The sequence below is a fragment of the Campylobacter showae genome (assembly GCF_900699785.1).
In the GTDB taxonomy this organism is placed as follows: domain Bacteria; phylum Campylobacterota; class Campylobacteria; order Campylobacterales; family Campylobacteraceae; genus Campylobacter_A; species Campylobacter_A showae_D.
In genome coordinates this window covers 1,601,167-1,658,837 of sequence record NZ_LR535679.1, presented here as the reverse complement: position 1 = coordinate 1,658,837, position 57,671 = coordinate 1,601,167, and the positions used below count along the sequence as shown (strand labels likewise).

Here is a 57,671-nt window from a genome sequence, read left to right as displayed (position 1 = left end):
GTCGTTATCTTTTAGGCGCTTATGATCTTGCGCTACCGGCAAGCTAACGAAATTTTCGCCGTCGCAAATCGCAAAAAAACTGAGCTCAAATCCGTCTAAAAACTCCTCCACGACCACGCGTTTGCCCGCCTCGCCAAAGCTCTCTCCGCTTAGCATACCCTTAGCCGCGGCCTTTGCTTCCTCGCGGCTTTGTGCTATTATCACGCCTTTGCCAGCGCACAGTCCGTCGGCCTTAACGACGACGGGAGCAGCAAGAGAGTCGATAAATTTGGCCGCAGAATCGTAATCGTCGGTATTTAGATAGGCCGCCGTTCGGATAGCGTTTCTAGCCAAAAAGTCCTTCATAAACGCCTTACTACCCTCAAGCCTAGCCGCAGCCTTGCTCGGTCCGAAAATATTTAAATTTCGCGCCTTAAAGATATCCACGACGCCATCGCTTAACGGCGCTTCTGGACCGACAATCGTTAGTTCTATTTGCTCAGTCTCGGCAAATTCTGCGAGCTGATTATAGTCTTTGATGTTTAGATTAGTGCCGAGCTTTGAGGTGGCTCCGTTGCCCGGAGCAAAGAAAAGCTCGTGTTTGCGGGATTCTTGAAGTTTTAGAGCTATGGAGTACTCGCGCCCGCCGCTTCCGATTATCAAAATTTTCATAATTTCTCCAAAAATAAAAACCCAAGTGAGCGGTGCGCATATAAGTGGCCCGAAAATTCAAAGCCAACCTTGCAAATAGGCGGTTCCTTTAGGTCGCAACTTCTCGCGCTTGCACGCTCAAACGAAGCCGCGTCACACGGTCGCCGCACATCTTCGCCGAAACTAATGTGTTGGACCCTATAAAAATACGCTGCCAAATCACTCAGGCAAGGCTATTATATAAAATTTTAGCTTAAAGTAGCGTTTTTGCGAGGCTTACGCAGGAATTTATATTTTGCTGAGCGCTCACTGCGGGCGAGGTAAAAATTTCTAGCTCTTTTGCCGTCGTAAGCCCGATAGCGACGGCTTTATAGCTCTCATCCCAGCCGAAATTTCGCACAAAATTTCGCACCGCCGAGGGAGCGGTAAAAATGATCGCCGAGTTTTTGGGCGGTTTTTGCTCATTTTCAAGCGGCTTAAAGACGTTTTCGTAGGCGATTATTTGCGTCAAATTTACGCCGCTTTCCCACAAAATTTCGCCCACGCTCGAAGCCGTCTCGCGCGCTCTTAAAAATAATGTTTTTTTGCCCTTTAGAAGCGGTGCGATCTCGGCGGCAAAGTCGTTTCCGTGAGCGTTTTTTGCAGTGTAAATTTGAGCAAAGCCAAACTCGCCGGCCGCACGGCTAGTGCCGTCGCCGATGGAGTAAATTTGCAAACTAGCGGGCGAAATTTGATTAAATTTTAGCGCGTTTACGGAGTTTTTAGAGGTCAAAACTAGCGCGTCAAATTCGGCTAAATTTACGCTAAATTTATTAAATTTGATCTCGTTTAAAACCAGCGTCTTTACGCCCTCAAATTCCAAATTTGACCCGACCAGATAGATCATTTTCGCCCTTAAATTTATGATTTCGCGACCAAATTTTACCGCAAATTCTCAAATTTTAAAAGCCGTAGCCAAAAAGCAAATTTTATTTCGCCACGCCCCGCCTGCTTAGATACTCTTTTGCCTTTTGTTTTAGCGCTTTATACAGCTTGCCGGCGTCCTCTGCGCCGTATTTTTTCACCAGTCCGTTGTGAAAATCGCCCAAATTTTTACTCTCGAACGCGATTTTTCTAATCTCTTGCTTTTTTGCCTCATCTATCTTGATCGGAAGCTGCGGTTTTGCCGCATTTCCAGCTTTATTTTTTGCCTCGTTTTGCGGCGCGGGAGCTTGCTTTGATTTTTGCGGCGGACGCTTGTTTGATAAAATTTGCCCTTTTCCCTCCGCTTTAAGATCCTCGCTAGAAGCTTTGTCGCTCAAATTTTGCTCAGCGTCTTTCGGATGCTCGGTAGGACCCGGATCATCGCTCAAATTTGCTTCTACGGCTTTGGTTTCTTGTAAATTTTCATTATTTGTCGCTACGCCGTTTTCGCTCTCTAAGTGCTGCGGTTTTTCGGGCTCCAAGTTTTGCACTATTTGCGAGCGATTTTCTAAATTTTGCTCTTTTGCCTGGACGATTTGAGCCTGCAAAGCCTCGCCGCTTAAATTTGACTCAGTTTTCGATTTTTCTCGCTCGTCAAATTTTTGCTCGTCGCCTTGCGTCGCCGGCCTAGATTTTGCGGAATTTGGCGCAGCGATACGCTTTACTTCGCCTTTTTGCGCGCTTTCTATTTGAGGTTTTTTGTAAATTTTCCTCGCGTCCTCTTTTAGCGCGTTATACACGCCGGCGCCGTTTTTGCTGCCGAATTTTGAGATAAATTTCATATGAAGCTCGCTGAGGCTGCCCGAGTTTCGTATCAAGATCGCGATTTCGTCTTGATTTTCTTCGATGAGCTGCGCCGTATGCGAGCGGTTGAAGTCAAATTTGAGTTTATGGAATTTGCTGCCGTTTTTATCTTGTTTATTAAAAAAATCTATCACGTCGTCGTAAAATTTATCGTTGCTGACGATGTAAAATTTGTCTTTTTTGTGCGAGAGTTTGCCCATTAAAAAAGTAATTATTTTATCGGCATAGTCCTTGTGAGCGCTTTCTAAAAGTATAATTTTTATTTTGATTTTTCGCGCCAGAAACCACGCCAAAACGGAGATGCTTAGCTTTTGTCTATTGTTGGTTACGATATAAATTTTATCTTTTTGTCCTAGCTTTTTTAGCGTTGCTAGATTATCTACGCTTATGTTTTCGTCATCTATTATAAATCTTGCCATATATTTCCTAAACGAGTCGGGGCAATCGCCCCGAAACTCTACATCTTATCTTTTGTTACGATGAGTAACATTTTAAATTTTTCCGGGATCTTTAGCCCGTGCGGGATTTTGCCCGGAAGCACGATGGTGTCGCCCTTTTTGATATCAAAATGCTCGTCGCCGATGGTTAGCTTCATCTCGCCGTCAAGCGCGATCAAAAGAGCGTCGCCCGGAGCCGCGTGAGTGGAGAGTTGTTGGTCTTTTGAAAACGACAGTAGAGACATCGAGCCGCTTTCGTTTTTGACGAGCGTTTTGCTCACGATTTTGCCCTCTTCGTATTCGACCGCATCTACTAGGCTAAAAATAGCCGCCTTAGGTAAATGATCTATCATTAAGTCCTCCTTAAAATCGATTGAGACGTATTTCGTCGGTTTGTTGAAAACTAGTTTTCGCCATACTTTTTTCTCTATCAGGCAGGCCTGTTCGTCGCCTAGGCGCATCTGCTTTTCGCCGTAGTGCAAACTCGCACCGCCCTCTACGACCCACGCGAGGCTGTCGCAAAACAGCATCTCGTGATCTAGCTCCTCGCCCGCATCAAAGGCAAACACGTCGACGTGAGCGTTCTCGCAATCAAAAATTCTCTTGCTAACGACGCTTTTTGCGATCACTTTCGTGTCGGCGTTTAGATTGTAAATTTTACTCATTTTTCTTCCTTTCGTAAATTTACGCATCATTGTAGCTAAAGTTTTTGGACGATTTATTGATAAGGATTATCTCTTTTTGTCAAATTTGAGTCGTTTTAAAATAAAATTTAGGCGCAAAACGCCTAAATTTTACTCCCACTCTATCGTTGCAGGCGGTTTGCTCGAGATGTCGTAAACTACGCGGTTAATGCCGTCTACTTCGTTTATTATGCGGCGTGAGACGTTTTCTAGCAGATCATACGGCAAGCGCGAGAAACTAGCCGTCATACCGTCACTGGCATCCACTACGCGTATGCACACGGCATTTTCGTAGGTGCGGTTATCGCCCATGACGCCCACTGAGTGCACGTTTAGCAACACGCAAAATGCTTGCCACGTTTTGTTGTACCAGCCGCTTGATTTTAGCTCGTCGCGCAGGATCACGTCGGCTTTGCGTAGCAGCTCGAGGCTCGGCGTATTTACCTCGCCCATTATGCGGATCGCAAGGCCCGGACCGGGGAACGGGTGACGAAACACGAGCTCGCGCGAAAGACCAAGCTCAAGGCCTAGCTGGCGCACCTCGTCTTTAAAAATCTCTCTTAAAGGCTCGATTAACTCAAAGCTCATCCAATCAGGTAGCCCGCCCACGTTGTGGTGGCTTTTGATCGTCTTGCTCGAGCCTACGACCGAGCTTTCGATGATGTCGGTGTAGAGCGTACCTTGGGCTAAAAATTTGACGTTATCGTGCTTTTTGGCCTCTTTTTCAAAGATTTCGATAAAAGTTTCGCCGATTATCTTGCGCTTTTTCTCTGGATCTGTTACGCCAGCAAGCCTTTCCAGGAAAGTTTTACTCGCATCTATGCTAACTAGCTCCACGCCAAGCTTAGTTCTAAAAGTCGCCTCGACCTGCTCGCGCTCGCCCGTTCTAAGTAGTCCGTTATCGACGAAAACCAGGATCAAATTTTGCGGTATCGCAGCAGCCAAAAGCGCAGCGGTAACAGAGCTGTCCACGCCTCCGCTAACGGCACAAAGGACTTTTTTGTTGCCCACGGTTTCTTTTATTTTAGCAATCTGGGTTTTGGCAAAGCTGCCCATATTCCACGTGCTTTCGCAGCCGCAGATATATTTGGCGAAATTTTTTAAGATCTGCGTACCGAACTCGCTGTGCTGCACCTCCGGATGAAACTGCAAAGCGTAAAATTTGCGCTTTTCGTCGCCAAATACGCAATAAGGCGAATTTTCGCTAGTCGCGATCGCCTCAAAGCCGTTAGGTAGGTTTTTTACGAGGTCAGAGTGGCTCATCCAGACGATTTGCTTTTCAGGCGTATCGGTAAAGAGCGGATGGGATTTTAGAGCGTTTAGGCTTGCCTTGCCGTACTCTTTGTGAGAAGCCGGAGCGACCTCGGCGCCGAATTTATGCGCCAAAAGCTGCATGCCGTAGCAAATGCCTAAAATCGGCAGCTTTAGCTTAAATACGCCCTCGTCGCAAAAATACGCATCCGGAGCATAAACGCTAGCAGGGCCGCCGCTTAGGATTATGCCTTTTGGTTTTTTCGCTTTAATCTCCTCGACCTTGACGTTAAAAGGCAAAATCTCGGTATAAACGCCCTGCTCGCGCAAGCGTCTAGCGATGAGCTGGGTATACTGCGAGCCAAAATCCAAAACTATTATCGTGTTATTCATGAGCGTCCTTTAAAAATATAAATGAAAAATTTCAAACTGTATGTACCAGATCACGACCGATACGATATAGCCGGCAACCACGGTCCAAGCGTATTTCATATGCGCGCCGAAGGTGTATATGCCCTTTAGTTTGCCCATGACGCCGACGCCGGCGGCAGAACCGAAACTAATCATCGAGCCGCCGATACCGGCAGTCAAGGTAACTAGTAACCACTGACTTAAGCTCTCGCCCGCATCCGCGCCCATCATAGGATTTGCTTTTAGTACGGCAGACATTACGGGGACGTTATCCACGATAGCAGATAGGAAGCCGACGCCGATATTTACGGTCGTAGCGCCGAATTTATCATAAAGTGAAACGGCATAGTTTAAAAATCCGACGAAGTGCAGCGCGCCGACGGCTGCAAGGATGCCGAAGAAGAAGAAAAGCGTGTTGTTTTCGATCTTTGACATATAGTGAAAGACGTGCATAGGCTCTTCGTTTTTATTAGTTTTTTTGTAGATGTAGGTGTAGATACTAAGAAGCGAGAAGCCAAACATCATGCCCCACATCGCAGGTAGGTGAAAAAGCTGGTGCATCATAACTGCCGAAAATATCGTAAATGCGCCAAGACCGATAACGACTTTGCCGCCCTTTTTGATGCTTACTTTCGGCTCTGTTGCAGGGTCAAAATGCGGACTGCCCGCAGGCACTATGCGCGCTAGCAAGAAAGCCGTAACTAGCCAGCCGATAAATGAAGCAGGGAAAAGCGCAAAAAAGTCGATAAACGGAGCCTTACCCGCAGCCCACGTCATCAGAGTCGTGATATCGCCAAACGGACTCCACGCGCCGCCTGCGTTTGCTGCTACGACAATGTTTATCGCACCAGCGACTAGGAAATTTGTATTATTTCTATCTATCGTTAAAAGTACCGTGGAGAGGATGAGAGCGGTAGTTAGGTTGTCGGCGACGGGACTGATGAAAAATGCCAAAACGCCCGTTAGCCAAAAGAGTCTTTTGTACGTATAGCCCTTGGAGACGAGGTTGTATTTTAGCGCGTTAAACACGTCTCGCTCGATAAGCGCCTCGATATAGGTCATCGCGACCATGAGGAAAAATACGATCTGCGAAATCTCTAAAATCAGGTGATTTACCTCATTTTGTAGCAAATGCACGTCTAGGCCGTTTGCCAGCATATAAAAGCCGATGAGTAGGAACATAAAAGTGCCGATAAATATGGCCGGTTTAGCCTTGTCGATGTGAAAATTTTCCTCCGTAGCGATGAAAAAATATCCCACCACGAAAATAATTAGGCTCGCGATACCCACCCACGTAGTCGTTAAATTTAAAGCCTCGCCCGCAGCGTCGCCACTACCAAAGGCCAAAGCGAAAAACAGACTCAAAAGTCCGACGATCTTCATTTACTCTCCTTGATTTATAGTTTATTTATTTTTTCGGTTTTGCTGTTTGAGGGCTCGGACGGCGCTTCGTAGAATGGATCGCCCTTGTGGCCGCAGCCTGCTATAAAAATTAACAAAAAAAATGCTAAAATCGCCTTATGAAAGACGCTAAGACTATTATTCGACATATTATTGATAATCCTTTTTATAAAGAATTAAAAAACCGTAGCGAATGCGGGGAATTTTTACAGCTTTTAAGCCTAAATCATCGCAGGCTCATCGCCTTTTGCTACGAGAAAAACGGCGTTTTGTTTTTTGCCCTGTTTCATCCGCTAGGACTTCAGGAATTAAAAAGCGATAGTAGTATAAAAATGTTAAAAGGCTTATTAAAAATCTATTCTAGCGTAAATTTTGACGGCAGGCTAGCTCGCGTAACGGACGTTAAATTTTTTGTGACAAAGCATTTAAAATTTAAAAAAGCGACCGATCCGTACGAAAAAAAGCGAATTTTTACCTACGCCGAACCTGCCAAGGGGGAATTCGTAAATTTAGCCAAAAGCGAGCGGATTTTCGAGGGATTTGAAAAGATACGCCTCGCTATCAAGCAAAATTTAGCCAAAGAATCAAGCGTGGCGCAATGAATCAAATTTGGTCAAATTTAACCCCAAGCGGCAAAAGCTCAAATTTACCGACGGGAGCTAAAATTTGCTAATCGACGAGATCCGCTCGCTGCCCGCCCAGCCCGGCGTTTATCAGTATTTCGACAAGGCGGGCAAGCTTCTTTACGTCGGCAAGGCTAAAGTTTTAAAAAACCGCGTCAAAAGCTACTTTTCATTTACGCCAAGTCTCGCTCCCTCGCCCAAGGTTAGCCCGCGCATCCACAAGATGATCAGCGAAGCCGTACACCTCGAGTATATCGTGACTCCCAGCGAAGCCGACGCACTGATACTGGAAAACTCTTTCATCAAGCAGCTACGGCCCAAATACAACATCTTGCTGCGCGACGATAAGACCTATCCCTACATCTACGTAAATTTGGACGAGGATTTCCCGCGCTTTGAGATCACGCGCAAGATCGTCCGAGGCAAAAACGTCAAGTATTTCGGGCCGTATTTTCGCGGCGCGCGCGAGCTTTTAGATGCGCTTAAGCTGAGCTTTAAACTCGTGCAGAGCAAAAGCGCGCTTAAGGCCACGGGCGCATATCTGCCTTATCAGATCGGCTACTCAGAAGCCCCTCTCATCAGCAAAATTTCGCCCGCAGACTACGCCAAGGTCGTAGAGGGCGCGATCGCGGCGCTAAATAATCCGCTTTCTATGCTGCCAAAGCTCGTAAATTTGATGAACAAATACGCCCAAAACGAAAACTACGAGCAAGCCGCCCTCGTGCGCGATAAGATCAACGCGATCAAGGATCTAGACGTCAAAATCGAGGTCGATCTGGCTAAGCTTGAAGATTTTGAGGTTTTTGCCGTGGGCGCGGAGCAAAATTTGCTTTGCGCGGTGCGTTTTAGCGTGCACGGCGGCAAGATCAGCGGCGTGTATCAAAATATCACGAACGCCAAAATGAGCTTGCAAGGCGATCTAAACGATGCGTACAAACAAATAGTTTTAGAGAGCTTCCCAGCAGGCGCGCCAGTAGTGAGCGCAAAAATTTACGTACTAGAAGCCTTTGAAGACGCAGGCCTCGTAGAGGAGATATTGACCGCTCACCACGGCCGTAAATTTAGCATATCGGTGCCTAAAATCGGCGAGAAAAAGCGCATCTGCGAGATGGCGCTAACAAACGCGCAGGTCTTTATCCAAAAGTACCTAAAAACCCATGACGACGCATTTTTGGAAGAGCTAAAAGAGTATTTCGGCCTAGCATGCGCGCCGCACGTCATCGAGACTTTCGACAACTCGCATATGTTCGGCGCGGCCGCGGTCGGCGCGATGGTGCGCTTTGAGCACGGAAACTTCGCCAAAGAGCACTACCGCCACATGCACCTCTCTCACGCAAACGACTACGATCAGATGCGCCAGATGCTAACAGAGCGCGCTTTGCGGTTTGATAAGCTTAGTCCGCCCGATCTGTGGCTCATCGACGGCGGTCAGGCGCTGCTGGATCTTGCTACGAATATCATCGCTAGTAGCGGCGCAAACGTCGATATACTCGCCATCTCAAAAGAAAAAATAGACGCCAAAGCCCACCGCGCAAAAGGCGGCGCGAGGGATAAAATTTACGCTCCAGGCGGCGTATTTACGCTACCAACGGGCGACAGACGGCTACAGTTTTTCCAGCGACTTCGCGACGAGGCGCACCGATTTGCCATTACCTTTCATCAAAAAACCAAGCGCAAAGAAGATCTTGGCGCTAGCAAGCTAGCAGACGCGGGCGTATCGGCTGGCAGCATCGCAAAGCTGGTTAAATTTTACGGTAGCTTTGAAGCGATAATGACCGCAACGAGCGAGGAGATCGAAAAGGTCACGAATAGGAGTGTGGCGGCTAAAATCGAGCAACTAAAAGAGAGTGAAATTTGATGAAATTTGGGGCTTATTTTGTAAAATCCGCCCTGAAATTTGAGCTAAATTTGACGTATTTGTTTTCGTTAAATTTGAAAGCGCAAATTTAACTCCCCGCTCTTGGATAAATTTCGCCGTAGTTATTCGCAAATCAACCCGTCAAATTTGACGCAAAAAGCGATCAAATTTGCGCACTAAAATAAAATTTACGCGAGCGAAGAGGTAGCGCAAATTTAAATTTCGCGCCGCCGCCAAGGCCTGCTTCGGCAAATTTAGCGTTTCGCGGCTTTTTCTATCGCTTCCGCCGCTTCGCAGCCGTCGTTCCAGCCGTAAGCGCACGCCTTTTGCAGATAGTTTTTTGCGCTAGTTACGTCTTTTTCGCCAAGCATTGCGTTGTAGTAAAGCGCGCCGAGATTAAAGCACGACATCCCGTCCTTTGCCTCGCAGGATTTGCGCCAGATTTCTCCCGCTTTTTGCGCATCTTTTTTGACGCCGAGCCCCTGCTCATAAAGTGAGCCTAAGTTCGCACAACCCAGCAAATACCCGCTATCGCAGGCTTTTTGATAGAGCTCGGCAGCCTTTGGCGCGTCGGCCTTGACGCCCTCGCCTTTGCGGTAGGCGACGCCCAAATTTACGCAGGCGCGCACATACTTCCCGTCGCAAGCTTTTTTAAACAGCGCGAATGCCTTTTTGTAGTTTTTGTCCAGGTCGCACTCCTCAAGCTTGATGCCGATGTAGGCAAGGCCTAAGTTGTCGCAGCTCTCAAAATCGCCCGCGTCGCAACCTTTTTGCAGTCCGCTCGTATCGCACCCCGCCGCATTTGAAGAAACCGCCGCAAAAATAGCTAAAAATATAAATTTATTCATCTTGTATTTTCAATGCCGAATTTAACACGCCGTTTTATAACAAACGCAAATTTGAGCCCGAACGACTCGGCGAATTTACGAAAGATCGGGCTTGCTAAAAGGCAAAATTTGACGTAAATTTAAGCCTTTTTGCCTTTTTTCTTACCTTTGTCGCCAGGTTCTTCGCCTTTAAACCACCCTTTTATCTTGTCCAAGATTCCCTCATCCTCTTCCTCGTCGTAGCTCGCCTTGCCGGCTTTGATACCGAAGCTTTCTTGCAGCTGATTTAGTAGAGAGATCTGCTCGTCCGTTAGCTCTTTTGGAGTTTTTACGGAGATTTGCGCTACGAGCCTGCCGTACCTTTTGCTATTTACGTTTTTTATGCCAAGCCCCTCAAATACGAACTGCTGCTTGTCTTTTGCGCCGACCGGTAGTTTTAGCTCGGTCGTGCCTTTTAGCGTCGGGATCGTGATCGTCTCGCCCAAAACCGCCTGCGTGAAAAATACCGGAATCTCGATGTAAACGTCGCTTTCGTGACGCACGAAATGCTCGTCGGCTTCAACCTCGATATGCACGTATAGATCGCCTCTGGCGCCGGTTGATGAGACGTTGCCCTTTTCGCTCACGCGCATACGCATGCCGTCGTCTATGCCCTCGGGGATATTTACCTTGACGCTTTGGCGTTCTTCTTTGTAGCCGCTACCGCCGCAATCAGAACATCTATCCTTGACCGTTTCGCCCGTGCCGTTACAGTACGGACACTCCTGCACGAAGCTCATAAAGCCCCTTTGCTGCGATATCCGACCTCTGCCCTCGCAGTGCGGACATACGTGCGTTTTACCGTCTTTCGAGCCGCTGCCTTTGCAGGTTTGGCACGGTTTTTTGATCGTAAATTCTATCTCTTTTTCGGCGCCGAACACCGCTTCGTTAAATTTGATCCTAAGAGCTATCTCTAAATCGAGCGGATATTTGTCGCTGCTTCTTTTGCGGCTGCTTGCGCCGGGGCCAAATCCGCCGCCGAAAAACGAGTTAAAGATATCGCCCAAATCAAAATCCGCGCTAAATCCGCTAGAGCTAAAGCCGCCTCTGCCCTCAAGCCCGGCCTTGCCGTATCTATCGTATATCGCGCGCTTTTCTTCATCGCCTAGCACCTGATAAGCTTCGTTTACCTTTTTAAAATTTTCTTCCGCTTCTTTGTCGCCTTGATTGCGGTCCGGGTGGTACTTTAGCGCTAGTTTTCTAAATGCTTTTTTTATGGTTTCAGAGTCGCTATTTTTGCTGATTTCTAAAATTTCGTAGTAGTCTATTTCCACAAAATCTCCTAAAATTTTTAAATTTAAAGGGCGATTTTATCTTATTATTTATAAAAATTCAAAGCGGGGGAGAATTTTAAACGAGGATAGTAAATTCGGAAAAAAAATTTAACATTTTTTGGTTATAATCATTTTCGTTAAATCTATTTGAAAGGCTTAAAATGATTAATGTTTTAATGATTGAAGACGATCCGGAATTCGCGCAAATCCTATCCGAGTACTTGAGCGATTTTAATATAAAAGTAACAAATTTCGAAGACCCTTATTTAGGACTAAGCGCCGGAGTGAAAAATTTCGACCTGCTTATCCTAGACCTTACTTTACCGGGCATGGACGGCCTAGAGGTGTGCAAAGAGATCCGTAGCAAATACAACATCCCTATCATCATCTCCTCTGCTCGCAGCGACATCAGCGACAAGGTCGTGGGCCTACAGCTAGGCGCGGACGACTATCTACCAAAACCGTACGATCCAAAGGAAATGTACGCGCGCATCATGAGCCTAATCCGCCGCTACAAAAAGACCAACGAAGTGCAAGAAGAGGTCGTGGATACGCTATTTAGGATAGACGAGCGCAGACACGAAATCTACTACAACAACGAAAGCCTAACACTAACGCCGGCCGAGTACGAGATCTTGAGCTATCTTATCAAACAGCACAGCTTTTCGGTTTCTCGCGAGCAGCTAGTTTATAACTGCAAAAGCCTAAAAGACAAAGACTCAAAAAGCCTAGACGTGATCATCGGCAGACTAAGAACCAAAATCGGCGACAGCTCAAAAGCGCCTAAACATATATTTTCGGTACGCGGAATAGGCTATAAACTCATAGGATGAGATACTCCTTAACCACGAAGATTTCGGTAGTTTTCGCGCTGGCGTTTTCGCTTGTTTGTATCTTGTTCTACACGTTTGCGAGCATGCAGCTGGATAACGCGCTAGAAAAGATAAAAAACAAGCAGCTAAACGCGATAAACTACCTCATCGCCTCATACGAAAAGTCAAATCCGCCTAGCGATTTGACTAATTATTTTAGAAATTTCGGACTAACCTACGTTAAGAGCGACAAAACCGTCGCAAACGTCATAAGCACCGGCAAGACGGTCTTTGCCAAACAAACGCAGCTAGGGCTATTTCAGTCGCTGCTTTTTCAGGACAGTTTGTACCTGCAGATCAAAAATCCTTCGTTTCAAATTTTATTAGAAAGCGACGATACAAAAAATATAAACGATCCGATTTGGGTTGGTTTTATCCTCACGACGGCGCTTTTGGTGTCGCTTTACGTTTCGGTGATGAAGTCGCTGATGCCGCTTAAAAAACTAAGCTCTGATATCAGGAAATTTGGCGCCGGAAATATGGACGTAAATATCGCCAAACCCGACTCCGACGACGAGATCGCCAAGGTCGCGATAGAATTTGACGCCGCAGCTAGCAAGATTAGGGAGCTTTTGCGCTCTAGGCAGCTGTTTTTACGCACTATCATGCACGAGCTAAAAACGCCGATCGGTAAAGGCCGCATAGTCTCCGAGATGGTGCAAAACCCTACGCACAAAACCCGCTTAATAGCGATATTTGAGCGCCTAGATATGCTCATAAACGAGTTTGGCAAGATAGAACAACTACTATCCAAAAACTACGCGCTAAACTATCAGGAGTCGTACTTTTCAAACATCCTTGATCAGGCGCGCGACATGCTGATGCTCGATAAATTTGAAGAAAAAGTAGGCGTAGATATCCGCCGAGATATATTACTGCGCGTGGATTTCGGGCTCTTTTCGCTCGCGATCAAAAACCTCATAGATAACGCCCTAAAATACGCCGACGACAAAAAGGCACAGGTTATCTGCGACAAAGACGGCATCGTTGTGAGAAATCTAGGACAACCGCTACAAAATCCTATCGAGTACTACATGCAAGCCTTCATCCGCGAAAAGGGCACCAAAAGCAGCGGCATGGGTCTAGGCCTTTATATCATCGACCACATCTGCCGCATGCACAAATTTAGCCTAAAATACTCATACGAGGACGGCTATCACGCGTTTAAAATTTGCACCGATCCAAAGGAAAGCGTTGAAAAAAGGGCTTGAGAAATTTAACGAGCTCGTAGCGGCCTTTGAACGGCTACCGGGCGTGGGCAAAAAATCCGCCCAGCGCTACGCCTATCACGTCTGCCTAAAGGACAGCTTCGGCGGGCTAAAACTCGCGCAGAGCATCGAGGACGCAGTGAGGTTTACGGGCAAATGTCAAATTTGCGGCGGACTTAGCGAGGACGAGATTTGCGACATTTGCAGCGACGAAACGCGCGAGAAGGAGCTGCTAGCCGTCGTCGAAAGTCCAAAAGATATCCTAGTTTTCGAGCAAAGCGCGATCTACCGCGGGCGCTACTTCGTGCTCGAGGAGATAACGCAGGAGCAAACCGAAAAACTGCGCACGATCATAGAACAAAACGGCGTAACCGAGATCATTTTCGCGCTAACGCCGGGGCTTAGTAGCGATGCTGTGATGGTATTTATCGAGGATAAGCTAAGCGATTTGGGAGTCAAATTTAGCAAGATAGCCCAAGGAGTACCAACAGGCGTAAATCTCGAAAACATCGACCTTCTATCGCTCATGAAAGCGCTTGATAGCAGGACGGAACTGTAAATTTAACTCTGGCGCGTGAGGATTTTTATAAATTTAACGCTACGTTTTTAAATTCGCTCAAATCCAAATTTAAGACTAGGCGAGCAAATTTGCCCACATATTTTTAAACCGATAAACCGCTTTAAATTTAACCCATCACCAAAGCCAGTCAAATTTATATAACGACTCAAATTTAACGCACAGCCCTAAAGCCGAAAAGGAATAAAAAGAGAGTTTAAAAATTTACGACCCGAAGGCCGTAAATTTAAGCCGCCCGAAACGAGCGACGAGAAGTTATTTCGTAGTTTTTTGGATATACGAGAACTCGGAAATTTTCGTCCACTCGCGAGCCTTAGCCAAAAACGCTCTTTGAGAGTCCAATATCTCCTTAAACAGCGGATCTTTCGCCGCCTCTTCGTCTAGGATTTCGTCGCTTGCTTTTCTAAGCGCGTCCATAACGTCCTGCGGGAACGAGCGAACCTCGATATCAGGATACTCGGCTTTCATCTTCGCCCAGTATTCGGCGTTATCAAAGAACGAGCGCGTATTTAGCATGCTAGCTACTTGATTAGCCGCAGCCTCGATCACGGCCTGAAGGTCAGCAGGTAGCTTCTCGTAGGTCTTTTTATTTACAAAAAACTGAGTCTGACCGCTCGGCTCTTGCCAGCCTGTGTAGTAGTATTTGGCGATTTTATGGAAGCCAAGACCCATATCAAACGCAGGGCTCACCCACTCGACCGAGTCGATCGTGCCCATCTCTAGCGCCATATATAGCTCGCCGGTCGGGATCGTATTTATCGTAGCTCCCACGCGCGCCATAACCTCGCCGCCAAAGCCAGGAATTCTGATCTTTAGACCTTTTAGATCCTCTACGCTTTTGATCTCTTTTTTAAACCAACCGCCCATTTGCGTGCCCGTGTCGCCCGCGTTAAAGACTTTGATGTTGTATTTATCGTAAACTTTTTCCTCTAGCTGCTTGCCGCCGCCAAATTCATACCATGCGCGTAGTTCGCCTGCAGTCATACCAAAAGGCACGGCGGTGAAAAACATAGTGTTTGCGTCCTTGCCCTTGTAATAATAAGACGCAGTGTAGCCGATATCGTACTGACCGCCCTTAACGAAGTCTAGGATACCAAACGGTGCCTTGTGCTTAGACGGATAGTCTATCCTCACCTCTAACCTGCCGTCAGATAGCGTCTCGACCGCGCGTTTAAATTCTTTCGCCGCGTCACCCAAAACCGGAGTCGTACTCTCCCAGGTGCTAGCTAGCTTTAGTTTATAGGTTTTGTCCGCTGCGTTCGCGCTTAGCGCTAAGCCAAAAGCAGCCAAAACCGCTAAAAACTTTTTCATTTTTGCTCCTTGAAATAAATTGGCCGATTATACTTATTTTTTTTAAAAATTTGGTAAAATTGCGCAAAAAAGGGGCATCCATGAATAAAAAAACCAAAATCCTAGCCACGGTCGGACCGGCCAGCGAATCCATAGAGGTTATGGAGCAATTAGTTTTGGCCGGAGTTAATGCTTTTAGGCTAAATTTCAGCCACGGCACGCACGAATACCACAAATCAAATATCGATAAAATCAGGCAAGTAGAGGCGAAGCTCGGGCGCAAAATAGGTATATTTCAGGATATCTGCGGCCCTAAAATAAGAGTCGGCAAGCTAGACAGAAGCGAATTTAAACTAAAAATCGGCGATACTCTAATCTTCGTAAAAGAAGAAATACTCGGCGAGCAAATAGACGAAAACCGCTATAAGCTTTGCATAAACCAGCCTCAAATTTTAGCCGCACTAAAAACGGGCGAGTACATATATCTATGCGACGGGCAGATCCGTGCCAAAATCATAAACGCAAGCGCTCAAAAAGTAGAAGCCGTAGTGGAAAACGACGGGATACTCCGCTCGAACAAGGGCGTAAATTTCCCAAATACCAAGCTTAATATCGAAGTTATCACGCCTAAAGATTTAAAAGATTTGGAATTCGGCGCCAAAAATGGCGTGCATTTCGTCGCAATCTCTTTCGTGCAAAACGCAAACGACATAAGAAAAGCCAGAGAAATCCTAAAGGGCTTTGGTTCTAAAGCTCAAATTTACGCCAAAATAGAAAAATTTGACGCCGTGGAAAACATCGACGAGATCATCGAGGTTAGCGACGGCGTGATGGTCGCTCGCGGAGATCTGGGTATCGAGGTGCCGTACTATAAGGTACCGACGATCCAAAAGCTCATCATCAAAAAAGCAAACGAAGCTGTTAAACCCGTCATCACCGCTACGCAGATGATGCTAAGCATGGCTGAGCACGAAACGGCAACTAGAGCCGAGATCAGCGACGTAGCAAACGCCGTACTAGACGGCACCGACGTAGTCATGCTAAGCGAAGAAAGCGCGGTCGGCATAAACCCGGTCGCCGTCGTGGAAGCGATGAGCAATACAATAATCCAAACGCAGCAAATTTATCCTTTTAACAAATTTGATTTCGACCGCTACGACGATACGGATATGATGGCATCTAGTACAGCTAGGCTCGCCTCTGCGCTAAAAGTAGACGGCATCATCGCGCTAACCTCATCGGGCGGCTCGGCGGCAAAACTAGCCAGATACCGCACGGATATAGATATCATCGCCATAACGCACAACGAACAGGCCGCGTACAGGCTGACTCTTTGCTGGGGCATCACCGCGGCATTCGTGATAGAAAAGGAAGAAAGACTGCATACGCTGATGGCCAAATCGATCAAAGCCGCAGTCCAAAAAGGCTATATAAAAGACGACAAAAGCTACATCATGACGGCCGGATATCCGACTGGAGTGGCGGGCAGCTCTGACTTGATCAGAATTTTAAGAAAAGCTCAGATAGATTATTATCTAGAAGAAGCCGATAAATAAAGGGCTTTTCGCATCGAGGCTTCGATTTTGGCCTCGTCAAGCGAGCCCTCGAAAAATAAATTTAACGCCTTTACCGCCTGAAAAAGCAGCATCTCCGAGCCGTCTTTATGCGCGAGTCCGCTAGCGGCGGCTAAATTTAAAAATGGCGTTTTCTTGCCGTAAATCACGTCGAAGGCAAATTTAGCTTCATCAAAAATCGGACGTAAAATCTCAATCGGCGCGGGCAAATTTTCGTCTTTTAGCCCAGCCGAAGTCGTATTTACGACGAGATCAAATTTGCCGCCATTAAATTTGCCAAAATTCGCCCAGCTAAATTTTTCAAATTCGGCAAAATTAGCTAGTCTCTCCTCGCTTCTATTTAGCACGCAAACTCGCACGCCGCGGCTCTTTAGCGCGTAGGCGACCGCCCTAGCCGTCCCGCCAGCGCCTAAAACAAGAGCTGAGTTTATCTGTCCAAAATCTTCTATCGCTCGTAAAAATCCCGGCGCATCGGTATTGTATCCGTAAATTTTATCGCCGCGAGATACTAGAGTGTTTACGGAGCCGATTTTAGCAGCAGTTTCGTCCGCAACGTCGCACTGTGCGAGCGCAGCTTCTTTGTGAGGTACGGTTACGTTTGCGCCGCTTAGTTTTAGTTCTTTAAATTTAGAGATGAGTCGCGAGCCGTCTGAGAGCTCGTAGCGAGTATATAGGGCTTCGCAAGATAGACCCAGCTCGCCGAGGGCTAAGTTGTGTAGCCTCGGCGAAACGGAGTGAGAGATAGGGTTGCCGAAAACGGCAAAAATCATCATTTTATATTTACGATAAAGGCGTTTGGAGCCGCGCTTTGCTTGATTTTAGCAAGCTCGCTTTTTAGCTGCTCGCCGCTATAAGGACCGACTAGCACTTTGATAATCTCGCTACCGTTTACGTTCGTCCTATATAGCTTATACGCGTATCCTGCGGCTTTTAGCTTGCCAAGCTCCGGCGCTTTTTCATTAAAGTGCTTGACCGCAAAAACCTGTATGTAGCTACCGCTGTGAGCCTCGCCGCCGCTAGCTGCAGGAGCTTGTTTAGCCGGCTTTTGTTTTGCTTGTTTTTCTTTAGCGGCATCGTTTTTAGGCTGTTTTGCAGCTTTTTCTTGTTTAGGCTCTTTTTGCTTTACTACGTTTACGTGCTGCTTAGGCTCGGCTTTTGGTTCGCCTGGCTGAGCGTTTGGCGTATCATTTTGCTTTAAAGCGCCCTGTATAGTAGAAGGCTCGGTCGGCGCAGGAGCTGCCGCGCCTGTATCTTGCTGTCTTTTATCCTCTTTTTCCTTGAGCGCTTTTACCATATCTTCAAAGCTATCTTGACCTTTGTTTTCAGGCACTATAGGCACCTGCTCAAAAGCAGGATTTGGCTGCTGCGCCTGAGGCTCGGACGGAGGAGGCGGAGCGACTGGAGGGACGTTAGTTTGCGCTACTTGCGGTGCAGGCTCGCTAGGCGGAGTGGCAGGTACGCTCACTTGCTGCGGGATGCTTCGCGTATTGTCTGGCTCAGGCGGTAAAACCAGCCTAGAGTCGGTTTGCGCGACTTGATCGTTAGTCTCCGGCGAATTTAAAAATTTCATCACGATGAGAACAGCTAAAAAGATAATGACGAAAACGGCGACGAGGATGAGGATCCTCTTAACGTTTTTGCTCTTTTTATCCTCGTTGTTATCAAGCATGATGTCTCTTAGCTCGTTATACTCCATTTTTACTCCTTACATATGTTTTGACCAGCTTGCGCCGCGCTCTTTTTGATAGACCTTATACGGCAACGTCAAGATGTTAAATTCTTTCGGCATTTCCATCGTCGGAAACACTCTCCACTCTTTAACCAAACGCGAACTAAGCAGCATAGATAGCTTATTTGCGATCTGATAGCCCTCGTTTAGCGTCGTGTGGCCCTTGTGCACGTAAAGGTGCAAGTGTCCCGGCGTCTTGCTCTCGTAGGCGGTAAAATTTATAAACCCCTCCTCGCGGAACAAAAGCTGAGCTCGGTGCCAAAAGCGCTCAGGCATCCTGCCGTTGTAGTCAAAGACGATATTTTCGACCTTGTCGCCCGGCAGTATCAGCGAGTGCGCGACGGTAATCTTGCCCTCGTCGTGATCTTTTGTCACCTGATAGCTTAGAGGCTCGTTTATGAGCTCGAATTTATTAAAAAATGTCCGACCCTTATACTCGATCTTGCTTACGATATTATCGCGCTTGATCCAGTAGTGGCTCGTGTTCATTTTGATTAGCGCGGTGTCTATGCTCTGCATCAATAAGTCGCCCTATCGTAGATGATAAATTTGCTCGCAAGCTCTTTTAGCTCGGCTTTTACCCTGCTTTGAAGCTCGGCGTTATTGATATCGCTTAGTACGTCGGCGATTTTATTTGCAATGATCTCAAATTCCGCTTCTTTCATGCCGCGAGCCGTAAGAGCCGGGCTTCCGATGCGGATACCGCTCGTAACGAACGGGCTTCTAGTTTCGCCAGGGACCGTATTTTTATTTACCGTTATACCCGCATTTCCAAGAGCAATATCGGCGTCTTTACCGCTAAAATCGCGATTTAAAAAGCTCATTAAAACTAGATGGTTATCGGTACCGCCGCTAACTAGATCAAAGCCGCGTTTTACTAAAATTTCGGCTAGTTTTTTGATGTTTGCTTTGACTTGCTTGGCGTAAATTTTCCACTCCGGACTTAGGTTGTGTTTAAAGCCTACCGCCTTTGCCGCGATGACGTGAACTAGCGGTCCGCCCTGGATGCCCGGGAAGATGGATGAATTTATCTTTTTGGCGTACTCCTCGTTATTTGTCATGATGATACCGCCGCGAGGTCCGCGAAGCGTCTTGTGAGTAGTCGAGCTTACCACGTCGCAGTGCGGGAACGGACTCTGATGCTCGCCGGCTACGACTAGACCGGCGATGTGCGCTACGTCTGCAAAGAGTATAGCGCCTACGGCGTCGGCGATCTCGCGGAATTTCTTAAATTCGATCTCGCGCGTATATGCGCTAGCGCCGCACACGATCATCTTTGGCTTTACGATTTGCGCGATTTCCATCACTTTGTCGTAGTTTATGCGTCCGTCAAGCTCTACGCCGTAGAAAAAGCTCTGATAAATTTTACCCGAGCTGCTTACTTTTGCGCCGTGAGTTAGGTGTCCACCGTGGCTTAGATCCATGCCTAAAATTTTATCGCCAGGATTTAAAAGCGCGCCGTAAACGCCCTGGTTCGCCTGCGAGCCCGAGTTTGGCTGTACGTTTGCAAATTCGCAACCAAAAAGCTCTTTGCAGCGATCGATCGCTAGCTGCTCGATCTGATCGACGTATTCGCAGCCGCCGTAGTAGCGTTTGCCGGGATAGCCTTCCGCGTATTTATTAGTTAGAACCGAGCCCATTACCTCCATCACTTCAGGATAGGTAAAATTTTCGCTCGCAATCATCTCGAGGTGGTCGCATTGGCGTTTTAGTTCTAAATTTACTAAATCAAAAATTTCTTTATCGTAACTTTGCAAACTCATTAATTCTCCTTGGTTTCGTTTTTTTGCGGTCTCATCGCAGGGAAAAGCACCACGTCACGGATGGATTTTTTATTGGTCAGTAGCATCACGAGCCTATCTATGCCGATACCCTGCCCGGCAGTCGGAGGCATCGCGTAGCCAAGAGCCCTCACATAGTCCTCGTCCATCTCGTGAGCTTCGTCGTCGCCGGCGTTTTTGGCTTCGATCTGCGAAGCGAAACGGCCGTATTGATCGATCGGGTCGTTTAGCTCGTTAAAGCCGTTAGCTAGCTCGCGTCCTGCGATAAATAGCTCAAATCTCTCGGCTATATCGGGGTTTGCATCGCTTCTGCGAGAAAGTGGGCTAATAGAAATCGGATAGTCGATAATAAACGTCGGATCGGTTAGCTTGCTCTCTACGTAGTTGTCGAAAAGTTCGGCCTGCAAATGCCCCAAATCAAGTTTAGCGTTTGCCTCAAAACCGTCCGCTTTGAGCTTGGCTAAAATTTTATCCTTATCGCCAATGATTGCTTCATCTAGCCCACCGATTTCTACGAGCGCTTTTTTGTAGCTTATGCGTTTAAACGGCTTGCTAAAATCGATCTGCATACCGTCAAATTCGATGATTTTTGGCATATCGAGTTTATCGAGAAGCACGTTAAATAACTCCTCGGTTAGCCCCATCAAATCGTGATAAGTGTGCCACGCCCAGTAAAACTCGATGCTTGTAAATTCAGGATTATGCGTTAGATCCATACCCTCGTTGCGGAAATTTCTATTCATCTCGTAAACCGCGTCAAAACCGCCCACGATGAGACGCTTTAGATAAAGCTCGGGCGCGATGCGCAAAAATCTCTCCACGCCAAGCGCGTTGTGAAACGTAACGAAAGGCTTAGCGTTAGCTCCGCCGGGGATCGGGTGCATCATAGGAGTCTCGACCTCTAAAAAGCCCTTATCCTCGAAAAATCTGCGGATCGTGCTAACGATAACCGAGCGGCGCTTAAAATCAGCCCTAACCTCGGGATTCATTATCATATCGAGGTATCTCTGGCGGTATCTAGTCTCGATATCCGTTAGCCCGTGAAATTTCTCCGGAAGCGGCGAAATGGCCTTTGACGCTAAAGTTAGTTCGCTAACGTGCATAGAAAATTCGCCCGTTCGCGTGACGAAAGCATATCCGCGCACATATATGATGTCGCCTACTTCGATATTTTTCTTTACGACCTTAAACCAATCGGGATCAAGTGTCTTATTACTAAAGTAAATTTGAAGATTGCCGTCCTCGTCCTCGATGTTGGCAAATATCGCCTTGCCCGCATCTCTGATGAGCTTAACGCGTCCGGCGAGGCTTACTAGCTGCCCTTCGGCGCTCTTTTCTTCGGTGTCTATAATGTGTTTAAATTTGAGCCTAAATTTAGTTATATCCATATCGCGGCGCAAAAAGTGCGGATATGGATTTATACCTGCATCTCTTAGCTCGTTTGCAGTCTCTAGCCTCTGGATCTCCAGTTGATTTTCAAATATCACTTGCCGCCCTTTGCCTCTTTGGCATTGCACTCTTTGCACACTCCGTAAAGCTGCATCATGTGTCCGGTTAGCTTAAAACCGTGCTCTTTTGCGATATTTGCTTGTCTTTTTTCTATGGTTACGTCTTCAAATTCGATGATAGTTCCGCATCTGCGGCATATCATGTGATCGTGGTGAGGCTTGGTTGCGAGCTCGAATTTTTTACCTTGCGAGCCAAAGCTGATAGAAGTTACCATCTCGGCTTCTTCGAGCAAATTTAGCGTCCTATAAACGGTCGCGATGCCGACGTTTAAGTCAGGATAGGTCTCTTTAATGAAAAAATAAAGTCTCTCCGGAGTGAAGTGCTCGTCGTTGTTGTAGAGCGTCTTTAGTAGAACTTCTCGCTGTTGCGTGTATTTTAGCCCGTTATCTCTCAAAATTTTTTTAAATTTCTCAAGAAGCGCGTCGTATTCTAAATTCTCAATCATCATTTGTACTCCTTAATCGTCGAATTTATCTCTAAATTTGGCCTTTGCTCCTGCATAGAGGCGTCAAACGGCGTCTCGATATTTCCTACGCCGCTTGCTATGCCTTTTACATCCACGTTCATTATCCATTTGCCCGTATCCAGCAAGATCGGATACAGTTTACTTCCTCTAAAATACGGCTCGATTTTATTATTTAATACTTGAATGTTTGAAATGGTCACTATCAAAACCGCAAAAACTAGGAAAATTTTAGCGCTTCCGATAATAAATCCGCCCAGTTTATCTAAAAATCCAAGTCCGCTTAGTCCTATTAGCTTTGATAAAAAGGCGCCGATACCTAGGCAAAGTACCCAAAACACGATAAGCGTCGCCAAAAATCCGGCGAAAAACAGAACAGAATCGCCCTCTATCTTATAGATATTATCGCTTATTAGAGTGCCGACCCTAGCGCCGAATCTACTAGCTACGACGATACCGCCGATAAGGCCGATAAGGCCGAAAATTTCCTTTATTAGTCCGCTTATTACGCCTTTTATGCCTAGTATCAAAACAAGCGAAACGACGACTACGTCAAATAATGTAACAAAATCCATTACATACCCAACAATCCGCCCAGCTCTTGCTGGCTCGTAGAGTATCTCATCGCCATCTCTTTAGTTATCTGATTTGCTCTGATAGCCTTCATGAGAGCTTGCGTTTGAGTAGTCATGCCGGTCATTTGCTGATTTAGCTGCATTTGAGAGTAAATTTGATGCACCTTATTTTCGCGGATAAGGTTTGCGATAGCGGCGTTGTTTATCAAAATTTCATGAACCGCGAGTCGTCCGCTGCCGATCTTTGGAAGCAAGGCTTGAGAGATAACCGCAGTTAGCGAAACGGAAAGCATATTTCGCACTTGAAGCTGCTCGCCGCCCTCAAAGCTATCTATGATACGGTTGATGGTCTGGATGGCCGAGTTTGTGTGCAAGGTCGCAAATACGAGGTGTCCCGTCTCTGCAGCCGTGATCGCGGTCGATATCGTCTCCCTATCTCTCATCTCACCCACCAGGATGATATCTGGGTCTTCACGGAGGGCAAATTTAAGCGCTCTAGCATAAGACTGCGTATCGGTACCGATATTTCTGTGAGAGAAAAGAGATTTTTTATTCGTATGCACGAACTCCACAGGATCTTCGATCGTGATTATGTGCTTTCTTTCGGTCAAATTTATCTCGTTTAGCATAGCCGCAAGCGTAGTAGATTTACCGCTACCCGTCGGGCCGGTAACTAGTATCATTCCTTTTTCGCGCTTTACGACTTCTTTAAAGATATTAGGCGCTTTAAGATCGTCTAGCGAAGGGATCTCGGTCGGGATGATACGAAATGCGGCAGCCAAATCGCCGTTCATCGTGTAGTAGTAGTTGCCTCTGAAGCGTCCGACGCCGGGAAGCTCTATCGCAAAGTCAAGCTCTCTGTTTTCTTCCAGTTCGCTTTTTTGTACGTCGGTTATGAGCGCATAGCAGATATCTTGTATGTCGTGTCCGCTCAAAACTCCGAGCTCTAGAGGTCTTAATGTGCCGTCTATTCTGATTTGCGGTTCGCTTCTTGACACGATGTGCAAGTCACTGGCTTTGTTATGGACGACGGTTTTTAGCAGTATTTCAAGGCTGGTGTTAAATTTTTCTATTTCTTCCATTTTTCTACTCTATGATTTTTGGTACGACGAAGAAGTGCCCGCTGCTCATCGGAGCGTTTTTTAGTATCGTTTCTATCACGTCCGAGCTCACACTTACGTCTTCTCTTAGCGGAGTTCCGCCCTCTCTAGAGCTTACTACCGCCCTAGAAGCGCTTAGATCAAGCTCATCTAGTATTCCCGCGAAGCTCAAAATTTCACTGAGCTGACCTTCTATTTCCCTTCGCTTGTCGCTTTCGACTTTGAGCGAACTAAGCTTTTCAAGTTTGGTTAATAACGTATCATCTATCTGCATAAAACCTCGCCAAATTTTTAAATTTTCCCGCATTATAACACAAATTGCCTTGATTTTTATGCTGTTTTATATTTATTATGCTACAATTACGAACTTTCAATAACTAAAATTTAAGGAAAAAACTTGGCTATCAAAGATGATATTGATTCTATAAAGGAAGAGTTAAATACTCAGGAACAATTTTTAGAAAACATAATAAAAAGCGAAAGATTTTTTAAAAAATATAAAAAAATTATCATCGGCGCAGTCGTTTTGGGCGTGATCGGCGCGGCGGGATACTATATAAACGGCGCATTAAAAGAAAAAGAATTTAGAGCCGCAAACGCCGCTTACGCAAAACTAATACTAAATCCAAAAGACGAGCAGGCAAAAGCCGAGCTAAAGCAAAAAGACGCCTCGCTTTACGCGCTTTACGAGTTTAAAAGAGCCGTTGACAACAATGACACGAATGCGCTAAAATCTCTTGCCAACGAGCAGATCGACCCCCTTTTAAAAGATATCGTAAAGTCCCAGATAAACGAGCCTAGCGGTCAAATTTTAAGCTCATACAAAGCCGTTATCAGAGGCTACGAGCTAATGAAAGAAAATAAAATCGACGAAGCAAAAAACGAATTTAAAAAGGTTCCGTTAAATTCACAGCTACAATCCATCGTCAAAAATTTAGAACACTATCAAGGAAACGCAAAATGAGAAAATTTCAAGCTATTTTAACGGCCGCGCTTTGCATCGCAGTACTTGGTGGATGCAGCACGAAAAGGCAGTATTTCGAGCCGACCGATGTACAAAATGAAAAAATTTCAGAAAATAGACTACCGGCTAGCATCGCGACGGCAAGCCTAAACGGAGCGGTGCTAAAAAACGGCATGGCGATAACCAAAAACGGCCTACTCTCGCCCGAGATAAAGCTACCAAAGGGCGCAACATTGCTAAATTCCGCCGACGGTAAATTTATTAGCTCCGATTTGGACGGAAATTTGATTGTCGCAAGCGGCTCGAACGAGATTTTATTTCAGAAAAAATTTAACGAAGCCATCGTTTCAGCAGCGCTTGAGGGTGACAAGCTAGCCCTTTTAAGCGCGGGTAACGTCATATACCTCATCGACATCGCGACAAACGATACTTTGCTCGAGTTTGAGAGCTCAAGCGTTTACGCGCAAGACTCCCGTGTCGCGGCGCCGTTTTTCATGAGCTCGCTCGTCATCTTCCCTACGCTTGACGGCAAGATCATGATAGTAGATAAAAACCAAGGCCGAATTTTACGCGACGTCGTCGTGAGCAGCGAACAGTTTTTTAACAACATTATATCTCTAAACGTCGTAAACGACACGATGATAGCTGCCACAGGCAAGCGTATCGTCTCGATAAATCCAGAAAAAACGGTTTACTATAACGGCGAGATAAAAGATATCGTCATAAACGGCGAATACGTATATATCCTACTAAAAGACGGCAAAATCGTGCTTAGCGACCTAAATTTACAAAAAATAAAAGATGTGGAATTTAAATTCGCCATCTTTTCAAGCGCTACCGTTTACAACGGCTCGCTTTATATAATGGAAAAAACAGGCTACCTCATCAAGACCGATTTAGCGCTTGAAAATGCCAAAATTTACGAGCTTTCAGACGAGGTCGAGAGCCAAATTTTTGCCGGCGCGAAAGAATTTTACTACGACGATTACAGCTTAGAGCTTAAATGACGAAGCAAGAAATTTATCAAGTTCTGGAAGCCAAAAAGATTATCTTAAAAAATATAAGCTGGGTGGAGCTTGATAAATTTACTAAAAAAAAGACCCTTGTCGCACTTACGGGCGTCGATATGAAGGGATTTTATACGCTTTTATTTTTCCGCAGCGCAAAGGCTAGATTTTTAAGCAAAGAACTTGAAGCTATTGATGAAATAGCTGGCAAAATCGCCGAGCAAACAGGCGTAAATTTTAAGAAAAAAGCTATTTTTTACAGCTCTGATATCTGCTCAAAAACCGCAAATTTGATGAAAGAAAACGGCTACAAACATGACTCTATGTGACGTAGGCAACACTAACGCCACCTTCTTTGAAAACGGCAAAATCACCAAAATCAAGCTAGAAAATTTTAAAGATTTTAAAAGCGACGAGAAGATTTATTTTATCAGCGTAAACGACGAAGTGACTAAAAGGCTACAAAATTTGCCAAAATTCGTAAATTTGGAGCCGTATTTTGAGCTGGATACTATCTACAACGGCCTAGGTATCGACCGTATCGCTAGCTGCTACGCGGTAAAAAACGGCCTCATCATCGACGCCGGCAGCGCCATAACGATGGACGTGATGATGAACTCGATGCATCTTGGCGGCGCGATCATGCCTGGTATATCGCACGTTTTAAAGACTTACGAAGCCATCTCGCCGAGACTAAAAATCTCGCTAAATTCGCAGATCGACCTCGACGCGCTCCCGCAAAAAACGACCGACGCGGTGAGCTACGGCGTCATCAAGCCGATCCTGCTTCTCATAGAAAACATGGCAAACGGCTCGAAAATCTACTTCACGGGAGGCGACGGCGAATTTTTATCGCGATTTTTTGCCACTAGTATCTACGACCGCATGCTCGTATTTCGCGGGATGCAAAAACTAATCGAACAAAAAAAGGATATTTTATGCTAACGGTTGCTTTGCCAAAAGGCCGCATCGCTGACGAAACTCTCGCGATTTTTAGGAAAATTTTTCAAAGCTCGTTTGAGTTTGAAGACAGAAAACTGCTGATGAGCGAGGGCGATTTTAAATTTCTAATGGTTCGCAACCAAGACATCCCAACCTACGTCGTGAACGGCGCTGCGGATATCGGCGTGGTGGGCCTTGACGTACTCGATGAGCACCGTCCAGACGTCGTGCGCCTACTTGATCTAAAGATCGGCAAATGCCGCGTCTGCGTGGGTATCAAAGAGGGCGAGGAGCTAAATTTAAACGCTCCCGAGCTAAAGATCGCCACCAAAATGCCGCACATCTCGCGCAACTATTTCGCCGCAAAGGCCACCGCGCTAAAGATCATCAAACTATACGGCTCGATCGAGCTAGCACCGCTGGTCGGGCTAGCCGACGCTATCGTGGACGTCGTGGAAACGGGCACGACGATGAAGCAAAACGGGCTAAGAGTCGCCGAGACCATCATGCATAGCTCTGCGCACCTTATCGCAAACAAAAATAGCTTTATCATTAAAAAAGACGAAATTTTATCGCTCTACGAAAAGATCAAGGCGCAAATTTAAACTAAATTCTACTTACGCCATATATTAAACGAGCTTTGTGCTATAAACATGGCTCGTGCCTTGTTTGGTGCGAGGCTTGCCGACTTACGCCGATCACAAAATTTATTGCCACGACTTATACCGCTCCGTAAATTGAGCAAAATTTGAGACTAGCGCGTAATTTATTGAGTTGCGCCCGCTATTTTATTGCAGACGAGCGAATGCTAGATTAGATAAGAACATAGCACAACATAAATTTAAATACTTCAAATGCACCGCCAACGCCGCCGCTATCTTTCCCGTTCGCTAGTATCATTAAGGGTGCTTAAATTCGCCAAGTGGGCTAATTTTGTTCTGAGTCAAATTTGCAAAACAAGTGCATTGAGATAAATTAAGTTCGCTGCCAGCAGCTCAAATTCCTCGCCAAATTTAGAGATTAAATTTAAGCCGCTCCGCATTTACGACTATTTGTAAGAATTAAATTTAATAAACTCCAAAGCCCGGTTTAGCGCAGGCTATCGCTAGGTTCGCCCAGATAAAAGCCCTGAAACTCGTCCACGCCAAGCTCCACGCAAGTATCATAGACCTCTTTTGAGCGGACGAATTCGGCGATCACCGTGATATCAAGCTTCTTGGCAAATGCGATGATAGCGCCCGTTATCACGCGGGAGTCCTCGTTCGTGTCGATATTTTTGATGATGGAGCCGTCGATTTTGATATAGTCTGGCTTTAGTTTTAGGATATACGAGAAGTTGCTGTATCCCGAGCCAAAGTCGTCTATAGCGATCTTTGCGCCCATCCTGCGCACGCGGTCGATAAATACTCCGATGCGCTCGATGTTTTCGATATTTTCATCTTCCAAGATCTCAAATATCACGCGTCCGGCGACTTTATATTTGTTCATTTTCTCGATGATAAACACGCTCACGTCGCCGTCGGTCATATCGCGTCCGGATAAATTTATCGAGATCATCGCGTCAGGCCTCTCGGCGATTAGCTTAAAGCTTTTTTCGATCAGCATTTTTTCGATATCGGTGTAGCGTTTGATGCGCTTTGAAACCTCCAAAAAGACGCTTGGAGAGATGATTTCGTTACTGTTTTGGATGCGGATTAAAGTTTCATACTTTACGATTCGCTTTTCTTTATTAAATATCGGCTGATAAAACGGCACGATCTTATCGTTTATGATGGCGTTTCGTATCATATTTGAGCGAGTGATCTGCTCGGCGTATTGCGGCGTATCGTCGATGTTTTTAAAGTAGCAAAAATAATCCTTGCCGCTTTGCTTAGCAAACTCAAGCGCCGTCATCGCCTTTTTAAGCGTGTCTGATTCATCTAGCGCAAAGCCCACCGTACAGTGGATCTCGATCTCGCTTTGTTCGCCGTCCTCGGCTATCACGTCGATGACTAGGCCTTTGATGTTATCTAAAAGCTCGTTTGCTAGGTCCTCGTATCTGTCGATAAAGAGCTCTGCATCCTCGACCAGCGCGAACTGATCGGGTCCGACGCGGTAAACGGTCATGCCGTTATCCTCGGCAAATTTTTTCGAAACTTCCGTCATTTTTATCAAAATTTGATCGCAAACTGAAGCGCCGAAATAGTTATTCATCTTTCTAAATTCATCGATATCCATGACGATGACTTTAGGATTTTTCATATCCGCCGTGTCGCGCTCGAGGGCTACTTTGTTTGGCAAGCCGGTAAGATCGTCGATATAAAGGCGCTTTTGCATTTCGGCATTTTTTTCTAGGAGCTTTTCGTTGCTTTTTACTAGCGAAATTTGATTATCTCGGATGCCTCTATAAAATAAAAAATACTGAAAAATACAAATAAATATCATAATGCCCGTCGCGATGAGCGTGTTTTTCATATTTACGAAAAACCACTGCCCAAAAAGCGGATCGTCAAAGCCTGAAATTTTGACGTTGTGAATCATATTGTAGCCAAGAATCACGTCGCCTATTTTCTTAAAATAGCAAACCTCGGCCTTGTTGTCCTGTATGAGATTTATGCGCTTATATACGCCGCTTTGTTTCAAATTTACGTGAGCTTTGCCGTCCATCTCGCAAAATTTATACGGCAAAACTTCGCCTATCAAATTTGGATGCTGCGAGCTAGCTAGGACTAGGAGTTCGCCTTTTTCGCCCGCTTGTTTAAATATCCAAGACGGCACCGCCTTAGTAGCCTCAGAGTAGCGCTGAAACTCCTTTATATCGCCTTTTGCTATGTTTTTATATATGATTTGAATTATATTCATAAAGGCCTCGGCCTTCTCGTTAACGGTTACGTTTGACGGGTAGTTAGTCGAGTCCTGAAATTTATTATAAAATATAAAAGATATTACCAGAAACGAGCAGATCACGAGCACCGCAATCGGCAGGACGATGAACTGCGTCATCGATTTTTTAATATCAAAATTTTGCATTAAACTTCTCTAAAAATTTGTTGCCATTTTATCATTATTTACTTAAGTTAATTATAAAAACTCTAATTTATAAAAATAATTTATAAAGTAAAAAGAAAGCAAACCCCAGCAAAATGACCGCACAGACGTAGTTTAGCCATTTTGCGACGTTTTGCGAGATAAATTTGGCGCTTTTATGCACAGCAAACGGCATAGAAACGATCCAGATAAATATAGCCGCGACTAGCCCCGCCACGACCGCGCCCGCGTTTTCAAAGCTTTTGGCAAAGCCGGCCACGCTTAGCCAAAATCCGACGGTGTACGGATTTGCAAGCGTGACGAAAAGGCCCTTTGCGTAGTTTTTGCTAAATTTGACCTCTGCGCCACGAACGTCCACCGTTACAGGCCTATTGGCATTTTTAAAGATGACGTAGGAGGTGTAGGCCAGGTAGCAAAATCCAAAAATCCCGATGATTTTTTCTACCGTTTCGCCCTGCAAATACTCAAGCAAGCCAAACGACAAAAGTAGCAGATACGCCGTATCCGCGCTCATGGCGCCGAGCCCGATAGCAAACGCCGACCAAAACGATCTTACCGCAGCGCTCATTATCATCACGTTTACGGGCCCCAGCGGTACCGCCGCGCTAAAACCCAGCAGAAGCCCCTGCAAAAACGCGTTCACCTTCATCCTTTTTGATTTTTGTATTTTGGATTTTACCTAAATTTGAGAGATTTTGAGGTTGCTAAATTTAATGAGAAAGGCGGATTTAATTTTTAACGGAACACGCAAATTTGACTTGGGAATTTAGAATTTTACTCGCCGAGACCCATGCCTTTAAAATGCAAATTTAAACCTGCACGAAGTGCAGCAACATCTCACGTCGTAGGGGTTGGGGGATCGTTAAGGGGGAAGGGAGCGACTTCGTAATTCAAGCCCCTTCCCCCTTAACAAAAATTTACTTGCATAAAAAGTTTAGTTCATAAGGTTAATTCAACCAAATCAAATTTAGCATCTTAAAGGTGTAGGTCTCGGCGACTCAAATTTGAAATTTTAGCTAAATTTGACTTCAAATTTGAGCGTAAAACGATAAGGCGAAGTATCGCGAGATGATTTTTCGAGTTTTCTGCTTCGCAAGCTCGCAGCTGCAAGCAGAAGAAGCAAAATTGAGCGTGCGCTAGGCATATAGCCTACGGAGCGAAAATTTTGCGAAATCTCGGAAAAGCGCTCGCGAGACAAGCCGCAGCAAGGCAAATTTACAGCCTTACTATCTGCGCTCCAAATCCCCCCTGCCCCGCCGGCGCGTCAAAAAACTCCTTCACGCTCGGATGTTCGCGCAAGAAGTTTTTGACCGCGTAGGCGAGCTTGCCCGTGCCGATACCGTGATACACCTGCACCTCGTCAAAGCCCATCACTAGGCTATCTGAGATAAATTTATCCAGTTTTTGCACCGCTTCGTCCGCGCGCAGGCCGTGTAGATCGAGCGTGACGCTAGCGTTTTGCGGCTTTTGCACGCTTAGATTTATGCCTGATTTTTTCGGCGGAACCGGCGTTTCGCCGCTGATTTTTAGCTGTTTTATCGGTACGCGCATACTCACGTTGTCGGTTTGTATCAAGGCATCGTTTTTACCGAAACTTGTCACGACGCCTTTGATCTTGCCGTATTTGACGCGGTCGCCGACTTTTAGCTCGGGTGCGGCGGAGATTTCTGGTTTTTGCACGGCGCGTTTGGCCTCGTTTGCGCGGTTTAGGGCGCGCTGTTTTTCTTTGGTATCGTCTAGATTTATCGCTCGCCTAGCTTCGTTTATCGCCTTGAAATACTCCCGCTCCAGCCGCGTTATAACCTCGTGCTGCTCGGCCTCGGCTCGCTCTTTTTGCTCTTTTAAATTTTCGATTAGCGAGTCTAGCTTTTGCTCTTTTTTCTCGGCGCTTTCGAGTTTTTCTTTGAGCTGCACCTCTAAATTTAACGTCTTTGTGATGATTTCATTTAGATTTTCTTTGTCTTCGCCGTAGATCTTTTTCGCCTGCGCGACCAAATTTGCCGCGATGCCGTATCTAGCCGCGGTCTCAAAGGCGTATGATTTGCCGATCGTGCCTTTTAAAAACTCAAATTTAGGCCGCGAGTTTTCCTCGTCGTAAAGCGCCGCCACAAGCTCGACTTCGGGATTTTTGGCTAACAGCATAGCAAGGCGCTTGTGGTGGGTGGTGATGATCATCTTGATATCCTGACCCATCAGCCGCTCGATCATCACGCCGTATAGACTCGCCGCCTCCTCAAAATCCGTTCCTAGCTCGATCTCATCGACTCCGATGAGCAGATTTTTCTTCGTAAAAAGCTTGGAAAAATGCACCATGCGCCCGGCAAAGGTCGAGATGTCGTTTTTCACGTTTTGCGGGTCCTCGATGATGGCGTCAAATTCTTTAAAATTTCCGATCTGCGAATTTTGCGCGTTTATGCGCATCGGCAGCAGGTATTTAGCTAGAAACGCCGCGGCTATCAGCGATTTTAACAGCATTGATTTACCGCCTGCGTTTACGCCCGTGATCAGTAGCACCTTTTTGCTAAAGTCGATACTGATGCTTTTTGGATTTTTTAGCGCGGGATGGGCGAAATTTGCTAGCTTTAAATTTGACCCGCCGCTTGGCAGCACGAACTCAAAATCCGCGCTTTTAGCCGTAAAAACCCGCGCGCAGTAGGCGTCAAATACATCAAACGCGCCGTTTATAAATTTTAAAAACAGGAGGCCCTTGTGCATCGCGGAGCTAAAAATTTTGCAGTGTTCATAGACGATTTCCTCTTTTTTATCTAGCAGCTCGCTTTGCTCTTTTTTGAGTTTTTGGATGTTTTCGGGCGCGACGTAGAAGTAGCCGCCCGAGCTTCTAGCCACAACCGTGCCCTTTAGCACGTGGTTAAACCCGCCTCGCACGAGCAGCGCCTCGACCGAGCTGATGTAGTGCACCTGCGTATCGACGAGATAGGGCGCGACGCTTTTTGAGTAGATGAGGCGGCGTAGATCGGCATCTATTTGCGCTCTTTTTGCGCTAAACGCGTCTCTGATACCGCTTAGACGCTCGTCTACTTCGTCTTTTAGCTCGCCGTTTTTGTCAAATGAATTTGCGAGCTTTAGCATGGGCTGCGGGATTTCTATTTTAGCGAGCCACTCGCCTAGTTTACCTTCAAATTTGAGCGTTTTTAGGTAGGTAAAGTAGCTAATTATCTTAGCAAATTCAAAAATCTCGCTCACGTGCAGCGTGGCTTGTTTGCTAAGGCGCATGAGCGCGTCGTCTAGATTTTGAGCCGGTGCGGGCGGGTCAAACTGCTTTTGCGAGAGTTCTAAAATTTTCTCGTAGTGCAGCCTACTGTCGCCCGCCATAAAAAGCGGCTTAGGGCGCGCTAAAAAGGAGTTAAACCGCTCCATATAGCCTTGCAAATCTAAAATTTTTATAAGCCGCTCAAAGCCTTCCGCATTTGTAAATTCTTTTTGCTCGCGGTGCGCCGTAGCGTCCGAAACGTCGCCGTTTCTTTGCTCGCGCGAGACGCTATTTTCGCGCCCGCTTGCTTCCCATGCGCCGCCTTGAGTTAAATTTTTATTATCTTTAAAATTACGCAATTATTCGCCTTTAAATTCGCAGCCCTCAAGCGCGATCTTGACGCTGTTTAGCTCCTTTGCCGCGCGTTTTGCGACGAAGGATGACGTGCCGAACTCATAGTTAAATTTAGTGTTATTTACGTCAAAATTTCCGCATTTTAGGGTTTTGCCTTGATTAAAAAGCGCGACTAGCTCTAGCCTCTGGCTTTGCTCGCTTTGCAGGGCGCTCTCGTAAAAATATAGCGCCGCCGCGATAAAAATCGCCGAAAAAGTGATGATAAATTTCGCCTTTTTGCTTAGCTTCTCGTCGCTCACGCTAAATATCGCGATCGCTGCAAGCACGCCTAAAAGTACGATTATGACCCTCATGCGTCGCCTCTTAGCTGATAGGTGATGTCGCCCGCGCCAAATCCTATAACTAGCCCGTCATCAAGCAAGTTTTTAACGCCAAACTCGTCCGTAAAGACGATGCTCTCGCCCTCGCGCGCGACTTTTTGCGTCATCACGGGATTGTAGCGCTTAAACTCCTCTTTTAAATTTATATCTATGGACGCCTCGCCCGCGGCGTAAACGGGCAGGATAACTAGCTCGTCTATGCCCTCAAAACACTCCTTAAAGGCCTGTAAATTTGCGCTTAGGCGCGTAAACCTATGCGGCTGAAAGATCGCCGTGATCTTTGTGATGCCTAGTAGTTTGGCGTACTCAAAGACCGATTGCAAAGTAGCCTTGATCTCGGTCGGATGGTGCGCGTAGTCGTCGATAAGTACGAATTTTCTACTGGCGGTTAGGATATCGAAGCGCTTTTTGATACCTTTAAAATTTAGCAAATTTTGCCTGATTTGCGCTAGAGAAGTTTCGTTTAGCGCCGCAAGTATGGCTAGCGACGCGTCCACGGCGATGTGCTCGCCCATACCAAGCACTTCAAATTTGCCTAAATTTTTTAGATTAAACGCGGTATAAGGCACGAAATCGCGCACGATCATACTAAGCTCGGTGATATCGACGCTCGGATAAAGGCGCACGGCATCAAGCTTTAGCGTACCCAAAAACTCGTCCTCGGCGTTTATCACGCGCACCTTGGCTCGCTCCAAAAAGCCGCGATACGCCGCGTGAAATTTCTCCAAATCATAGCCGTAATGCTCCATGTGCTCGGGCTCGGCGTTGGTCACAACGGCTAGATACGGGTTTGAGTTAAGAAAACTGCTATCACTTTCGTCAGCCTCGAAAATGACGTTGTCGCAGGGCTCGTATTTCATATTTGAGCCAAACTGCTTACTGATAGCGCCGATTATAACCGAGCCCTCCACGAGGCTAGAGAGCATCGCCGAGGTCGTGCTTTTGCCGTGTGCACCCGCTACCGAAAACACGCGCTTGCCCTCAAGCACCATCGGCAGAGCCTCTTTGCGCGATAGGCACTTTAGCCCTTTACTTCGCGCTTCAACGAGTTCGACGTTATCGGGTTTTATCGCGGCCGAGTAGATGACGAAGTCCTGATCCTTGATCGCGGCCTTGCTGTGCGGCGTGATGACGTCGATGCCCTGCGCGGCCAGCTCGCGCGTGGTCGGGCTTTCTTTGATGTCGCTACCGCTGATGATGAAGCCTTTTTCGTGCAAAAAGCGCGCGATCGCCGAGATGCCGATACCGCCTATACCGATGAAATGGACCTTTTTATGCTCGATTTTGAAATTTTTTTGACTTGAATTTTCCATTGAATTTCCCTTAAATTTATTAGGGCGATTTTAGCGAAAATGAAATTTTGGGATGCTGAAAAGATGAAATTTATGTAGATTTTAGCAGTTTTACGGCGGCGCTTAGGACGCGGCGAAGTTCAAATTTAGATTCAAAATTTGACCCGCCGAATAAAGCGCGAGTTCGCTTTAAATTTAACCCTCGGCGGGTCGTTGATATAAAACTAAGCTTCAAAAATGGGTTAAATTTAAAACAGCGCCTCGTCCATCTCGGTCGGTTTTTCGATGCCCATCAGCGCCAAAACGCTCGCGGCTATATTGTTTAGGCCGCCCGCTTTTACAGCCTTTACGCCCTCACCCATCACGAAGCAAAATACGTCAAAAGTCGTGTGGTTGGTTAGCAAATTACCCTGCGCGTCTTTCATCTGCTCGCAGTTGCCGTGGTCGCTCGTGATAATTAGCGCGTAGTTTTTCTCCTTGGCCTTTGCCACGATGCGTCCCAGTGCCGTATCCACGGCTTCTACCGCCTTTACCGCCGCGTCAAATTCGCCCGTGTGTCCGACCATATCGCCGTTTGCGAAATTTACCACGATAAAGTCTTGTCCGTCATCCATGCCTTTTAGCACCGCTTCGCACACGGCCTGCACGCTCATTTCGGGCTTTTCGTCGTAGGTTTTGACCTTGGGGCTTGGCACCAGCACGCGCGTCTCGTTTTGGGCGAGCTCCTCGACGCCGCCGTTAAAGAAAAACGTCACGTGAGCGTATTTCTCGGTCTCAGCGGTGTGCAGCTGCGTTAGGCCCGCGTTTGCGACGACCTCGGCAAGGGTATTTTTTAGCTTTTCGTTTTCAAATAATACGGGAAAGGCGAAATTTGCGTCGTATTCGGTCATCGTGAGTAGATTTTTGACGACGAACGGGCGCGCGAATTCGCTAAAATTTTCATCGCCCAAAGCCGCCGCGATCTCGCGCACGCGGTCGTTTCTAAAGTTTATAAATATCACGCCGTCGTTTTCGCCGATACCCTCAAACCCGCCAAAACTAGCCGGCACGATAAACTCGTCCGTCACGCCCACCTCGTAGCTTTGCATGACGTATTCTAGCGGCGATACGATTTGTCCGTTTTCTCCTCGCGTCATCGCGTCGTAGGCCGTTTTTACGCGCTCCCAGCGCTTGTCGCGGTCCATCGCGTAAAATCTACCGCTAACGCTAGCTAGCTTAAAGCCCCCGCTTTGCGCCTTTTCTTGCAGTGATTTTATGAAAGCCAGCCCGCTTTTTGGACCCACATCGCGGCCGTCGGTTATCGCGTGGGCGCATGCTTCGCAACCGTTTGCGACCGCAAGAGAGCACATCGCATCAAAGTGGCTCATGTGCGAGTGCACGCCGCCGTCTGAGTAAAGCCCGACGACGTGGACGCGTTTGCAGGTTTTAAACAAATTTAAAAGTTTTTCGCTTTTAGCTAGCGAGCCGTTTTCAAAACCGAGCGAAATTTTTACCAAATTTTGATATAAAACCCGCCCGCTGCCGATACACATGTGCCCGACCTCGCTGTTTCCCATCTGTCCGTCGGGTAGGCCCACTGCTAGGCCCGAAGTTTTTATGAGCGCGTTTGGGACGTTTTTAAACAACCAGTCGTATGTGGGCTTTTTTGCCGCCGCAAATGCGTTAAATTCGCTACTTTCATTGTATCCGATGCCGTCGGTTATCACCAAAATAGTTTTTTGCGCCATTTTTAAATTTTTGCCTTAAATTTAGATATTTTTTAACGGCATTATACTAAAATTAGTTTTTTTTAAAATAAAGGTCTTTATGTTTTACTATATTTATGAATTCTTAAATTTTAATATCTTTCAATACATCACCGTTCGCGCGGGCTTTTCGTTTTTCATCGCATTTTGCTTGACAGTTTGGGCGCTGCCTAAATTTATCGCGTGGGCAAAGGCCAAAAACGCCGCCCAGCCCATCTACGAGCTGGCTCCGCAAACGCACCAAAAAAAGGCCAAAACGCCGACGATGGGCGGGCTGGTTTTTATCAGAGCGGCGCTTGTCGCGAGCGTGATCTGTGCGCGCCTTGATAACGTTTTCGTCTTCGCCTCGCTTATCTGTCTTGCGGGCTTTACGGTGCTTGGGTTTAAAGACGACTATCGCAAAATCTCAGGCGGCAAAAACCACGACGGACTAAGCCCTAGAGCCAAACTCGCGGCGCAAATTTTGATCGCCTTTGCCGTTTCGACGATACTGTATTTACAGGGCGAGCTGGGGAGCAAATTTTATCTACCGTTTTACAAATTTCCCGTGCTTGATCTTGGCGTTTTTGCGGTCGCGTTTTGGACGCTCGTCATCGTCGCAGCCTCAAATGCGGTAAATTTAACCGACGGCCTAGACGGGCTAGCTACCGTGCCTGCGGTGTTTTCGCTGCTGACTCTGGGCGTGTTCGCCTACATCTGCGGACACGCGGTCTTTAGCTCGTATCTGCTTTTACCAAAGATCGCGGGCGTGGGCGAAACTGTCGTCGTGGCTGCCGCACTGATCGGCTCTCTGATGGGATTTTTGTGGTTTAACTGCCATCCGGCCGAAGTTTTCATGGGCGATAGCGGAAGCCTCAGCGTAGGCGCATATATCGGCCTCATGGGCGTGATGACGAAAAACGAAATCCTGCTCATTATCATCGGATTCGTGTTCGTGATGGAGACCCTGAGCGTGATTTTACAGGTCGGAAGCTTTAAAATTTTTAAAAAGAGAATTTTTCTCATGGCGCCGATACATCATCATTTTGAAATAAAAGGCTGGGTAGAAAATAAGATCATCGTGAGATTTTGGCTCATCGCCGTTTTGGCAAATTTGATCGCCATGACCGCACTCAAAATCAGGTAAATTTGAACTGAACAAACGGCGAAATAGCCGAGCTAGCCGCCGATAATATAATGCAAATTTTACGAGCAAAGGGGAGAAAATGAGAAAATCGCTATTTGGCTACGGCGGCACGACCCGCGCGATCGCGAAAAACTTCGCAAAAGACGGCGACTGGGACATCTACGACGATAAATTTAGCGAGATCTCAAGCGACGAATGGGGCAACACCCTACTGTCGCCAAACCTTTTCGTGCCCGAAAAAAGCGGCCTCGAGATCCCAAGCCCTGGCTTTCCTCCGAGCCACGAGCTAGTTAAAAACGCGCTAAATCTCATCAGCGAATACGACTATTTTTACAAAATTTACGGCGACAAAATGCCGTTTACCGTCTGGATCAGCGGCACAAACGGCAAAACCACGACGACAAAGATGACGCAGCACCTGCTTGCGCGCTACGGCTCGGTAATGGGCGGCAACGTCGGAGTTCCGCTCGCAGACCTAGATCCAAGTGCTAAAATTTGGGTGCTCGAGACCAGCTCCTTTACGATGCACTACACGAACATTGCCACGCCCGGCATCTACGCGCTTTTGCCTATTACGCCCGATCACCTCAGCTGGCACGGCGACTTTGCCGAGTATGAGCGCGCCAAGCTAAAACCGCTAGCCATGATGGGCGAAAACACGGTCGCGATCCTACCCAAAATTTACGCCGGGATGCCGACAAAAGCGAAGGTGATAAGCTACGAAAACGAGGCTGATTTGGCCCGGTTTTGCGGCGTAAATTTAAGCGATATAGCCTTTAAAACGCCGTTTTTAACGGACGCTCTTTTAGCGCTTGCTATCCAGAAAATTTTGCTTGACAGGTGCGACGTAGAGCTGTTAAACGAGTTTATCATCGAGAGCAACAAGCTCGAGGAGTTTCGCGATGCGCGCGGCAGGACGTGGGTCAACGACACGAAGGCGACTAACATCGACGCGAGCATCCAAGCCGTTAAGCGATATGAGGGCAAATTTTTGCATTTGATTTTAGGCGGCGACGATAAGGGCGTAGATATGCGGCCGCTTTTTGAAGCCTTGCGCGGCGCCAAGGTGCAAATTTACGCTATCGGCTCAAATACTGACAAGCTGATGAAGCTTGGGGGCGAGTTTAAAATCCCGGCCGTAAAATGCGAGCTTTTAAACGTCGCAGTCGGCGAGATAGATAAACGTTTTAAATTTGACGGAGCTGCTAAGGCTAGCGCAAATGGTGAAAATTTGGACGAGATAGCACTTTTAAGCCCTGCTGCGGCGAGCCTCGATCAGTTTAGCAGCTACGTAGAGCGCGGGGATGAATTTAAAAAAGCGATCTTAAATTTGCAAATTTGACGCGATATATGCGTCGTAAACTCTGTTAAATTTAAGCAGTTGCCTTTAAAATAAATTTCATATTTTAAAAATGCGCTAAATTTTGCACCTTTAACCAAAATTTAAGTATCAAGTGGCTAAAATCACATTTCTTTTTAACAGCGTGGTTGGATAGCTCAGTCGGTAGAGCAGCAGACTGAAAATCTGCGTGTCGGCAGTTCGATTCTGCCTCTAACCACCATTTCTTTATAAATCCCGATTTTATAGATATTTTGAAGCTTTAAGGTTTGGCTAGGTACCATCTTGGGTGCCATATGTTAGTAATTTTTCTATTTTTAAAACCATAGCCATACAGTCAAAGCAGATGATATGATCTAGAATATATAAAAAATATTTTTATAAAAATCGAACAACCTGAAATCCTTAATATTTTTAACAGTAGCCACTTAACCCAAATTAGACAAATGTATAATTCTTATACAAGTCTTAAACTTTTATTCTAGGGATATGACCAGCAAAACGACAGCATTCAAAATATTTCTTACTGGGCGAGGATACTTTTTGTCTGACAAGTAAGACAAAAACACCTCGTTAGGGATAAATCCCCAAAACCCTATCTTTGCACTCTTTTCTTCATATTTTAATACTACTTCAAGTTCAAGTCTTTAGCAAAAGTCTTCGCTGTTTTTTATGAGCCTAAAACTTAGCTTGTCTTCTAACACTAGCAAAGTCTCTCGGCGATAGAGAGTTTAAGCATGAAACCCTTTTAGCTGCGTTTTCGTCAAATTTGACTTTCAGTGCAGCACACTCTTTTAAATAAATTTAGAGCTTGATTTGGTAATGGGTACCCAAACTACAGCTTTAGGTTAAATTTTATAAGGCTTGCTTTATCTAGGTTGTCTGTTTCTTTTTGACGACTATAGGCTTTTTTGAGCTTTTGATGATAAATTTAGCATAGGTTGATTTTGCTATTTGTATATTTAAATTTATCCTCTTGTGGCATTGTAACCAATCCATATTATAAAATATACCTATTTACTGCTTCTGATGCATTTTTTAAAGATGGGTATATGTCAAGAATTTTTTGACTTCGTGCTTATTTTGTTCGCCGTATTCATAAGAGTGATATAATAAAAACATTTCGTTTGACATTTTAATCCATTATTTTAATTTTTGATTTATCTTCATAAAAACCTACAACTATAAATTATATATATCGTGCGACAATTTTATGTCATTATCTCCGAGAAATTTTAAAAATCTGCTATCATAAATTATAGCCGGTAGCATATTCCAACTATATATTACTATCAATAATTCTTTGCTTAAATTTGTTTTGACAAATTTTTTAACATCTTCTATGCAAAAAAATCATTTAATATTTCTTGAATATAATGCTTATTTTGATATTTTTGCTCTATTTTCAAACCAAAATTTTTATACCTTAATACATTATTATTCGGGAGCTTCTTGTCTCCTTTTTTCCATATTTTTGCAACCTTAATATTATCAAATTGCTTAATATCAATTTTGTTATCGGAAGTTGCCATTAAGATGACAAATATTTCATTTTTTCCCATTACAAATTCCTTAAAAGTCATTTATATTATAGCTGGTTGGTTCGCCTTGACCTTTTCCGTTTTTAAGTTTGACAAAAATATTGCTTTTTTGTCTTTATACAAATCATAATCAGAATGTGGCTTTAAATCGTGCGGATCTATACCATTCTTTTTTAATTTACTTATTTCTCCATTTGATAACTTTTTATCTTTTTCAGCAAAATAAACATTATACTATTAGAATACTTTTCATTTTGCACTATCTGTATTATGTATTAAAATTCCAAATTTTGCTTTTTTAGAAAAAAATTTATTTCCTGCTAAATTTGGACCAATACAAATATTGTCATTTTTCAATTCCATTGCCTGTGCTTTAATTAAGTCAGATAAAAACATTAAACTTTTTGTATCTCCTTGTATAAAAAAGACATCATCTTCTAGCCAAGTATTTATTTTTATTTTTTCTTTTGAATATTGCTCACATATACTATCTGTTTTCATTTTTTACCCTTAAATCTACCATCTTCCCAAACATCAAATGAACGTTTACCCTTTTCGTATGATTTTTTATCCTTATATACTTCCCAGTGATCTTTATGCAATAAGTCTTTTACCCATACTGAATTTAAAGCTTTTTTAAGCAGTCACTAAAACCAAAGTTAAATTTGCACTATCTTACTAATATCACTTATCTTTTTAAAATAAAAATTTGTCATAGGATCTTTATTTCCCAATAACTTTTTGCTGATCTTATAGGCCTTTTTATAATTTTTTATTGCTAATTTATACTCATCTGCTACTTCACAAATAGCTGCAATATTTGCATAACACTTTGCCACACTAGTGCTACTATCCCCATATATCCTTAAATAAATTTCAAGTGCTTTACTGTTAAACTCAAAAGCCTTTATATAGTCTTCTTTTTCTAAAAAGACAACACCTAAATTATAATATGATATTGCGGTATCTTGGTGAATTTCTCCTAAGACTTTAATTCTTGTTGCGAGAGATTTTTGAAAATTTTTTATAGAATTTTCAAAATCCTTTTTTAGCAAGAACGCATATCCTATGTCGTTATAAAAATTTGCTACTTCTACATTATTTATTCCAAATAACCTTTTAGAAATTTGTAGCCCTTTTTTATAAAATTTTATAGCTGATACATATCTACATTCTTTTGTATATATATTTGCTATTTTTAAGTAAGTAGGTAAAATTTTTTCATCTGGTAAAAAACCTACTGCTTCTTTTAGCAAATTTAATCTTTCGGTTATATTTTTATTTAACCTCATAAATATATCCTATTTTAGTTTTTGATTTAAAAGTTTTTGTAACTCTTTTTTATCTACATTGTGCTTTCCAGTTTTATCTGCACTATCAAGTAGCCTTTCAAAATCTGAACTAACTTCCCCCAAATGCCTTCCTTTATTATCAATGTGCTCCCACGTATTATGCAATTCATCAAGACTGAATAAATCACCGGTGGTTTCATTGATATAAATTTTTCTACCACTTTGAGTAACACCTAATTTTTTTACGCCTTTTTCTTCAGCCTGCTTTAAAGCTTCTTCTCTTGTTGTAGAAATTCTATTTTTGTTATTGCTCGCATAAATAACATTATCTTTAAAATTCTGCTCTTTCCCTTGAACTCCACCGATATAAGGTTCATTAAAAGGATTATCTGTATTTACACCGCCATTTGTTATTTTATCATATTACTCTGCTTGCGGCATAGTGAGGATATTGTCGTTTTTATTTGACTCTTGTTTTGGGAAAATAGTTCCTGGTAAGGTCGAAATTTCATCACTAGGGAAAAATTCATGACTACTATCTTTATCCTTGCTTGCATTATTATAAACAAGCCAGCTGCCAAAAATAAGTGGGGCTATTTCGATAGTCTTTTCGACCACTACTCCTGCTAATAATAATGGACTATTATCCCCCTTACTCTTATCTAAGTCGTTAAACATATAAGAATTTAAGAGTAAGGTATTTAAGCTACTTTGATTTTTAATATAGTTTATTGCTGCATTTTTGGCATTGATGCCACTATCTTGTAATTTTAGAGCTTTACTTAGATAGTCGCTAAAGCTATCTTCTTTTAGTTTTGCATATCTATCTTGCTTGCTATCCCCTGGTATAAATTTACCCGCTTTATAGTCTATGGCATGTTTTAACTCATGTCCTAGAGTACTCACAAACTGATCAACATTTTTAATGTGAGCTAAATTTAGTATTATTGATCCACTATTGAAATGCCCAAGAAATTTTTCATCGTCCTTTCCTTTTGCAAATTTATCATCAATTATTCTTAAAGATATGCCGTCTAGGTCAAGACCTGCTCTACTTGCAAATAGCTCTATAAATTTATTTACTAAGGCCTCTTTTTCTTCTATGGCAACACTACCATCTATTAGTTTTTGAGCAAGCTCCTTGCCTAATAGTTTGCCAGCTTCATACTGTGCAACATTTTCTTTTACTTCACTGTTAAAATTAAACTCACCTGTTTCTATAATGGTATTTAGTGCTTTAGTTATAGCAGTGGCCGTATTATACTCATCCTTTATCTCCTTACTACCCTCTTTACTAAATGCCCTAGCATCCATACTAGCATCCACATTTGAGCTTACGCTAGTATTTACTAGATCTTTTGTTAGTTTGGTAGTATCTCTATTTAGCCTATCTATATCATCAGAGTTTTCTTTATCTGCTATCTCTATGTTGCCACTGCCTAGAGTCGCTAGGTTTTTAGATAGGGTATAGCTTAGATTTCTTTGGTTTGAATAGGAGGCCGATGTAATCTTAGAATTTAGATCTTTGTTGTCGGCCCTGGCTTGATTGTCTGTTTTAGTATCTTTAAATGCATAGTTAGCCCCTATACTAAAGTTTGTTCCTTTGGTATAGCTTATGTTTGATAGGTTATCATAGCTTAGGGTATTTGTTTTTAAATTTAGGTTGTGATTGTCTATAAAGGTATTGTCTTTATCATACTCTCCTGCTGCTAGTAGTGATCCTTTTAGATGAGTATTATTTCTTACCTCTACGTTTAGGTTATTAGCCGTTATGGATGAGAGGATGGTTTGTTTAGTTATAGTATTTGATCTTGATCTAGAGAAATTTGCATTGGTACTAGACGTCTTTACGCTGCTAGTATCTACGAAATGGTTTTTATCAAATAGCCCTGTCGTCTTTATGCCGTTGCTCTCTGCTTTGGTGTTACCGCTGAGACCGATTCCGCCTGATATGCCAAAGCCTTTTTGGCTAGAGGTATATTTATCTCTTACGCTCTCTAAGACTAGATTATTTCCTACTTTTAAATTTAGCGTTCCATCGGCTCTTAAATTTGCTCCCTTGATAGTTGTGTCATTAGCTGTATTTATATTCATATCTTTAGATGAGTAAAGATGAGAATTGTTGTTTTTTAGACTTTCAGTATCGCTACTGCTAGTAAAGTAGTTAAGCCCGGCACTTCCGCCACCGCCTCCGTACATGGTAAATTTAACGCTTCCGCTAATAGCCTTACTCTTCTCGTCTAATTCAAATGTATCTTTACTAGAGTTTATATTTAGATCTTTAGTGTTTATATCTATTAGATTATTGGCACTTAAATTTGATCCAGTGATGCCTATCTCTTCGTTTGCATTTAGATTTATATTTTTATCTGCAATAAGATTTGACGATAGAGCTTCAGTTAATGCTACATCAGTAGTAGATTTTTCATACAGTTTTCTATGCAAATACGGATTTGCTAAGCCTTTCCTAAGTTTAAACAACCTTAAGTATTGTATTCATGGATACTTATGGTCTATAACCACATACTGCACCATCTTTTTCATGGTCTTGGCATATATATTCTTTTTCAGCGCAAGCTGTAAAAACAAGTGCCAACAAAGCAAACATGATTAATTTTTTTATTTCCATTTTATCTTCTTTGATTTTGTATTAAATAATAACCCATACTGACGCATCTTTTGTCTATCCATATTGATTTTTATATTCGAAAAAATTTCTTCCGCATCTTGCCTAAATTGTCTTGTTATTTTATTTAACATTTCTTTTTCCGAAAGGGTGCTTTTTTTAAATGCCTCACTCGACAAGTTAAAGCTATATTCAGATCTTATACGAAGCACCTTTGGCGCACCATTGGCACCATAAAAGCTGCAATATGTCTCATACTCTTGTGTCTGAATTATGCCATCACCCTTGTTTTGATGATTATATTTTTTGTTTAGTTCTTTAGGAAAGCTTCTGCATTTTATACCATCTATGATATTGACAAAAGCCCTATCATAATACTGTCCAAATGTTTCATTTTTATATTTTATATTTGGATTATTAGTATTTAGCTCAAAAGAATTTATATTTTCCAAATCAAGATACTTTTCTCCATCGAATGTATCTATATTATCTATTTCAAGATAAAATATCTCAACTATCTCTCCGATGATACGGCGCTGCAACACTGTAAAATCATCATATTTGTCTAAACCCTCAAATAAAATACCTCTATTTATCGGCGTCTTTACTGAAAATGTTTTATTTGAGCTATAAAGCGTAGTGTTTGCATCCATACTTATATAGTCACGATCATAGAAATCACTTTTATATGTATTATCAAAACTACATCCTGCCATAAAAACTATTAAGAATAAAATTATTGGTATCCGCATTTTACTACAGCATCTCCTTTATTGTTTATGTAATCTTGGCATATATATTCACTATGTGGGGAATCATCTGTAAATAATTTTATAGCGTTTAAGATGTTTAACCTATCGGTCAAACTAGCATCTTTATTATCTTCACTATTGCCACCAAGCGCCTCTCCGACAAAATCACCCTTTTTAGTATATGAGCCAGAATATACAAATTGCTCGATTCCTGTCTTGCTATTTGCAAGGTCAATAGTTTTTGACATTTCTTCACGACTTATTGGTGAGCCAAAGGATACAATAGTATGTTTACCATTATTGACATTAAATCCACCATTGTTTACCTTCCATTTTATACCGCTTTTTGCTAAACCGTTAGCCTGTGAATGGTTTGCAAAGTTACTCCCTTTATCGCCTCTAGCGCCAACTACATCATTGTAAAAATTGCCAGTTTGCTTAGCCATTCCTGTTGTTCCACCAAATTTATCTACTGCAGATTCTAACAAATCACCCAAAAAACCATAAGATGGATTATAATTAACGGTAAGCTCTACTTTTCTATTCTTAGTATTCCAGAATCCAGTTTGTTGAAGACCATTTTTTATAGCTTCTGCTTCATTATTCATTATACCATTTGTAAAATTTTGAAAGGTTGCTGTTTTTTTGGTAATTTCATATGGATTTTTTGATATGTATAAGTCTTGTTGATCTTTAAATCTCTCTTTATCGGCATCACTAAAAGATTTAAAAAATTTACTATCTTGAATTTTTTCAAAATCTTTTTCAGAGTATTTATCACTTTCTTTATTAACCACCAAGTATTGTCTGTTAGAATTATCGAAAACACCTGTTAAAACTGGTATATTAGCTAAAATTCCGCCCCTATTTTCTTTTGATGGCATTATGCCAAGACTTATATAATTAAATCCTTCAAATATATTGCCAAATACTTTTGCGATAACATTATCACTATTTTTGTCAGGTAATGTAGAGGCTATTATATTCATATTTTTATTTAAGTCTTTATACTCTTTTACTATCTCCTTTTGCCCACTCTTAGTTAGCACCCTTAAATCCATACTAGCATCCACATTTGAGCTTACGCTAGTATTTACTAGATCTTTTGTTAGTTTGGTAGTATCTCTATTTAGCCTATCTATATCATCAGAGTTTTCTTTATCTGCTATCTCTATGTTGCCACTGCCTAGAGTCGCTAGGTTTTTAGATAGGGTATAGCTTAGATTTCTTTGGTTTGAATAGGAGGCCGATGTAATCTTAGAATTTAGATCTTTGTTGTCGGCCCTGGCTTGATTGTCTGTTTTAGTATCTTTAAATGCATAGTTAGCCCCTATACTAAAGTTTGTTCCTTTGGTATAGCTTATGTTTGATAGGTTATCATAGCTTAGGGTATTTGTTTTTAAATTTAGGTTGTGATTGTCTATAAAGGTATTGTCTTTATCATACTCTCCTGCTGCTAGTAGTGATCCTTTTAGATGAGTATTATTTCTTACCTCTACGTTTAGGTTATTAGCCGTTATGGATGAGAGGATGGTTTGTTTAGTTATAGTATTTGATCTTGATCTAGAGAAATTTGCATTGGTACTAGACGTCTTTACGCTGCTAGTATCTACGAAATGGTTTTTATCAAATAGCCCTGTCGTCTTTATGCCGTTGCTCTCTGCTTTGGTGTTACCGCTGAGACCGATTCCGCCTGATATGCCAAAGCCTTTTTGGCTAGAGGTATATTTATCTCTTACGCTCTCTAAGACTAGATTATTTCCTACTTTTAAATTTAGCGTTCCATCGGCTCTTAAATTTGCTCCCTTGATAGTTGTGTCATTAGCTGTATTTATATTCATATCTTTAGATGAGTAAAGATGAGAATTGTTGTTTTTTAGACTTTCAGTATCGCTACTGCTAGTAAAGTAGTTAAGCCCGGCACTTCCGCCACCGCCTCCGTACATGGTAAATTTAACGCTTCCGCTAATAGCCTTACTCTTCTCGTCTAATTCAAATGTATCTTTACTAGAGTTTATATTTAGATCTTTAGTGTTTATATCTATATTATTGCTAGCCAATAGGTTTGATCCGGTTATGTTTGTACTAGCGTCTTTGTCTTTATTAGTCGTTAGCCTTATATTAGAAGCGGTTAAATTTGATGGAGTAGAGACGGTTTGTTTGGTCTTACTATTTGTTTGAGTGCCGCTTACGTCGGCTGCTACTCCTGCGCTAAAGCCGTATGTTACTGAGCTTGAAGCGGCAGCTGCAGCTTGAGATACTAGGGCTGTTGTTTTAGAGGCTACGTTTGTAGTAGCAAGAGCTATGTTGGTTATATAGTATTTTTCTTCGTCTTTTATATTATCTAGTATATCAGTTAGATCTTCTATATCAGAAGCATCAACGCCTACTTCTTTGTTTTTATACCTTTGTTTGAGTTCGCTTAGTTTGGATGATAAATTTGATTTTTGCTTTTTATACTCATCATACTCTTTTTTGACATTTTTTAACTGTTTTATAGCCTCTGCTAAAGCAATGGCGGCTGGCGCTACTTGGGCATATTCGTTTTGGACGGTTAAAGATAGCGCAGCTTCTGCTTGCTTTAAGGCTGAAGTAGTATCAAGGGTATCTGTGCTATTTGAGATATAGATGTTGCCGTTTTTACTTATTATGCTAATATCCTCTTTGGCGTTTAGGTCAGATCCGGTTATGCTTATATCTTCATTGGTCTCTATGCTTATATTATCAGCATTAAGAGTAGAGCTAATAGATTTTAAAGAAGAGGCGTTATTGGTGGCCTTTTTATATTTAGCATCCGCCACTCTTAGCTTTACGCTAGTATCTTTTTTAAGTTCGCTTATACTTTTAGGTTTACTCTCTTTTAATATATCTTGCAGTTTGGATATGCTTATACTCTTACTATTAGATATACTATAATTTTCATGAGTATTAGTAGCGTTTAGAATAGAAGTTGAATTTGCTTTTATATCTATGTTTTTGTCCGAACTTAAATTTGCTGTGATAGTTGCGTCAGATGTATTCAAATTTATATTATCTTTAGCTGATATGTTTGAAAGCTTTGATAATCCATCAAGACTGCCTTGCTCATTGTAATTTACAGTATAGATCTCGCCGCTACCAGTTCCAATAGCACCCGAATTAGCAAGAGTGCCTAGCGGATTAAATTTAGAACTTTTATGTATACTTACCTCTTTACTTTGCTCCTTGGCTGCTATTATAGAGATGGTATTAGGAGCGCTTAAATTTAGGATTGATGCAGAATTTACGTTTGAAGAGACGATAGAGATATCATTATTTGCATTTAAGCTTATATTACCGCTAGTTGTTGTTAGCGATGAGCCAGCCAAGCTTAGTTTGGCTAAAGAGTGAATATCAAGAGATCTTTTAAAGCCGCCAAAGCCTTTCTTATTAGTTTGAGAGTATTCTAAACTCTCATATGCGACAGGATTTATATTGATATTATTTGCATATATTTTTATATCATTAGCTAATAGGTTTGAGCCTGATATTCCAGTATCCTCTTTGGATACTAAATTTATATTGGCCGCCCTTAAATTTGAATATATCACCCCTTCTTTTATATTTTTAGCATTAGTTTGCTTTTTAGATAAAAAGCCTTTAGTGGTTATTGTGGCCTCTAGATCCGTTCTATCGTTTATACTTTGTATATTTATATTGTCTTGCGCATTTATATTTATATCGCTACTAGCATCTAGATTTGCTGCTATCAAATTTATATCTTTGGCATTAGCATTTATATTGTTGGCTTTTAATTTTGAGCCGGTGTTATATACAACTCCTCCCTTAAAGACGGTATCCTTTCCTTTTAAATCAAAAATATACTCTTCTTTGCTGGCTTTTATATCTATATTGTTATTGGCATTTAGATTTATATCACCGCCGGCTTTTAAGCTTGCGCCACTTATGAATATATTATTGGATTTTAGACTGATATCGCTACCAGCCTCTAAGTTTGAGCTTGCTCCTAGAGTATTACCTTCTTGGTGTGAGTTTTTATATTCAGAGCTAGTTTGATCTATGCTTATATCGTTTGCATTTAGATTTATAATATCTGAAACTATAGTACTTGAGGAAATGGCAAGTTTGGTATCCGCATTTATATTAGTATCGCCGCTAGATATTAAAAGCGCATCTTTATTTGTTATGGAGTTTGCATTTAGATTTATACTACTTGCTATTAAAGCTGCACTATTATATATATTTCCGCCGGCATCTATAGAAATTTTATTCTTGGCCAGTATTAGTGAGCTAGGCCTTTGATTATAGCTCTTGTTTCTTTCAAAGCCAGCTTGGATAAGAGAGTTTATATCTTTGTAAAATGTATCAAATCTACCTATTGTGTAAGCCATAGGTCCTCCATTAATACTATATAAAAAGCCAGTATTTGTAGGATAAAATGATATAGGGGAAATTTTGCTTGGCTTAAATAGGGGTATATCTATTGTTTTATTGGCAAGATCGTCTATATTGCCATTATTTAAATTTGTAAGGCTTGCATAAAAGTTATTATTAGACGTAAATACAGCAGGATAGCCATTTTCTTTATAATTTTTAGATATATAAGCACTATCTCCACCCTTGGTAACCCAGTGTTTTTTACCGGTTATTTTTCCTATTTTACCTTTCCACTCTTCTTGCTTCCACTCATATCTCAGATGGCTACTTACATCTCTATTTAGATCAAAGCCTATATTATTTAGCTCTTTAGCATTTGCTTTTATATCATTACCGGCATAGATCCTGCTCTTATCGTTTGTAATAGTATCGGCATTGATATTTATATTGCTATTTGCATAAATATTGGAGGGTACAAACTTAGCCCTACTACCATCAGTGATATACTCTTTATCTATATTATAGTAAAGCTTTCTGGTTTTCTCATAATTTTTTACATGCGAGGTAGTAATTATTATAGAATTTGAACCCTCATCGAGACTGAGCGATACATATGGATATGAGCTTGTTCCGTGCAGATAACTATTTTTGTGCAAATTTAGAGCGTAAGCGGTAACGTCATCTGACACTACTTTATCAAACAACTCTGCTTCCAACTCATCATCGGTGTAGCTCTTTGCTTCAAGTTTCCACTTAGCTTTTATCTCGTCTTTTATCTTTTTTATATCGCTACTGAGTTTAAACGCCCTTTCTCCACAACATCCCAGATCAATATTGCCACTAAAGTTTTCTTTATTTGTTTCTAGGTTATTTAGCGAGTAGTTGTTTAATTTATTAGCCTCAATATCTATACCGGAAGCCAAGATGTCGCTAGATGCGTTATTTATTTCTTTTGCATTTAGTTTAAGATTATTGGCCGACACTATACTTGACCCATCTATGTTATTTATAGTTTTACCAGATGAAATATTTACATTAGAACCACTTATGATACTAGCTTTATCTTTATTAGATATAGAGTTGCTAGAGATCAAGTTTATATCACTATCGGCTTTTATAATGCCGCTATTTAATATATCCCCATTCGCATTTATTCTTATATTATTAGCTTTTATGATACCGGCATTATTGACGCCAACACCGTCGCTAGTGGCTATGATGCTTATTTTATTGGCATACATGCCACCTAGGTTTGTACTATCGATCGATATCACTTTAGTAGATGATGTGGCAGAATTAATATTAGCGGATAAGGGGACGCTAAATTTCCCCGAGCCACTGGTTAGTACCTTACCGTTAGCAGATATTAGATTTAACTCACCAGAGTGGATATTTGAAGCTACGCTTATAGTATTTGCTATGATATTTGTGTAATTACTATTTTTATCGTTTAATCCATTTCCCACTATTTCTATTTTACTTTGCATGTCGCCATTTAGATAGGGATTTAGATTTAGCTCTTTTAAGCTACCATCATTATTGAGAATAACTTTAGAAGCGGCAAAGCTAGATGAGTTAGCATTTATTACATTTAGACCATTTATGCTTATACCGCTAGGATTAGCTATTAGCAGATCAGCTCCGGCTCCAGCTATCTCTAAATTTCCTTTTAGCAAAGATGGGCTATTTGAATTTACCTGATTTATTATTAAGCTAGCGCTGCCGCCATTCAAAAAAGGATTTGCATTTACGAAGCCGGCTATTTGGGTATTGGCACCGTTTGCTGAATTATTTAGAACTGTGCCGGAATTAGTCGTATTAAATTGCTTATATTCATTAAATGAGATGCCTTTATTGTTGGGGGTAGTTATATTTACTACGGTTGCCTCATTGGGCGCCTTTATAATGGCTGGCTGATTGGATTTGGCAGCAGCGGGGTCGGAGATGATGCCGGCGAATGAATTAACAACAAGCAGAGAGAGGCTTACTATAAAAGAGATGGCTTGCTTAGCAGTAGGCATAAACGGGGATCCTTTTGGTAACTTAGTAACCAAATTATAACAACAGGTTACTTCATATTTAATTAACTTTTTAAATAATTTGTAACTATCATATTTTATACCAAAAAGGCACAAGCAATGCTCAAAATCGAAAAATCAGCCGATGTACCATACTGAGACATGCTTCTTTGATGACAAGACAAGTTTTAAAAATAAAAAGAACAAGACAAAAGTAAAAATCAAATTTTGAAAGATCTTGCAGCAGAACATGTGATGAAATAATATTTTATTATCGTGTTACAATACAATATTATTTTAAAATGCCGATATTTTTAAATGATATTTTAAAGAATAAGTAAATAAAATACCTCTTTTAAAAATTTACAAAGGCTAAGTTTGTTTTACGCTTATAAAAATAAATCATTGAAAATTATGCTACTGCTGTCAACTATCTGCGTTTGTCTTTTTGGAGTCAATGAGCCAAACATAAATCAGCGCGAGAGCGTAAATGAACAAAATATAATAAAACAGGCTCAAAGCCTAAGTAAACATAGCGATATAAAACTAGAACAATGGAGTGATAATGATACCAAAATACCCCAACTAGATCTAAACGAGTCGCCTTGTTTTGAGATAGATTACATTGCCCTTGACGACAAAGACTCTAGCGGGGGCTACAAATTTCAAAACTATCTTAGATCTACCTTGAGTGATCTTGGATTTAAAGGCGGTATGTGTCTAGGAGAAAACAGCATAAATGCTATTATCTCAAGCTTTAATAATAAAATCATCTCAGCTGGATATATAACAACAACCGCTAACATAAAGTCAGTTAATCTAAAATCAAGAAGACTTGAATTTGAACTAAATTTAGGCACCATAAATAGTATCTCCATCAATAATGATAATAACCAAAGACATAGAGCCATGCTATTTAGCGCATTTGGAGAAATAGACCACAATAAAACACTAAACATTAGAAACATAGAACAAGCATTAGAAAATATCTCGAATGCCACTCTTGGCGAGGTTGACGTTTCCCTGGCTCCATCAAAAGCTATAAACTCCACAGATATAATTATTACTAGAAAATCTAGAGCTTTGCCGCTGTCCCTATTTCTAGGGTTAGACAATGCCGGCAGCAAAGAGACTGGCAGATACCAAACAAGTGCTGCACTTAGTGCATTTAATCTTCTTGGCTTTAATGAAAGCTATGCCATAAGCGTAGGTAAGGCGGTATTTAATAAAGAGGAGACAAGGTTAAATAATGAAAACAAAAAAGGAGGCTCACATAATCACTATATAAATTTTTCTGTCCCTTTTGGACCGTATGCTGTTAACTATACAAATTCGCGTTATAGCTACGATCAAATAATAGCTGGAGCAAACAACTTATATAAATATAGCGGGGTTTCAAGAGTACAAAACCTAGGGCTTCATTACCTTTTTTATAGGGATCAAAACCTAAAATCAACTGCATTTATAAATTTCTTTAAAAGAAATAGTCAAAACTATATAGAAGAGTTTGAACTTACAAATCAAAGAAGAGTAACGGCCGGGTATGAACTGGGCGTAAAATCGCAGCTCAATATAAATAGTTCTCAATTATACGGCTCACTCTCATACAAAAGGGGCACCGGTATGCTGGGGGCACAGCCGGCTCCAGAGCAAAGTATTGGCGAGGGTACAAGCAGGATGAAAATTTGGTTACTTGATCTTGGATACAAAAGCAGACTGAATAATAATATAACATACGACGCCCATCTTCATGCCCAATACAATACATCCAAACTAACACTGCAAGATAGACTAAGCATTGGTGGGATTTACAGCATCAGAGGATTTGATGGACGAATGAGCCTAGTGGGGCAAAAAGGCATATATCTAAGAAATACGCTATCGTATAACTATGTAAGTAATCATACTTTATATTTTGCACTTGATGGCGGAGCCGTATATGATACTACCTCACAAAGCTATAACTCAAATAAACTCGCAGGTGCTGGCATAGGTATAAAAGGCTCATTTGAGCCGCTAGGCACAAATCTAAACTATGACCTGTTGTTTTCAAAGCCAATTTATAAACCAAAATACTTTGAAACAAATAAGGTACATATAGGGTTTAGGATTGGACTCGGATTTTAAGGAGTGTAAAATTGTATTAGTCAATACTTAATCTGACATTTTATAACATATAGCCCAATTTCTCCCAAATACATCAGGAGAGCATTCATAAACTTGTATAATCAACAAAAGATCATAAAAAATAAGTTGTGGTTATTAAATCTAGCTCAAGAGCTGGGAAGCGTTTCAAGAGCTTGTAAAGTATTTGGCTATAGCAGAGATAGTTTTCTCAAAGAGAGTGCGTCCCATCAGTAGCAAACAAAGTAAAGCTAAGCACAAGATAGATCCAAAAAAGATTATGACGAATATGGAGAAGAAGGTCTACAAGAAGTAAGTAGAGCCAAATTTTAAAAACAGGATAGCCGAAGAGATTAAGGATGCGGTAATTTCGTTTGCTATAGACTTTCCCGCCTATGGGCAACTAAGAGCTAGTAATGAGCTTAAAAAGAGATGTATTTTTATTCCCCCCCCCCCCCCCCACCGGAGGGGTTAGAAATATCTGGCTTAGGCATAATCTTCAAACCATGAAACCAGGACTTAAGCTGCTAGAGGAAAAGAAAACTTCATATTAACGCAAGAGCAAGTCAGGGCCCTGGAGAGTGCAAAAAAAGAAAAGATAGCGCACGGTGAATGCAGACTTTATTTCCGGGCTATCTTGGAAGTCAAGACACTTACTTTGTGGGGACCGTAAAAGGCATAGGAAAGATTTATCAACAAACATATATTGATACATATTGCTAAGGTTGCGATTTGCAAATTGTACGATAGAAAAAATGCCCTTGTTGCTGCTGACTTATTAAATGATAGAGTTATACCTTTTTATGATTTAAACAATGTAAGGCTTCTTAGAATACTTACGGATAGGGGAAGCGAATATAAAGGAACGAGGGAACATTACGAGTATGAGCTATAACTTGCCATAGAAGAGATAGACCATACTTTTACGAAAGCAAAATCCCCGCAAACAAATGGCATTTGCTAGAGATTTCATAAAACCATACAACAAGAATTCTATGCAGTCGCTTTTAGAGCCAAGATATATAATACCCTAGAGGAGCTACAAGATGATTTAGATAAATGGCTAGAACATTACAACATGGAAAGAATACATCAAGGAAAGAATTGCCAAAGCATGACTCCTATGGAATGCTTTGAAAGAACAAAACATCTTGCTAAAATCAAGATGATAGGCTATAATCCATCGGAGTCGCAAGATAGAGTGTCATAGTATATGACAAAAATTTTATAGGAGCAATTATCTTGTGCCAGATGAAGTTTAGATTTGTACAAATTAACTCATTCCCATATCGCCACCGCCCCAGATATCTTTAATCTCTCTCCTTTTTATCTTATTTACGTCTATCTTTATATCTTCGGGTATACGGCTTAATACATATCTTCTAGCGACTTCTTCAAATTCTCTAGTTGCATTCGGTATTTCTCTTGTAAAAAAGTCTGATTTTTGGATTCTTTTTGCAAGCTCGCTAGCTGCGTTCGTAAATTTTCTAATTCTTGAAACAAAGAACTTGTATGGTTTGTTAATTGCGTTTGTAATTTGACTAACTCGCTGTTTAACGAGTCGTATTCCATCAATAGTCGTTTTAATAATACTATCCAATCTTGCTCTTGCTTCTCTTTTTCTTCTAATTGAACCAATAATGTTTGCTCTAATAAAGTCATTGTCAAATATCCTTTCATTAAAAATAGTGTGCTTATGATTTATTGCTCGCCATCTATATTCTGCTTTATATACATCTTCATCTGCCGATTTACTTGCACTAGATCATTCTTTTGTAGATATAGCCTCCATGCGTATATCGATACCAAGATCGTTGCTATCGTCAAGATCGCCGATAGTATTTTGAAAGTATCTGCTTCGCTTCGGCACTCTGCCAACCTGTATTTCAAGCCATTTATTTCGCTTTTGTATTTGCCTATTGAGCTCTCTTGTGAGTCTTTCAAGTTCTTGATCTCGAGGTGATAGTTTTGTTTCAGCTCCGCCCTCTCCTCCTTGAATCTCTTTGGAAGTTCCGTTTTTGCTAAATCCATCAGTCCGGCAATTTCTATCTGGGAATGCATCAACTCTTCGTTCTTCTTTGATATCCCGTTTTGCATTTCTTGTATTTGCAAATTCTGTAGCTCTCGCTTCAGCCTTGCTTCTGAGTTTGTCCAAGCTCTCAAAGTCTCTAAAATCCTCACTAAACATATCCCTCTTGAATCTTTTTGCTTTTTTGGTATTTGGTAGCTTTATGCTTATATAATCTTTACCGACTCTAGATACCTCTATGTTACTATCTCTCAAGGCTTTTAGAATATCGTCTCTACAAGAGAACTCTTGATTTATAAATTTCTCGGTCAGTATTTTTTCTAACTCGATGTAGTCTTTGATAACACCAATCTCTTTTCTTGAGCCCTGAAGCATATGAGCTTTAGCTGGGTCTTTTGGATCGGTAAACCCGAATTTTAAATTTACGTAGTTTTGCCAGGTATCGATTAGCGGCCTATCTACCTTGTCGTAATATGGATTGAAGGCCATGCTACTTTCTATATCGATTTTAGGGATAGCGAAATTTAACTCAAGCCGAGCCTTGTCCACATGCTGCACCCAAAGGACATTGAATCTCTCTTTGTATCCTCCAAGCAATAGCGTTTCAAATTCGTCTATGATCTTTCGTTTGGTATCTAAATCAATGTCAGTTTCTTCAAAGCTTAGACAGCCCATACAGAGCTTTTGTTTTTTAGTCATATTAGATACTATCTGCCTAGTAACCGCTCGCTACCTTTTAAAACAAATGCCGTTTTATCTTTTATTCGATGGTTTAGAAGATAGTTGATGCCAGCGATACTACCGCCGTTTTTAGTTTTAAAGAATTTTACCAACATGTTTAACTTCTTGGATTAGCTTTTGCGATATTAGGTCGTCCAATTTTTTATTGACATCAATTATTTACCTTAAAACAACACTATCTATGGCCTTGCCTATATTTACATGCTTTGCGATTTGATTTAGGTTATTGCCTATTTTTGCTACCTGAATCACCATTGTTTTATCGAATTTATGGACAAGAGGCTTGGCATTTGATATAACATGTCTAATATAGGCAGATGCCTTAATGCCAGCCAAAGATGCATTAAGCTCAAGTTTTTCTTTTTCGCTGTCACTAAGGCGAACAGATACTTTATGGGGAAACTTTCTATGATTCACAATAGCACCTCCTTGCTTTCAACGGTATGTTTTTCAAACCACTGATCCAGCTTGTATCTATCATATCTTATTATTCTATTTATCTTCACATGCGGGATTATCCCCCTCATACGATATTGCGCCTGGGTATTTACGGCTATCCCATATTCTTCCGCAACATCTTTTGGGCTCAACCAACGTTTTATAATATTATCATTCATAAAATACTCCTTATATTTTTGGGATGATAATATAAAAAATATCGGCAGAAAAGTTACAAAAACGATTAATAAAAATAGAAAATTTGTAATTTTTTAAAAAGCTATTATAGGATTAAAATTTTCATAACTATCCAATGTATGCTTTATGCTCTCATCTATGCTTACGAGAAAAGTATTTCTAGAAATTTTTGTGTCCAGTTTCATGTTTCGAAAGCTATTTATTTGTGATAAATTTTTATTTACGAGTTTCTTGTATTTATTATATGTCCTACTCAAATACTTTTTGTCTATTTCTGTACAAATTCCGTA

Annotated in this window: 50 protein-coding genes, 1 tRNA gene and 2 pseudogenes (2 of these 53 only partly in view); 16 read left to right on the top strand and 37 right to left on the bottom strand. The window is 42.4% G+C overall.

The features are described 5' to 3' along the window. The 6 genes from purD to nhaD all read right to left on the bottom strand — a co-directional run. A protein-coding gene (purD, locus tag E4V70_RS08245) for a phosphoribosylamine--glycine ligase (protein ID WP_122862631.1) crosses the window boundary here: on the bottom strand, positions 1-651 show its 5' portion. 603 nt of this gene lie to the left of the window's left edge; 651 of the gene's 1,254 nt are visible here — the first part of the coding sequence; its start codon is at positions 649-651; its stop codon lies off the left edge, out of view. A gap of 232 nt (positions 652-883) precedes the next feature. After that, positions 884-1,516 (bottom strand): uroporphyrinogen-III synthase, encoded by a 633-nt coding sequence (locus E4V70_RS08240; protein WP_122862630.1) that lies wholly within the window; start codon positions 1,514-1,516, stop codon positions 884-886. An 82-nt stretch (positions 1,517-1,598) separates the two neighbouring features. Further along, positions 1,599-2,816, bottom strand: coding sequence for a PIN domain-containing protein (locus tag E4V70_RS08235; RefSeq protein ID WP_122862629.1), 1,218 nt, complete (start codon positions 2,814-2,816; stop codon positions 1,599-1,601). 38 nt (positions 2,817-2,854) lie between these two features. Next, on the bottom strand, positions 2,855-3,499 hold the full coding sequence (locus tag E4V70_RS08230) for a cupin domain-containing protein (protein ID WP_122862628.1): 645 nt from the start codon (positions 3,497-3,499) through the stop codon (positions 2,855-2,857). 129 nt (positions 3,500-3,628) lie between these two features. Beyond that, complete coding sequence (gene guaA, locus E4V70_RS08225) at positions 3,629-5,161, bottom strand: glutamine-hydrolyzing GMP synthase (RefSeq protein WP_122862627.1); 1,533 nt, start codon at positions 5,159-5,161, stop codon at positions 3,629-3,631. 9 nt (positions 5,162-5,170) lie between these two features. After that, positions 5,171-6,562 carry a sodium:proton antiporter NhaD gene (nhaD, locus tag E4V70_RS08220; RefSeq protein WP_122862626.1) on the bottom strand — a complete coding sequence of 464 codons (1,392 nt, stop codon included), beginning with the start codon at positions 6,560-6,562 and terminating at the stop codon, positions 5,171-5,173. A 137-nt stretch (positions 6,563-6,699) separates the two neighbouring features. On the opposite strand from nhaD, the gene E4V70_RS08215 reads away from it, so the two are divergent. Together E4V70_RS08215 and uvrC are read left to right on the top strand one after the other, a co-directional pair. After that, positions 6,700-7,182, top strand: coding sequence for a hypothetical protein (locus E4V70_RS08215; protein WP_122862625.1), 483 nt, complete (start codon positions 6,700-6,702; stop codon positions 7,180-7,182). Between the two features lie 64 nt (positions 7,183-7,246). Then, positions 7,247-9,061, top strand: a complete 1,815-nt coding sequence (uvrC, locus tag E4V70_RS08210; protein ID WP_122862624.1) for an excinuclease ABC subunit UvrC — start codon at positions 7,247-7,249, stop codon at positions 9,059-9,061. 254 nt (positions 9,062-9,315) lie between these two features. Here the strand turns inward: uvrC and E4V70_RS08205 are convergent, their stop codons facing one another. Both E4V70_RS08205 and dnaJ read right to left on the bottom strand, forming a co-directional pair. Next, positions 9,316-9,909, bottom strand: a complete 594-nt coding sequence (locus E4V70_RS08205) for a tetratricopeptide repeat protein (protein WP_122862623.1) — start codon at positions 9,907-9,909, stop codon at positions 9,316-9,318. A 119-nt stretch (positions 9,910-10,028) separates the two neighbouring features. Next, entirely contained in the window at positions 10,029-11,201 is a 1,173-nt protein-coding gene (dnaJ, locus tag E4V70_RS08200) for a molecular chaperone DnaJ (protein ID WP_122862622.1), read from the bottom strand. Positions 11,202-11,362: 161 nt separating this feature from the next. Here dnaJ and E4V70_RS08195 point away from each other — a divergent pair, with 161 nt between their 5' ends. The 3 genes from E4V70_RS08195 to recR are packed head-to-tail and all read left to right on the top strand — an operon-like array spanning position 11,363 to position 13,840. Further along, complete coding sequence (locus E4V70_RS08195) at positions 11,363-12,034, top strand: response regulator transcription factor (RefSeq protein ID WP_002948262.1); 672 nt, start codon at positions 11,363-11,365, stop codon at positions 12,032-12,034. Beyond that, positions 12,031-13,284: an ArsS family sensor histidine kinase gene (locus E4V70_RS08190; protein ID WP_122862621.1), complete on the top strand. Its 1,254-nt coding sequence runs from the start codon at positions 12,031-12,033 to the stop codon at positions 13,282-13,284. Before E4V70_RS08195 ends, E4V70_RS08190 begins: the two co-directional genes overlap by 4 nt. Continuing rightward, on the top strand, positions 13,268-13,840 hold the full coding sequence (gene recR / locus E4V70_RS08185; RefSeq protein WP_122862620.1) for a recombination mediator RecR: 573 nt from the start codon (positions 13,268-13,270) through the stop codon (positions 13,838-13,840). Before E4V70_RS08190 ends, recR begins: the two co-directional genes overlap by 17 nt. 273 nt (positions 13,841-14,113) lie before the next feature. Here recR and E4V70_RS08180 read toward each other — a convergent pair whose 3' ends face one another. Next, entirely contained in the window at positions 14,114-15,169 is a 1,056-nt protein-coding gene (locus tag E4V70_RS08180) for a TRAP transporter substrate-binding protein (RefSeq protein WP_122862619.1), read from the bottom strand. Between the two features lie 80 nt (positions 15,170-15,249). Between E4V70_RS08180 and pyk the strand changes: the two genes are divergently transcribed. Next, positions 15,250-16,704, top strand: coding sequence for a pyruvate kinase (gene pyk / locus E4V70_RS08175; RefSeq protein WP_122863143.1), 1,455 nt, complete (start codon positions 15,250-15,252; stop codon positions 16,702-16,704). Here pyk and E4V70_RS08170 read toward each other — a convergent pair. Genes E4V70_RS08170 through gatC form a run of 9 tightly spaced genes read right to left on the bottom strand, consistent with a single transcriptional unit; the run spans position 16,680 to position 24,153 of the window. Continuing rightward, positions 16,680-17,495, bottom strand: a complete 816-nt coding sequence (locus E4V70_RS08170) for a shikimate dehydrogenase (RefSeq protein WP_122862618.1) — start codon at positions 17,493-17,495, stop codon at positions 16,680-16,682. The two genes, pyk and E4V70_RS08170, sit on opposite strands and share 25 nt — an antisense overlap. Continuing rightward, the gene (locus E4V70_RS08165; RefSeq protein ID WP_122862617.1) at positions 17,492-18,418 is read right to left on the bottom strand and encodes an SPOR domain-containing protein; all 927 of its coding nucleotides are present in this window, start codon (positions 18,416-18,418) and stop codon (positions 17,492-17,494) included. The genes E4V70_RS08170 and E4V70_RS08165 overlap by 4 nt, the downstream gene beginning before the upstream one ends. A gap of 9 nt (positions 18,419-18,427) precedes the next feature. Continuing rightward, positions 18,428-18,970: a DUF1882 domain-containing protein gene (locus E4V70_RS08160; protein ID WP_122863142.1), complete on the bottom strand. Its 543-nt coding sequence runs from the start codon at positions 18,968-18,970 to the stop codon at positions 18,428-18,430. Next, positions 18,970-20,214: a serine hydroxymethyltransferase gene (locus E4V70_RS08155; RefSeq protein WP_002953510.1), complete on the bottom strand. Its 1,245-nt coding sequence runs from the start codon at positions 20,212-20,214 to the stop codon at positions 18,970-18,972. The genes E4V70_RS08160 and E4V70_RS08155 overlap by 1 nt, the downstream gene beginning before the upstream one ends. Further along, a complete protein-coding gene (gene lysS / locus E4V70_RS08150) occupies positions 20,214-21,716 on the bottom strand; it encodes a lysine--tRNA ligase (protein WP_231679345.1) in 1,503 nt (500 codons plus the stop codon). Before lysS ends, E4V70_RS08155 begins: the two co-directional genes overlap by 1 nt. Beyond that, on the bottom strand, positions 21,716-22,189 hold the full coding sequence (locus E4V70_RS08145; RefSeq protein WP_122862616.1) for a Fur family transcriptional regulator: 474 nt from the start codon (positions 22,187-22,189) through the stop codon (positions 21,716-21,718). Before E4V70_RS08145 ends, lysS begins: the two co-directional genes overlap by 1 nt. Further along, positions 22,186-22,779, bottom strand: coding sequence for a CvpA family protein (locus E4V70_RS08140; protein ID WP_002953515.1), 594 nt, complete (start codon positions 22,777-22,779; stop codon positions 22,186-22,188). The genes E4V70_RS08145 and E4V70_RS08140 overlap by 4 nt, the downstream gene beginning before the upstream one ends. Beyond that, entirely contained in the window at positions 22,779-23,861 is a 1,083-nt protein-coding gene (locus tag E4V70_RS08135) for a type IV pilus twitching motility protein PilT (protein ID WP_122862615.1), read from the bottom strand. The genes E4V70_RS08140 and E4V70_RS08135 overlap by 1 nt, the downstream gene beginning before the upstream one ends. 4 nt (positions 23,862-23,865) lie before the next feature. Continuing rightward, positions 23,866-24,153: an Asp-tRNA(Asn)/Glu-tRNA(Gln) amidotransferase subunit GatC gene (gene gatC / locus E4V70_RS08130; protein ID WP_034957902.1), complete on the bottom strand. Its 288-nt coding sequence runs from the start codon at positions 24,151-24,153 to the stop codon at positions 23,866-23,868. A gap of 123 nt (positions 24,154-24,276) precedes the next feature. On the opposite strand from gatC, the gene E4V70_RS08125 reads away from it, so the two are divergent. From E4V70_RS08125 to hisG, 5 genes are read left to right on the top strand one after another with little or no spacing between them, the layout of a single operon-like run. Then, entirely contained in the window at positions 24,277-24,843 is a 567-nt protein-coding gene (locus E4V70_RS08125) for a YfgM family protein (protein WP_122862614.1), read from the top strand. Beyond that, positions 24,840-25,850 (top strand): PQQ-binding-like beta-propeller repeat protein, encoded by a 1,011-nt coding sequence (locus tag E4V70_RS08120; RefSeq protein WP_122862613.1) that lies wholly within the window; start codon positions 24,840-24,842, stop codon positions 25,848-25,850. The genes E4V70_RS08125 and E4V70_RS08120 overlap by 4 nt, the downstream gene beginning before the upstream one ends. Continuing rightward, positions 25,847-26,179: a hypothetical protein gene (locus E4V70_RS08115; RefSeq protein WP_122862612.1), complete on the top strand. Its 333-nt coding sequence runs from the start codon at positions 25,847-25,849 to the stop codon at positions 26,177-26,179. Before E4V70_RS08120 ends, E4V70_RS08115 begins: the two co-directional genes overlap by 4 nt. Beyond that, positions 26,166-26,795: a type III pantothenate kinase gene (locus tag E4V70_RS08110; protein WP_122862611.1), complete on the top strand. Its 630-nt coding sequence runs from the start codon at positions 26,166-26,168 to the stop codon at positions 26,793-26,795. Before E4V70_RS08115 ends, E4V70_RS08110 begins: the two co-directional genes overlap by 14 nt. Beyond that, a complete protein-coding gene (gene hisG / locus E4V70_RS08105; RefSeq protein WP_122862610.1) occupies positions 26,789-27,397 on the top strand; it encodes an ATP phosphoribosyltransferase in 609 nt (202 codons plus the stop codon). Before E4V70_RS08110 ends, hisG begins: the two co-directional genes overlap by 7 nt. Before the next feature lie 484 nt (positions 27,398-27,881). On the opposite strand, the gene E4V70_RS08100 is transcribed toward hisG, so the two are convergent. From E4V70_RS08100 to gpmI, 6 genes are all read right to left on the bottom strand, one after another. Beyond that, the gene (locus E4V70_RS08100) at positions 27,882-29,801 is read right to left on the bottom strand and encodes an EAL domain-containing protein (protein WP_122862609.1); all 1,920 of its coding nucleotides are present in this window, start codon (positions 29,799-29,801) and stop codon (positions 27,882-27,884) included. A 67-nt stretch (positions 29,802-29,868) separates the two neighbouring features. Beyond that, positions 29,869-30,462, bottom strand: a complete 594-nt coding sequence (locus E4V70_RS08095) for a LysE family transporter (RefSeq protein WP_122862608.1) — start codon at positions 30,460-30,462, stop codon at positions 29,869-29,871. A gap of 572 nt (positions 30,463-31,034) precedes the next feature. After that, positions 31,035-33,197: an endonuclease MutS2 gene (locus E4V70_RS08085; protein WP_414973869.1), complete on the bottom strand. Its 2,163-nt coding sequence runs from the start codon at positions 33,195-33,197 to the stop codon at positions 31,035-31,037. Positions 33,198-33,389: 192 nt separating this feature from the next. Continuing rightward, on the bottom strand, positions 33,390-33,737 hold the full coding sequence (locus E4V70_RS08080) for a hypothetical protein (RefSeq protein WP_122862606.1): 348 nt from the start codon (positions 33,735-33,737) through the stop codon (positions 33,390-33,392). Next, positions 33,734-35,077 (bottom strand): UDP-N-acetylmuramate--L-alanine ligase, encoded by a 1,344-nt coding sequence (murC, locus tag E4V70_RS08075; protein ID WP_122862605.1) that lies wholly within the window; start codon positions 35,075-35,077, stop codon positions 33,734-33,736. Before murC ends, E4V70_RS08080 begins: the two co-directional genes overlap by 4 nt. 227 nt (positions 35,078-35,304) lie before the next feature. Beyond that, a complete protein-coding gene (gene gpmI / locus E4V70_RS08070; RefSeq protein ID WP_122862604.1) occupies positions 35,305-36,783 on the bottom strand; it encodes a 2,3-bisphosphoglycerate-independent phosphoglycerate mutase in 1,479 nt (492 codons plus the stop codon). A 79-nt stretch (positions 36,784-36,862) separates the two neighbouring features. On the opposite strand from gpmI, the gene mraY reads away from it, so the two are divergent. From mraY to E4V70_RS08055, 3 genes are all read left to right on the top strand, one after another. After that, positions 36,863-37,927, top strand: a complete 1,065-nt coding sequence (gene mraY / locus E4V70_RS08065; protein WP_122862603.1) for a phospho-N-acetylmuramoyl-pentapeptide-transferase — start codon at positions 36,863-36,865, stop codon at positions 37,925-37,927. A gap of 79 nt (positions 37,928-38,006) precedes the next feature. Further along, positions 38,007-39,269 (top strand): UDP-N-acetylmuramoyl-L-alanine--D-glutamate ligase, encoded by a 1,263-nt coding sequence (gene murD, locus E4V70_RS08060; RefSeq protein WP_122862602.1) that lies wholly within the window; start codon positions 38,007-38,009, stop codon positions 39,267-39,269. 144 nt (positions 39,270-39,413) lie between these two features. Then, positions 39,414-39,489: transfer RNA gene (locus E4V70_RS08055), tRNA-Phe, on the top strand. Between the two features lie 1,117 nt (positions 39,490-40,606). Here E4V70_RS08055 and E4V70_RS08045 read toward each other — a convergent pair. The 8 genes and pseudogenes from E4V70_RS08045 to E4V70_RS08015 all read right to left on the bottom strand — a co-directional run bounded on the left by E4V70_RS08045 (position 40,607) and on the right by E4V70_RS08015 (position 51,854). Then, positions 40,607-40,828: a hypothetical protein gene (locus tag E4V70_RS08045; protein ID WP_122862601.1), complete on the bottom strand. Its 222-nt coding sequence runs from the start codon at positions 40,826-40,828 to the stop codon at positions 40,607-40,609. A gap of 21 nt (positions 40,829-40,849) precedes the next feature. Next, positions 40,850-41,008: pseudogene (locus E4V70_RS11240) on the bottom strand (polymorphic toxin type 33 domain-containing protein); the annotation flags it as partial. 48 nt (positions 41,009-41,056) lie between these two features. Beyond that, positions 41,057-41,308 (bottom strand): hypothetical protein, encoded by a 252-nt coding sequence (locus tag E4V70_RS08035; protein ID WP_103590203.1) that lies wholly within the window; start codon positions 41,306-41,308, stop codon positions 41,057-41,059. Between the two features lie 158 nt (positions 41,309-41,466). Next, positions 41,467-42,099: a tetratricopeptide repeat protein gene (locus E4V70_RS08030; protein ID WP_134482489.1), complete on the bottom strand. Its 633-nt coding sequence runs from the start codon at positions 42,097-42,099 to the stop codon at positions 41,467-41,469. A 423-nt stretch (positions 42,100-42,522) separates the two neighbouring features. After that, the gene (locus tag E4V70_RS08025) at positions 42,523-44,544 is read right to left on the bottom strand and encodes a hemagglutinin repeat-containing protein (RefSeq protein WP_163026493.1); all 2,022 of its coding nucleotides are present in this window, start codon (positions 44,542-44,544) and stop codon (positions 42,523-42,525) included. A gap of 61 nt (positions 44,545-44,605) precedes the next feature. Further along, a complete protein-coding gene (locus E4V70_RS11130) occupies positions 44,606-44,728 on the bottom strand; it encodes a hypothetical protein (protein WP_269472427.1) in 123 nt (40 codons plus the stop codon). Next, complete coding sequence (locus E4V70_RS08020; RefSeq protein WP_122862598.1) at positions 44,719-45,477, bottom strand: hypothetical protein; 759 nt, start codon at positions 45,475-45,477, stop codon at positions 44,719-44,721. Before E4V70_RS08020 ends, E4V70_RS11130 begins: the two co-directional genes overlap by 10 nt. After that, positions 45,462-51,854 (bottom strand): two-partner secretion domain-containing protein, encoded by a 6,393-nt coding sequence (locus E4V70_RS08015; protein ID WP_122863692.1) that lies wholly within the window; start codon positions 51,852-51,854, stop codon positions 45,462-45,464. The genes E4V70_RS08020 and E4V70_RS08015 overlap by 16 nt, the downstream gene beginning before the upstream one ends. A gap of 375 nt (positions 51,855-52,229) precedes the next feature. On the opposite strand from E4V70_RS08015, the gene E4V70_RS08010 reads away from it, so the two are divergent. Together E4V70_RS08010 and E4V70_RS08005 are read left to right on the top strand one after the other, a co-directional pair. Next, positions 52,230-53,978 carry a ShlB/FhaC/HecB family hemolysin secretion/activation protein gene (locus tag E4V70_RS08010; RefSeq protein WP_122862596.1) on the top strand — a complete coding sequence of 583 codons (1,749 nt, stop codon included), beginning with the start codon at positions 52,230-52,232 and terminating at the stop codon, positions 53,976-53,978. An 87-nt stretch (positions 53,979-54,065) separates the two neighbouring features. Then, a pseudogene (locus E4V70_RS08005) lies at positions 54,066-55,185 on the top strand (integrase core domain-containing protein). A gap of 63 nt (positions 55,186-55,248) precedes the next feature. Here E4V70_RS08005 and E4V70_RS08000 read toward each other — a convergent pair. The 5 genes from E4V70_RS08000 to E4V70_RS07980 form a co-directional block, all read right to left on the bottom strand. Further along, positions 55,249-55,575: a hypothetical protein gene (locus E4V70_RS08000; protein WP_134482488.1), complete on the bottom strand. Its 327-nt coding sequence runs from the start codon at positions 55,573-55,575 to the stop codon at positions 55,249-55,251. A 165-nt stretch (positions 55,576-55,740) separates the two neighbouring features. Further along, on the bottom strand, positions 55,741-56,679 hold the full coding sequence (locus E4V70_RS07995) for a relaxase family protein (RefSeq protein ID WP_163026451.1): 939 nt from the start codon (positions 56,677-56,679) through the stop codon (positions 55,741-55,743). Between the two features lie 225 nt (positions 56,680-56,904). Beyond that, positions 56,905-57,162: a plasmid mobilization protein gene (locus tag E4V70_RS10800; protein WP_172603255.1), complete on the bottom strand. Its 258-nt coding sequence runs from the start codon at positions 57,160-57,162 to the stop codon at positions 56,905-56,907. After that, positions 57,159-57,362, bottom strand: coding sequence for a helix-turn-helix domain-containing protein (locus E4V70_RS07985; RefSeq protein ID WP_122862593.1), 204 nt, complete (start codon positions 57,360-57,362; stop codon positions 57,159-57,161). The genes E4V70_RS10800 and E4V70_RS07985 overlap by 4 nt, the downstream gene beginning before the upstream one ends. 93 nt (positions 57,363-57,455) lie before the next feature. Next, positions 57,456-57,671, bottom strand: partial view of a hypothetical protein gene (locus E4V70_RS07980; protein ID WP_134482487.1) — the end only. Its footprint extends 510 nt past the window's final position; only the last 216 of its 726 coding nucleotides appear in the window; the start codon falls outside the window, past its right edge — the gene reads right to left on this strand; it ends in the stop codon at positions 57,456-57,458.

Bases quoted from the DNA above. Each gene is read 5' to 3' on its own strand.
- E4V70_RS08240 (WP_122862630.1), bottom strand. From the start codon at position 1,516: ATGATCTATCTGGTCGGGTCAAATTTGGAATTTGAGGGCGTAAAGACG.
- E4V70_RS08235 (WP_122862629.1), bottom strand. From the start codon at position 2,816: ATGGCAAGATTTATAATAGATGACGAAAACATAAGCGTAGATAATCTA.
- E4V70_RS08230 (WP_122862628.1), bottom strand. From the start codon at position 3,499: ATGAGTAAAATTTACAATCTAAACGCCGACACGAAAGTGATCGCAAAA.
- guaA (WP_122862627.1), bottom strand. From the start codon at position 5,161: ATGAATAACACGATAATAGTTTTGGATTTTGGCTCGCAGTATACCCAG.
- nhaD (WP_122862626.1), bottom strand. From the start codon at position 6,562: ATGAAGATCGTCGGACTTTTGAGTCTGTTTTTCGCTTTGGCCTTTGGT.
- E4V70_RS08215 (WP_122862625.1), top strand. From the start codon at position 6,700: ATGAAAGACGCTAAGACTATTATTCGACATATTATTGATAATCCTTTT.
- E4V70_RS08205 (WP_122862623.1), bottom strand. From the start codon at position 9,909: ATGAATAAATTTATATTTTTAGCTATTTTTGCGGCGGTTTCTTCAAAT.
- E4V70_RS08195 (WP_002948262.1), top strand. From the start codon at position 11,363: ATGATTAATGTTTTAATGATTGAAGACGATCCGGAATTCGCGCAAATC.
- E4V70_RS08190 (WP_122862621.1), top strand. From the start codon at position 12,031: ATGAGATACTCCTTAACCACGAAGATTTCGGTAGTTTTCGCGCTGGCG.
- E4V70_RS08180 (WP_122862619.1), bottom strand. From the start codon at position 15,169: ATGAAAAAGTTTTTAGCGGTTTTGGCTGCTTTTGGCTTAGCGCTAAGC.
- pyk (WP_122863143.1), top strand. From the start codon at position 15,250: ATGAATAAAAAAACCAAAATCCTAGCCACGGTCGGACCGGCCAGCGAA.
- E4V70_RS08170 (WP_122862618.1), bottom strand. From the start codon at position 17,495: ATGATGATTTTTGCCGTTTTCGGCAACCCTATCTCTCACTCCGTTTCG.
- E4V70_RS08165 (WP_122862617.1), bottom strand. From the start codon at position 18,418: ATGGAGTATAACGAGCTAAGAGACATCATGCTTGATAACAACGAGGAT.
- E4V70_RS08160 (WP_122863142.1), bottom strand. From the start codon at position 18,970: ATGCAGAGCATAGACACCGCGCTAATCAAAATGAACACGAGCCACTAC.
- E4V70_RS08155 (WP_002953510.1), bottom strand. From the start codon at position 20,214: ATGAGTTTGCAAAGTTACGATAAAGAAATTTTTGATTTAGTAAATTTA.
- E4V70_RS08145 (WP_122862616.1), bottom strand. From the start codon at position 22,189: ATGATGATTGAGAATTTAGAATACGACGCGCTTCTTGAGAAATTTAAA.
- E4V70_RS08140 (WP_002953515.1), bottom strand. From the start codon at position 22,779: ATGGATTTTGTTACATTATTTGACGTAGTCGTCGTTTCGCTTGTTTTG.
- E4V70_RS08135 (WP_122862615.1), bottom strand. From the start codon at position 23,861: ATGGAAGAAATAGAAAAATTTAACACCAGCCTTGAAATACTGCTAAAA.
- gatC (WP_034957902.1), bottom strand. From the start codon at position 24,153: ATGCAGATAGATGATACGTTATTAACCAAACTTGAAAAGCTTAGTTCG.
- E4V70_RS08120 (WP_122862613.1), top strand. From the start codon at position 24,840: ATGAGAAAATTTCAAGCTATTTTAACGGCCGCGCTTTGCATCGCAGTA.
- E4V70_RS08115 (WP_122862612.1), top strand. From the start codon at position 25,847: ATGACGAAGCAAGAAATTTATCAAGTTCTGGAAGCCAAAAAGATTATC.
- E4V70_RS08110 (WP_122862611.1), top strand. From the start codon at position 26,166: ATGACTCTATGTGACGTAGGCAACACTAACGCCACCTTCTTTGAAAAC.
- hisG (WP_122862610.1), top strand. From the start codon at position 26,789: ATGCTAACGGTTGCTTTGCCAAAAGGCCGCATCGCTGACGAAACTCTC.
- E4V70_RS08100 (WP_122862609.1), bottom strand. From the start codon at position 29,801: ATGCAAAATTTTGATATTAAAAAATCGATGACGCAGTTCATCGTCCTG.
- E4V70_RS08085 (WP_414973869.1), bottom strand. From the start codon at position 33,197: ATGGAGCGGTTTAACTCCTTTTTAGCGCGCCCTAAGCCGCTTTTTATG.
- E4V70_RS08080 (WP_122862606.1), bottom strand. From the start codon at position 33,737: ATGAGGGTCATAATCGTACTTTTAGGCGTGCTTGCAGCGATCGCGATA.
- murC (WP_122862605.1), bottom strand. From the start codon at position 35,077: ATGGAAAATTCAAGTCAAAAAAATTTCAAAATCGAGCATAAAAAGGTC.
- gpmI (WP_122862604.1), bottom strand. From the start codon at position 36,783: ATGGCGCAAAAAACTATTTTGGTGATAACCGACGGCATCGGATACAAT.
- mraY (WP_122862603.1), top strand. From the start codon at position 36,863: ATGTTTTACTATATTTATGAATTCTTAAATTTTAATATCTTTCAATAC.
- murD (WP_122862602.1), top strand. From the start codon at position 38,007: ATGAGAAAATCGCTATTTGGCTACGGCGGCACGACCCGCGCGATCGCG.
- E4V70_RS08045 (WP_122862601.1), bottom strand. From the start codon at position 40,828: ATGGGAAAAAATGAAATATTTGTCATCTTAATGGCAACTTCCGATAAC.
- E4V70_RS08035 (WP_103590203.1), bottom strand. From the start codon at position 41,308: ATGAAAACAGATAGTATATGTGAGCAATATTCAAAAGAAAAAATAAAA.
- E4V70_RS08030 (WP_134482489.1), bottom strand. From the start codon at position 42,099: ATGAGGTTAAATAAAAATATAACCGAAAGATTAAATTTGCTAAAAGAA.
- E4V70_RS11130 (WP_269472427.1), bottom strand. From the start codon at position 44,728: ATGGAAATAAAAAAATTAATCATGTTTGCTTTGTTGGCACTTGTTTTT.
- E4V70_RS08020 (WP_122862598.1), bottom strand. From the start codon at position 45,477: ATGCGGATACCAATAATTTTATTCTTAATAGTTTTTATGGCAGGATGT.
- E4V70_RS08015 (WP_122863692.1), bottom strand. From the start codon at position 51,854: ATGCCTACTGCTAAGCAAGCCATCTCTTTTATAGTAAGCCTCTCTCTG.
- E4V70_RS07995 (WP_163026451.1), bottom strand. From the start codon at position 56,679: ATGGGCTGTCTAAGCTTTGAAGAAACTGACATTGATTTAGATACCAAA.
- E4V70_RS07985 (WP_122862593.1), bottom strand. From the start codon at position 57,362: ATGAATGATAATATTATAAAACGTTGGTTGAGCCCAAAAGATGTTGCG.